At 62.0% G+C, this 57462-nt stretch carries 51 protein-coding genes (1 of these 51 only partly in view); 26 read left to right on the top strand and 25 right to left on the bottom strand.

What is annotated here, in order from left to right:
* Positions 1–90, top strand: partial view of a pyridoxal phosphate-dependent aminotransferase gene (locus AC2FMY_RS17230; RefSeq protein WP_496748552.1) — the final stretch only. It extends 1017 nt beyond the left edge of the window; only the last 90 of its 1107 coding nucleotides appear in the window; the start codon falls outside the window, past its left edge; it ends in the stop codon at positions 88–90.
* A 72-nt stretch (positions 91–162) separates the two neighbouring features.
* On the top strand, positions 163–342 hold the full coding sequence (locus AC2FMY_RS17225; protein ID WP_480749207.1) for a hypothetical protein: 180 nt from the start codon (positions 163–165) through the stop codon (positions 340–342).
* Here the strand turns inward: AC2FMY_RS17225 and AC2FMY_RS17220 are convergent.
* Positions 339–1550, bottom strand: coding sequence for a pyridoxal-phosphate-dependent aminotransferase family protein (locus tag AC2FMY_RS17220; protein WP_496807776.1), 1212 nt, complete (start codon positions 1548–1550; stop codon positions 339–341). The genes AC2FMY_RS17225 and AC2FMY_RS17220 overlap by 4 nt on opposite strands.
* Before the next feature lie 209 nt (positions 1551–1759).
* Between AC2FMY_RS17220 and AC2FMY_RS17215 the strand changes: the two genes are divergently transcribed.
* On the top strand, positions 1760–3649 hold the full coding sequence (locus AC2FMY_RS17215; protein ID WP_480749205.1) for an ABC transporter ATP-binding protein: 1890 nt from the start codon (positions 1760–1762) through the stop codon (positions 3647–3649).
* 11 nt (positions 3650–3660) lie between these two features.
* On the opposite strand, the gene eda is transcribed toward AC2FMY_RS17215, so the two are convergent.
* Genes eda through zwf form a run of 3 tightly spaced genes read right to left on the bottom strand, consistent with a single transcriptional unit; the run spans position 3661 to position 7552 of the window.
* Positions 3661–4290 (bottom strand): bifunctional 4-hydroxy-2-oxoglutarate aldolase/2-dehydro-3-deoxy-phosphogluconate aldolase, encoded by a 630-nt coding sequence (gene eda / locus AC2FMY_RS17210; RefSeq protein WP_496745461.1) that lies wholly within the window; start codon positions 4288–4290, stop codon positions 3661–3663.
* Positions 4291–4299: 9 nt separating this feature from the next.
* Entirely contained in the window at positions 4300–6105 is a 1806-nt protein-coding gene (gene edd / locus AC2FMY_RS17205) for a phosphogluconate dehydratase (RefSeq protein WP_496745459.1), read from the bottom strand.
* A gap of 1 nt (position 6106) precedes the next feature.
* Positions 6107–7552, bottom strand: a complete 1446-nt coding sequence (gene zwf, locus AC2FMY_RS17200) for a glucose-6-phosphate dehydrogenase (RefSeq protein WP_496807775.1) — start codon at positions 7550–7552, stop codon at positions 6107–6109.
* Positions 7553–8224: 672 nt separating this feature from the next.
* Between zwf and AC2FMY_RS17195 the strand changes: the two genes are divergently transcribed.
* The 10 genes from AC2FMY_RS17195 to AC2FMY_RS17150 all read left to right on the top strand — a co-directional run bounded on the left by AC2FMY_RS17195 (position 8225) and on the right by AC2FMY_RS17150 (position 18917).
* Positions 8225–9985, top strand: coding sequence for a helix-turn-helix domain-containing protein (locus AC2FMY_RS17195; RefSeq protein ID WP_496807774.1), 1761 nt, complete (start codon positions 8225–8227; stop codon positions 9983–9985).
* A 93-nt stretch (positions 9986–10078) separates the two neighbouring features.
* Entirely contained in the window at positions 10079–11077 is a 999-nt protein-coding gene (locus AC2FMY_RS17190; RefSeq protein ID WP_480749201.1) for a flavin reductase, read from the top strand.
* Positions 11074–12582: an aldehyde dehydrogenase gene (locus tag AC2FMY_RS17185; protein ID WP_480749200.1), complete on the top strand. Its 1509-nt coding sequence runs from the start codon at positions 11074–11076 to the stop codon at positions 12580–12582. The genes AC2FMY_RS17190 and AC2FMY_RS17185 overlap by 4 nt, the downstream gene beginning before the upstream one ends.
* 9 nt (positions 12583–12591) lie before the next feature.
* On the top strand, positions 12592–13644 hold the full coding sequence (locus AC2FMY_RS17180) for an LLM class flavin-dependent oxidoreductase (protein ID WP_480749199.1): 1053 nt from the start codon (positions 12592–12594) through the stop codon (positions 13642–13644).
* A 46-nt stretch (positions 13645–13690) separates the two neighbouring features.
* Positions 13691–14767 carry an ABC transporter substrate-binding protein gene (locus AC2FMY_RS17175; protein WP_480749198.1) on the top strand — a complete coding sequence of 359 codons (1077 nt, stop codon included), beginning with the start codon at positions 13691–13693 and terminating at the stop codon, positions 14765–14767.
* Positions 14768–14793: 26 nt separating this feature from the next.
* Entirely contained in the window at positions 14794–15618 is an 825-nt protein-coding gene (locus AC2FMY_RS17170) for an ABC transporter permease (protein WP_480749197.1), read from the top strand.
* Positions 15618–16421, top strand: coding sequence for an ABC transporter permease (locus AC2FMY_RS17165; protein ID WP_480749196.1), 804 nt, complete (start codon positions 15618–15620; stop codon positions 16419–16421). Before AC2FMY_RS17170 ends, AC2FMY_RS17165 begins: the two co-directional genes overlap by 1 nt.
* Positions 16422–16432: 11 nt before the next feature.
* Positions 16433–17509 carry an ABC transporter ATP-binding protein gene (locus tag AC2FMY_RS17160; protein WP_496807773.1) on the top strand — a complete coding sequence of 359 codons (1077 nt, stop codon included), beginning with the start codon at positions 16433–16435 and terminating at the stop codon, positions 17507–17509.
* On the top strand, positions 17502–18293 hold the full coding sequence (locus AC2FMY_RS17155; protein WP_480749194.1) for an alpha/beta fold hydrolase: 792 nt from the start codon (positions 17502–17504) through the stop codon (positions 18291–18293). Before AC2FMY_RS17160 ends, AC2FMY_RS17155 begins: the two co-directional genes overlap by 8 nt.
* A gap of 21 nt (positions 18294–18314) precedes the next feature.
* A complete protein-coding gene (locus tag AC2FMY_RS17150) occupies positions 18315–18917 on the top strand; it encodes an amino acid synthesis family protein (protein WP_496745450.1) in 603 nt (200 codons plus the stop codon).
* Between the two features lie 443 nt (positions 18918–19360).
* On the opposite strand, the gene AC2FMY_RS17145 is transcribed toward AC2FMY_RS17150, so the two are convergent.
* The 3 genes from AC2FMY_RS17145 to AC2FMY_RS17135 all read right to left on the bottom strand — a co-directional run bounded on the left by AC2FMY_RS17145 (position 19361) and on the right by AC2FMY_RS17135 (position 23014).
* A complete protein-coding gene (locus tag AC2FMY_RS17145; RefSeq protein ID WP_496807772.1) occupies positions 19361–20209 on the bottom strand; it encodes an alkaline phosphatase family protein in 849 nt (282 codons plus the stop codon).
* A 322-nt stretch (positions 20210–20531) separates the two neighbouring features.
* Positions 20532–21650: an asparaginase gene (locus tag AC2FMY_RS17140; RefSeq protein ID WP_496807771.1), complete on the bottom strand. Its 1119-nt coding sequence runs from the start codon at positions 21648–21650 to the stop codon at positions 20532–20534.
* Positions 21647–23014: an MFS transporter gene (locus tag AC2FMY_RS17135; RefSeq protein WP_480749191.1), complete on the bottom strand. Its 1368-nt coding sequence runs from the start codon at positions 23012–23014 to the stop codon at positions 21647–21649. Before AC2FMY_RS17135 ends, AC2FMY_RS17140 begins: the two co-directional genes overlap by 4 nt.
* Positions 23015–23213: 199 nt before the next feature.
* Between AC2FMY_RS17135 and AC2FMY_RS17130 the strand changes: the two genes are divergently transcribed.
* Together AC2FMY_RS17130 and AC2FMY_RS17125 are read left to right on the top strand one after the other, a co-directional pair.
* On the top strand, positions 23214–23708 hold the full coding sequence (locus tag AC2FMY_RS17130; protein ID WP_496807770.1) for a DUF4177 domain-containing protein: 495 nt from the start codon (positions 23214–23216) through the stop codon (positions 23706–23708).
* Positions 23709–23786: 78 nt separating this feature from the next.
* Positions 23787–24557 (top strand): sulfite exporter TauE/SafE family protein, encoded by a 771-nt coding sequence (locus tag AC2FMY_RS17125; RefSeq protein ID WP_496745445.1) that lies wholly within the window; start codon positions 23787–23789, stop codon positions 24555–24557.
* 123 nt (positions 24558–24680) lie between these two features.
* Here the strand turns inward: AC2FMY_RS17125 and AC2FMY_RS17120 are convergent, their stop codons facing one another.
* From AC2FMY_RS17120 to AC2FMY_RS17110, 3 genes are all read right to left on the bottom strand, one after another.
* Positions 24681–25982: an adenylate/guanylate cyclase domain-containing protein gene (locus tag AC2FMY_RS17120; RefSeq protein WP_496745443.1), complete on the bottom strand. Its 1302-nt coding sequence runs from the start codon at positions 25980–25982 to the stop codon at positions 24681–24683.
* 106 nt (positions 25983–26088) lie between these two features.
* On the bottom strand, positions 26089–27804 hold the full coding sequence (locus AC2FMY_RS17115) for a tetratricopeptide repeat protein (protein ID WP_480749187.1): 1716 nt from the start codon (positions 27802–27804) through the stop codon (positions 26089–26091).
* An 89-nt stretch (positions 27805–27893) separates the two neighbouring features.
* Entirely contained in the window at positions 27894–28148 is a 255-nt protein-coding gene (locus tag AC2FMY_RS17110) for a BolA family protein (protein WP_480749186.1), read from the bottom strand.
* 107 nt (positions 28149–28255) lie between these two features.
* Here AC2FMY_RS17110 and AC2FMY_RS17105 point away from each other — a divergent pair, with 107 nt between their 5' ends.
* Positions 28256–28879: a J domain-containing protein gene (locus AC2FMY_RS17105; RefSeq protein WP_480749185.1), complete on the top strand. Its 624-nt coding sequence runs from the start codon at positions 28256–28258 to the stop codon at positions 28877–28879.
* Between the two features lie 86 nt (positions 28880–28965).
* Here AC2FMY_RS17105 and betC read toward each other — a convergent pair whose 3' ends face one another.
* From betC to AC2FMY_RS17090, 3 genes are all read right to left on the bottom strand, one after another.
* The gene (betC, locus tag AC2FMY_RS17100; RefSeq protein WP_496807769.1) at positions 28966–30420 is read right to left on the bottom strand and encodes a choline-sulfatase; all 1455 of its coding nucleotides are present in this window, start codon (positions 30418–30420) and stop codon (positions 28966–28968) included.
* 96 nt (positions 30421–30516) lie between these two features.
* Positions 30517–31569 (bottom strand): GFA family protein, encoded by a 1053-nt coding sequence (locus tag AC2FMY_RS17095; RefSeq protein ID WP_496807768.1) that lies wholly within the window; start codon positions 31567–31569, stop codon positions 30517–30519.
* A 143-nt stretch (positions 31570–31712) separates the two neighbouring features.
* Positions 31713–33308 (bottom strand): arylsulfatase, encoded by a 1596-nt coding sequence (locus tag AC2FMY_RS17090; protein WP_496807767.1) that lies wholly within the window; start codon positions 33306–33308, stop codon positions 31713–31715.
* A 115-nt stretch (positions 33309–33423) separates the two neighbouring features.
* Here AC2FMY_RS17090 and AC2FMY_RS17085 point away from each other — a divergent pair, with 115 nt between their 5' ends.
* On the top strand, positions 33424–34416 hold the full coding sequence (locus tag AC2FMY_RS17085) for an AraC family transcriptional regulator (protein ID WP_496807766.1): 993 nt from the start codon (positions 33424–33426) through the stop codon (positions 34414–34416).
* 71 nt (positions 34417–34487) lie between these two features.
* Here AC2FMY_RS17085 and AC2FMY_RS17080 read toward each other — a convergent pair whose 3' ends face one another.
* The gene (locus tag AC2FMY_RS17080; protein ID WP_496807765.1) at positions 34488–35390 is read right to left on the bottom strand and encodes a Hint domain-containing protein; all 903 of its coding nucleotides are present in this window, start codon (positions 35388–35390) and stop codon (positions 34488–34490) included.
* Between the two features lie 263 nt (positions 35391–35653).
* Between AC2FMY_RS17080 and cobS the strand changes: the two genes are divergently transcribed.
* From cobS to cobT, 3 genes are read left to right on the top strand one after another with little or no spacing between them, the layout of a single operon-like run.
* Positions 35654–36640 carry a cobaltochelatase subunit CobS gene (cobS, locus tag AC2FMY_RS17075; protein ID WP_480749179.1) on the top strand — a complete coding sequence of 329 codons (987 nt, stop codon included), beginning with the start codon at positions 35654–35656 and terminating at the stop codon, positions 36638–36640.
* Between the two features lie 13 nt (positions 36641–36653).
* Positions 36654–37352: an aspartate/glutamate racemase family protein gene (locus AC2FMY_RS17070; RefSeq protein WP_496745465.1), complete on the top strand. Its 699-nt coding sequence runs from the start codon at positions 36654–36656 to the stop codon at positions 37350–37352.
* Positions 37352–39229 (top strand): cobaltochelatase subunit CobT, encoded by a 1878-nt coding sequence (cobT, locus tag AC2FMY_RS17065; RefSeq protein ID WP_496807764.1) that lies wholly within the window; start codon positions 37352–37354, stop codon positions 39227–39229. Before AC2FMY_RS17070 ends, cobT begins: the two co-directional genes overlap by 1 nt.
* Here the strand turns inward: cobT and AC2FMY_RS17060 are convergent.
* A complete protein-coding gene (locus AC2FMY_RS17060) occupies positions 39213–39395 on the bottom strand; it encodes a hypothetical protein (RefSeq protein WP_496807763.1) in 183 nt (60 codons plus the stop codon). The two genes, cobT and AC2FMY_RS17060, sit on opposite strands and share 17 nt — an antisense overlap.
* Before the next feature lie 148 nt (positions 39396–39543).
* Here AC2FMY_RS17060 and AC2FMY_RS17055 point away from each other — a divergent pair, with 148 nt between their 5' ends.
* The 4 genes from AC2FMY_RS17055 (at position 39544) to AC2FMY_RS17040 (ending at position 42980) form a co-directional block, all read left to right on the top strand.
* Positions 39544–39798, top strand: coding sequence for a winged helix-turn-helix domain-containing protein (locus AC2FMY_RS17055; RefSeq protein ID WP_496807762.1), 255 nt, complete (start codon positions 39544–39546; stop codon positions 39796–39798).
* Positions 39768–40703, top strand: coding sequence for an alpha/beta fold hydrolase (locus tag AC2FMY_RS17050; RefSeq protein WP_496807761.1), 936 nt, complete (start codon positions 39768–39770; stop codon positions 40701–40703). Before AC2FMY_RS17055 ends, AC2FMY_RS17050 begins: the two co-directional genes overlap by 31 nt.
* A gap of 78 nt (positions 40704–40781) precedes the next feature.
* Positions 40782–42572 (top strand): aminopeptidase P family protein, encoded by a 1791-nt coding sequence (locus tag AC2FMY_RS17045; RefSeq protein ID WP_496807760.1) that lies wholly within the window; start codon positions 40782–40784, stop codon positions 42570–42572.
* A 63-nt stretch (positions 42573–42635) separates the two neighbouring features.
* Positions 42636–42980, top strand: a complete 345-nt coding sequence (locus AC2FMY_RS17040) for a DUF427 domain-containing protein (RefSeq protein WP_496745429.1) — start codon at positions 42636–42638, stop codon at positions 42978–42980.
* A 4-nt stretch (positions 42981–42984) separates the two neighbouring features.
* On the opposite strand, the gene AC2FMY_RS17035 is transcribed toward AC2FMY_RS17040, so the two are convergent.
* The 6 genes from AC2FMY_RS17035 to AC2FMY_RS17010 form a co-directional block, all read right to left on the bottom strand.
* Complete coding sequence (locus tag AC2FMY_RS17035) at positions 42985–44670, bottom strand: chloride channel protein (protein WP_480749172.1); 1686 nt, start codon at positions 44668–44670, stop codon at positions 42985–42987.
* Positions 44671–44772: 102 nt separating this feature from the next.
* Complete coding sequence (gene recN / locus AC2FMY_RS17030) at positions 44773–46422, bottom strand: DNA repair protein RecN (RefSeq protein WP_480749171.1); 1650 nt, start codon at positions 46420–46422, stop codon at positions 44773–44775.
* A gap of 34 nt (positions 46423–46456) precedes the next feature.
* The gene (locus AC2FMY_RS17025; RefSeq protein WP_480749170.1) at positions 46457–47308 is read right to left on the bottom strand and encodes an outer membrane protein assembly factor BamD; all 852 of its coding nucleotides are present in this window, start codon (positions 47306–47308) and stop codon (positions 46457–46459) included.
* Between the two features lie 127 nt (positions 47309–47435).
* Positions 47436–48356 carry a UDP-3-O-acyl-N-acetylglucosamine deacetylase gene (gene lpxC, locus AC2FMY_RS17020; RefSeq protein ID WP_480749169.1) on the bottom strand — a complete coding sequence of 307 codons (921 nt, stop codon included), beginning with the start codon at positions 48354–48356 and terminating at the stop codon, positions 47436–47438.
* Between the two features lie 213 nt (positions 48357–48569).
* The gene (gene ftsZ, locus AC2FMY_RS17015; RefSeq protein WP_480749168.1) at positions 48570–50189 is read right to left on the bottom strand and encodes a cell division protein FtsZ; all 1620 of its coding nucleotides are present in this window, start codon (positions 50187–50189) and stop codon (positions 48570–48572) included.
* A 383-nt stretch (positions 50190–50572) separates the two neighbouring features.
* Positions 50573–50836: a DUF4242 domain-containing protein gene (locus tag AC2FMY_RS17010; protein WP_480749167.1), complete on the bottom strand. Its 264-nt coding sequence runs from the start codon at positions 50834–50836 to the stop codon at positions 50573–50575.
* A gap of 155 nt (positions 50837–50991) precedes the next feature.
* Between AC2FMY_RS17010 and AC2FMY_RS17005 the strand changes: the two genes are divergently transcribed.
* A complete protein-coding gene (locus AC2FMY_RS17005; protein WP_480749166.1) occupies positions 50992–51870 on the top strand; it encodes a LysR family transcriptional regulator in 879 nt (292 codons plus the stop codon).
* A gap of 13 nt (positions 51871–51883) precedes the next feature.
* On the opposite strand, the gene ftsA is transcribed toward AC2FMY_RS17005, so the two are convergent.
* The 4 genes from ftsA to murB all read right to left on the bottom strand — a co-directional run bounded on the left by ftsA (position 51884) and on the right by murB (position 56166).
* Positions 51884–53218: a cell division protein FtsA gene (gene ftsA, locus AC2FMY_RS17000; protein WP_480749334.1), complete on the bottom strand. Its 1335-nt coding sequence runs from the start codon at positions 53216–53218 to the stop codon at positions 51884–51886.
* Between the two features lie 7 nt (positions 53219–53225).
* Entirely contained in the window at positions 53226–54224 is a 999-nt protein-coding gene (locus tag AC2FMY_RS16995; RefSeq protein ID WP_496807759.1) for a cell division protein FtsQ/DivIB, read from the bottom strand.
* A complete protein-coding gene (locus AC2FMY_RS16990; RefSeq protein ID WP_496807758.1) occupies positions 54212–55132 on the bottom strand; it encodes a D-alanine--D-alanine ligase in 921 nt (306 codons plus the stop codon). Before AC2FMY_RS16990 ends, AC2FMY_RS16995 begins: the two co-directional genes overlap by 13 nt.
* Before the next feature lie 107 nt (positions 55133–55239).
* Positions 55240–56166 (bottom strand): UDP-N-acetylmuramate dehydrogenase, encoded by a 927-nt coding sequence (murB, locus tag AC2FMY_RS16985; protein ID WP_496807757.1) that lies wholly within the window; start codon positions 56164–56166, stop codon positions 55240–55242.
* Positions 56167–56298: 132 nt separating this feature from the next.
* Here murB and AC2FMY_RS16980 point away from each other — a divergent pair.
* A partial coding sequence (locus AC2FMY_RS16980) for an adenylate/guanylate cyclase domain-containing protein (protein WP_496807756.1) occupies positions 56299–57462 on the top strand: 1164 nt, incomplete at its 3' end.

The following is a 57462-nucleotide window of genomic DNA, read 5'->3' as shown; positions in this document are numbered from 1 at the left end:
CGCTGCATCCGGGTCAGTTGCGGACCGACAAGTGATCTTGACGCATTCGCGGCAGCGCTGCCCAAAGCACTGGCCGCCGCGTCGGCATAGTCGCGCCGGATTTACCTGACTTTCCTCCGAATTCCTCTAAAATAGTAGGTGGAGGATATTCAGGAGGCGCAGATGCGCGACCACAAGATCGGACGAGCGCCGGACTATACGGTTGCAGCCCTGGTCATGTTGGGCGTGAATTTGGTGTGGATACTCGTCGCAATCTGGGCAATTTGGGGGTTCGTGACTGCCGTCGTGATCGGCCTGATATTCAACCACGGCATTACTGTGCTGTCACGCCGGTCGCATTAAAGCTTGCCCGCCAGAACATGGGCAGCGGCAGCTAACGCGCCTGAGCCGTGCGGGATACTCAGGGCCGTCAGCCCGGATTCGACCCCGCCCAGCAATCCCATAACCATCTGCCCGTTGACGTGCCCCATGTGCCCAAACCGGAAATAGTCATCCCGCCCGGTTCCATCAGGGGCCGCCATACCCAATCCGATTCCCAGCGTCAGCCCCAGATTATTCTCGACCCAGTGCCTGAGCGCGCCGCCCTGACCGTCGGAAAGCCGCAGCGCGGTAACAGCATGGCTGCGATGCCGCGGGTCTGCGACATTCATCCCGAATCTACCACCCTCCGCCCAAATCTCGCAGGCCGCCCAGATCGCCTGCGCCAAACGTTGGTGCCGTGCCCAGACATTTTCGAGACCCTCGGCCTCGATCATGTCAAGCGCCGCTCGTAACCCGTAGAGGTGATGCGTTGGAGCTGTTCCTCCGAAATACTGATAAAATTCGTCCGGATTGGCCCGAGGTTGCCAGTCCCAGTATTTCGTCACGCGCGGCATTGCCGACCGCTTGGCCTGTGCCTTGTCATTGAAAAAGACAAAACTCAGCCCTGGCGGCACCATAAGCCCCTTTTGGCAAGCGGCAACCATGACGTCGACACCCCACGCGTCCATCTCGAACCGCTCACAGGCCAGCGACGCGATGCAGTCGGCCATCAGCAGAGCGGGATGCTGCAGTTCGTCAAGAAGGTTTCGCAGCGCGGGTATGTCGTTTCGGATCGAACTCGATGTATCGACATGGACAGCGAGTACGGCCTTGATCTTGTGTTCCTGATCCTTGCGCAACACTTCGGCAATCCTGCCCAGATCCCATGCCGACGACCTGCCGAAATCGATCGTTCTGACCCTGGCGCCCAAGCCCCGCGCGATTTCTGCCCAGCCATGGGTGAATATGCCTGAAGCGGGTGCAAGCACCGTCTCACCGGGCGCTATGACGTTGGCAAGGGACGCCTCCCACGCGCCATGTCCGTTGGAGATATAAACGGACGCCTGATGCCGGGTGCGTGCGACGGCGCGCAGACCTTCGATAATGCCCGGCACCATCTCGACCAGTTCTCCGGAATAGATGTTGGGTGCAGGACGATGCATGGCCTGAAGGACCACGTCAGGAATGATCGATGGGCCCGGGATGGCGAGGTATTCGCGTCCTTGCGAGACTTTGCTGGAGTGTGACATGCGATCTGCCAGATGATTTTTGCGCCTACACTATGTTTACCGCAGACGGCGTCAAGCTGCGCATTTGCATGTACTCAGGTCGTCGCGTCAGCAAAGCCCCGCAGTTACATGAAAAAACTCTGCTCAGCTTGCGCAGTTCGGCCGGGGTGCTTAAATGGGCGCGTCATGACAAAAAAATACCCCCCTTTCCTGCATACGAAAGCCGGACGATGAGCGTCAAACCCAAATCCTCGGTCGAGCTGTTCGGCTGGTTGTGGGAGAAGTACCTGCGTCCACGCATGGGACTGCTTGCGATTGCAGCGGTCTTCATGATCATCGAAGGGTCAATGGTCGGCGCGATCAGTTACATGATGCAGCCGATGTTCGACAACATCTTCGTTCAGGGCAATTCCAACGCTCTGGTTTGGGTCAGCATTGCGTTTTTCGTGATCTTTTCGGTTCGGGGTCTTGCGGGTGTTACGCAAAAGGTGATCCTGTCCAGAATTTCGCAGGAAACAGCGGCGCATCTCAGAACAGATCTGCTGGACCATCTGATCCGGCAGGACACATCGTTCCATCAGGTTCATCCGCCAGGCTTTCTTATTCAGCGGGTGCAGGCAGACGTTGGCGCCGTGAACAACGTTTGGCAGATCATCATCCGGGGGGCGGGCAAGGATCTTGTGTCGCTCGTTGTGCTGATGGGTGTGGCGATCAATGTGGACTGGATCTGGACCGCGATCATGCTGATTGGCGTACCGCTGATGTTCCTGCCCATCGGTGCTGCGCAGCGCTATGTCCGCAAGAAAGCCGCGTCAGCCCGCGATCTCGGTGCAACGCTTTCGACACGATTGGACGAGATTTTCCACGGCATCGTACCGATAAAGCTGAACAATCTGGAACACTATCAGGCAGACCGTTTCGGCAAACACATGAACGGGTTCGTCCGTTCGGAAATCCGGGCCTCTTTCGGAACCGCCTCGATCACAGGCCTGATCGACGTGATGGCCGGTGTCGGCTTCATGGGCGTGCTTCTTTATGGCGGGGCCGAAATCATTTCGGGTGAAAAGACCGTCGGCCAGTTCATGAGCTTTTTCACAGCAATTGGACTGGCCTTCGACCCCATGCGGCGTTTGGCATCGATTTCCGGCACCTGGCAGGTCGCCGCCGCGGCGATGGAGCGGATCAAGGAATTGATGGATTCACCGATCCGGCTGAAATCGCCCGCCAAACCCGTTGCCGCGCCAAAGGGGTTGCCCGAGATCCTGTTGAAGGATGTTACTCTGTCCTATGGTGACGCCAAGGTCTTGCGCGGCCTGACCGTAACGGCAGAGGCGGGTAAGACCACCGCGCTTGTTGGTGCATCGGGCGCAGGAAAATCCACCGTGTTCAACCTGTTGACGCGCCTTGTCGATCCCAAGGACGGGTCGGTCGAAATTGCCGGGGTCGCGGTCAAGGACATGGCGCTGCCGGACCTGCGCAATCTGTTCTCCGTGGTGACGCAAGAGGCCTTGCTGTTCGACGAAACTCTGCGCGAAAATATCCTTCTGGGCCGCACCGACGTGACGGACGCGCAGTTGAAAGAGGTTCTGGACGCCGCCCACGTCACCGACTTTTTGCCCAAGCTTGAAAATGGGTTGGAGACGCTTGTCGGGCCGCGCGGATCGGCCCTGTCCGGCGGCCAGCGGCAGCGTGTGGTTATCGCGCGCGCCCTGCTGCGCAATACTCCGATCCTATTGCTGGACGAAGCGACATCGGCGCTGGACGCGCAATCGGAAAAGGTGGTTCAGGCCGCGTTGGACAAACTGTCTGGTGGACGAACCACCATCGTCATCGCGCACCGGCTGTCGACGATCCGGAATGCCGACAAGATTGTCGTGATGGATCGCGGGCGGGCAGTTGACGAGGGCACTCATGAAGAGCTGCTGGCGCGCGGCGGCATATATGCCGATCTATACCGTCTGCAATTCCAGGATGGATTGACTGTTGTCGATCCCGAAGGCGTCGCGGCACAGACCCGGCAACCTGTTGACGCGGATACGCAAGACCAGGGTTGGCTGCGCAAGGTCGTGGCACGGATGTTGGGCGGAAAGTCCGGGCAAAACTCGGTCGGCGCAAAATAGGTGGCGTCGGATCAGGGCTTTAGCGTCGCTGCTTCACGCGCCAGTTTCTCGATTCCAGCCCAGTCGCCCGCTGCGACCATGCGTTTCGGTGCAACCCAACTGCCGCCTGCGCAGATCACGTTCGGCAAGCTCAGATAGCTGATGGCATTTGCAGGGGAAACGCCACCGGTTGGGCAAAAAGATATCTGCGGCAACGGAGCGCCAATCGCCTTTAGCGCCGCAGAGCCGCCCGATGCTTCGGCGGGAAAGAACTTGAGCATGTCATAGCCCTGCTCCAAAAGACGCATTGCTTCGGTTGCAGTGGCGGCACCTGGCAACAGCGGCAACCCTTCGGACTCGCAGGCGGCAATCAATCTGTCGGTGGCGCCGGGCGACACCCCGAACTGCGCCCCGGCCTGTTTTGCGGCGCGCACGTCGTCGGGCGTGACCAGTGTTCCGGCCCCAACCACTCCGCCCGGCACCTCGGCCATCGCCCGGATCGCATCCAGCGCGGCAGATGTTCTCAGCGTGACCTCCAGCGCGGGCAAACCTCCTGCGATCAAAGCCTCTGCCAGGGGCCGGGCATGAGCTGCATCGTCGATAACAAGCACGGGGACAATTGGGGCGAGTTCGCAGATTTCGCGGGTGCGAGCTGTTTTCATTGTCACGATCTATCCTCCAAACACACTTGCCCCAGCATCGGCAGAACTGACGGCGGAACGGAAAGCTGCGAACAGTTCTCGCCCGACGCCAAACTGGTGTGCCGACAAATCGGCCTTGGCTGGCGCGCGGTCCAGAACGCCTTCGGTCAGTATTTCCAGAACGCCATGCTTGGCATCCACACGCACGATATCCCCGTCGCGCAGTTGAGAAATCGGACCACCATCCAGCGCTTCGGGACAGACATGGATTGCGGCAGGCACCTTGCCCGAAGCCCCGGACATACGCCCATCAGTAACCAGCGCCACCTTTTGTCCCCGCCCCTGAAGGATCGACAGGATCGGCGTTAGCGAATGCAGCTCGGGCATGCCATTGGCCTTGGGTCCCTGAAACCGCACAACCAACACCAGATCACTGGTCAGTTCGCCCGTCTTGAATGCCGCCTTCACTTCGTCCTGGTCGTGGAAGACCCGCACCGGGGCCTCGACACGCCAATGCTCCGGCGCGACTGCCGAGGTCTTCATCACCGCCGTTCCCAATGAACCACTGAGCCGGGACAGCCCGCCAGTCGGCTGAAACGGCTCCGAGGCTGGGCGCAGGATCTTGTCATTGAGGCTGGTCCCAGCCCCCTTCTGCCAGACCAGATTACCATCAATCAGCTTCGGCTCCTGCGTGTAATGATGCAGGCCCTTCCCTGCGACTGTTGTCGTGTCGGGATGCAGCAATCCTTCGTCCAACAGGGTCCCGATGGCATATCCGAGTCCGCCCGCCGCGTGGAAATGGTTCACATCGGCCAGGCCGTTGGGATAGACCCTTGCGATCAGGGGCACCGCTTGGGAAATATCGGAAAAGTCGTGCCAATCCAGAACGATCCCGCCTGCGCGCGCCATTGCGACAAGGTGGATCAGCAGGTTGGTGGACCCTCCGGTCGCCATCAAACCGACAATGCCGTTTACAAAGGCGCGCTCATCAAGAATCTTGCAGACCGGCGTATAGCTGTTTCCCAGGGCGCTTAGCGACAAGGCACGACGCGCGCCTTCTTCGGTCAGGGCGTCCCGCAGGGCGGTATTCGGGGTCACGAAACTGGACCCCGGCAGGTGCAGTCCCATGAACTCCATCAGCATCTGGTTTGTATTAGCCGTCCCGTAAAAGGTGCAAGTGCCCGGCCCATGATAGGCTGCCATCTCGGCTGCCATCAACTCGGCCCGCCCACATTCACCCGCCGCAAACTGCTGACGGACCTTTGCTTTTTCGTCATTGGCCAGGCCGCTGGTCATGGGACCGGCCGGCAGGAAGACCGCTGGCAGATGCCCAAAGGCCTGCGCAGCGATAACCAGCCCCGGAACGATCTTGTCGCAAACTCCAAGAAACACCGCTGCGTCAAAGGTGTTGTGACTGAGCGCCACCCCCGCCGCCATCGCAATCACGTCGCGTGAGAACAGCGACAATTCCATCCCCGCCGCCCCTTGTGTGACGCCGTCGCACATAGCCGGAACACCACCAGCCACCTGCGCGGTGCCACCCGCCGCGCGAGCTGCGTTGCGGATGAGCTCGGGATACCGCTCAAAGGGCTGATGCGCCGAGAGCATGTCATTATAGCTGGTGACGACCCCCAGATGCCCGGCGCTGCCGATAGCAAGCGCCTCTTGGTCTTCGCCCGCACCGGCATAGGCGTGCGCCTGACCACTGCAGGAGAGATGCGCGCGCGCCGGACCGGACGCCAAGGCATGCTCCATCCGCTGCAGATGAGCAGCGCGCAAGTCTTTGCTGCGGTCGACGATGCGCCGCGTGACCTGTTCGATGACCTTATTTACCATCTCACTCTCCGATCTGCCGCCAGCGTCGGCCATCGCGGTGCATAAGCATCAGCGCATCTTCGGGGCCGGAACTGCCTTGATCGTAAAGCGATGGGCGGTCGCGGTTGTCCTCCCAACTCTGGATGACAGGATCGACCCATGCCCATGCAGCTTCGACCTCGTCGCCGCGCATGAACAGGGTCTGGTCGCCGCGAATGACATCCATTACCAGCCGTTCATAGGCGTCCTGCGCGCGGGAATCCGCGCCCAGCGCCTCGGCAAAACTCATGTCCAGCGACACATCCGCCAGCCGGAACCCGCCCGGACCCGGATCCTTGATGGTGGTGCTCAGAGTGATGCCTTCGTCCGGCTGCAGGCGGATCACCAGTACGTTGCCGCGCAGGTGGCCGACATTGGGAAATATCGTATGTGGCGGGTCGCGGAAATACACGGCGATTTCGGATTCCCGTGCACGCAGGCGCTTGCCCGTTCGCAGATAGAACGGCACCCCGGCCCAGCGCCAGTTGCCGACACGCAACTTGAGCGCAATGAAGCTTTCGGTGCGGCTTTCCTTGTTGCCCACGTGATCGATAAAGCCGTCTGCACCCTTGTCGGCGCGATACTGCCCGCGCGCGATGTCACCGGGCTCCACCGGCTCAAGTGCCTCTATTACCTTGACTTTCTCGTCACGAACCGCGTTGGGGTTGAACTTTGACGGGGGTTCCATCGCGATGAGACAGAGAAGCTGGATCAGGTGATTCTGGATCATGTCCCGCATGGCACCGGACCTGTCATAATAGGCTTCGCGTCCCTCGATTCCGACGGTTTCGGCCACGGTGATCTGAACATGGTCGATATGGGTCGAATTCCACAAAGGTTCGAACAGCGAATTGGCGAAGCGCAGCGCCATCAGGTTCTGAACGGTTTCCTTGCCCAGATAATGATCAATGCGATAGATCTGATGTTCTTTGAAACACCCACGCAATTCCGCGTTCAGGGCCTGCGCCGAGGACAGGTCATGACCGAAAGGCTTTTCGATGACGATACGGCTTTCCAGAGTGGCCAGACCGTAGTCGTGCAACCGCCGCGCGATGCCGGAAAAGAGCGACGGGCCGACCGACAGATAGAAAGCGCGCACCGCGTCAGGGCGCAGGGAATTGACCAGATCGGACCAACCCGAGTCGCCCAGCGCATCGACCGGAATATATTCAACGCGCTCCAGGAAACGAGCCAAGATGTCCGATTTGTACTGGGGTGCGAACTGCCTTATGCCATTTTGTACAAGTTCCCGGAACGCCACGGCGTCCATATCAGAACGCGCCGAACCGATAATCCGGGCCGCGTCCGGCATCTGCCCGACCTCGAACCGGTGATAAAGACCGGGCAATATCTTGCGTTGCGCCAGATCGCCAGTCGCGCCGAACAGTACCAGATCGAACGGGTCAACCGGTATCACGCGTGAAACCATGTTCTGGGCTCCTCCTGAAATTTACCCGCCCTTGATGATATAGCGGTCGAGCGTCCGCTTCAAAGCCGCTATGTTAGCGTTAACATATTCATGTTGCTTCATACCAATTATGGCACGGATTGCAAGGCAGGATTCCCTTGTGCTTCAGAGACCCGCACCGATGATGACAGAAGTCCTGAGAAACCCTTGTTTTCTGAACGACCCAAGGTCGGCTCTTCCCAAACCAGTCTTCTGTGGTTTGTGCAGCGAAAGCCGGGCGTGAGTCCAACCTGTGAATTCGATTTTCGTGCTGCACGCGCTCGCAGCACCAGAAATGCCGCAGAGGCGTAAATTTCAGCGCCGCCGAGCAGCGGAAAGACCGGCCATTTGCGACCAAGCAGAAACTCTCAGAGGGCCACGTACAGGGTGCGGGGCAAAGGGTGAATTCGCCTAAGTGCACACCAATGACGGCCATGGAAAAATCTTCGGTCGGTTCCGGGGCAGAAGTAGTTGTTCGAAGAATAAATCGGTCAACCCGAGCCCATGGAATGCCAAACCTTTGTGAATTTTCATGTGTTTCCAATTATTTGCCCGCGCCGTTCACCAAACGGGTTCGTATTCTTGTTGCCTTGCTGACTGTCGGCTTTGCTGCGTATTCTGAAATATCCATGCAACCACGCGTCGGGGGGTCAATTGCACAAGCAACCTGTTATCGGTTCGGAAAATCTGCTGTTGAATATTTCCAGGCTCGCACGAGTCATCGACGACAGCCAAAACGCAGAGGAGACATATCAGTTACTAACCAAGGGAGTATGCGAGCATTCCAAATGGGATATCAGCAGTATTCAAGTGTTGGATCCCGAAGCGGGTCTGGCCATTCCGATTGTCCGATATGACCCGTATTACGGCGGCGACCTGAGCAAGGTCCCTGGCTGGGATGCGCGATTTTCTCCTGTGGGCCAGGTTCTGGAACAGCGCGAGCCGCTGATCATGCGCGATGTTGCGGCGCAGGATGACTTTCCGAGTTTCCGGGATGATGCGCGGCAGCGCGGTTATCACACTGCAGTCATGATACCGCTTGACGTGCGCGATTCCGGGCAACGCCAGATGGTCTATTCGGTCGCATCGAGGAAGGTCGTCGATGTCAGCGCCGCCGACCTGGGCTTTCTGCAATGCGTGGCGGAACTGACAAATATCGCGATGCGCAAGATGCGCAAACTGGAGGAGGAGCGTCAACAGGCGCAGAGACTGAAGAGCATTCTCGAGAACATGACGGCTTCGCTCAACAAGACGCTGGAATCCGAAGCGACGGATTCATTGGCCGAAGGCCTTAGTAGCCTGTTCCCTGCGGGGTGGCTGGCAGTCGATCTGACATCGGGCCGGGGATTGTTCAACCCCGCCGCCCCACCGCCACTTCAGTTGTCGACGGCAAGGCGCCTGCCCGACGATCTGATCCGTGCGGCGCTGGCTGCCAGAAACCTGGCGAGCGAAGAGCTTGTGGATTTGCGTATCGATGGCTCGCGGATTCGTGCCGAAGTTAGCGCCCTGCAAATTGATGGCAGGCACGTGGGCGCGTTGTTCTTTTTCCGCAACGCGGTTCTGAGCGATCATGAGAGGATCGCCGCACAGGCGGGCCGGCTTGCCTTGTCATCATTCATATTGCGCAGCTTCATCGAGTTCCGGTCCCGCCGGGTCACAGCGCGACGGCTTTTGTCGCGCCTGCTCAACGGCGACTGGAAAGACCTGGATGAAATACTTGACGAGGCGCATGTGTTGGATTTCGATCTGCAAACAGACATGCGTCTGGTTATGCTACGACTACCCACAAACCATGCCATAGATGTGGGCGCGCACAGTTTCATCCAACGAAACGCTCAGGCAAGTTTCGGCTCCGTCATCTCCTGTATACTGGAAGGCGACCTTGTCCTGTTGGTCAGCGACGCAGAAGACCGCGCGGCGAAACAAAAGACGACGTTTCTGTCACGCATCCTTTCCGTGCTCCCGCAGGGCATCGCACTGGTGATGTCGGAAAGGATCGGCAGTATCGACGGGCTTACCGCCGCGCGGCAGACCTGCGCGAACACGTTGGCGGTGGCGCATTCTCTGAAACAGACAGGTTGGGTCAGCCAGGTCAATATCGGCGATTTTCCGGTTCTGATGGCCTCGGCTGATGCGACGATGATTCAGAATTTTCTCGATAATGTCCTACCCGCGCCGCTAACCTGTGCATCGCGCAAGGCCCGGATCGCCCGGGAAACTATCGAGGTGTTCCTGCGGGCCGGCCGACGCTATCAGGAGGCCGCGGATTGCCTGGGCATTCACGTCACGACTTTGCGCTACCGGATAGAACAGATCAGCGACCAATATGGCGTCGATTTCAACGATTCGGATAAATGCTTTGAGTTTGATCTGGCATTGCGCCTTACGAAACTGATGAATTCATATGAAACGTAGGAAAAATACTTTTTGATCTAGATCAAACTGGTGGAAGCCGCGGGCCTGATTCCCTCTCTAATCTGACCGGGAACGGACAGGGAATCAGCGCGTATGGCGGCTCGGGCACAAGATGGCGAAAACGATCAGCGCTTGCGTTTGCGACAGGCATTCGGCAGCTTCACGACCGGTGTAACCGTCGTTACTGCGCGTGCCGAGGATGGAACGCCCATCGGGTTTACCGCCAACTCCTTTACATCGGTTTCTCTCGAGCCGCCCCTGCTGCTCGTGTGCCTCGCCAAGACCTCTTCCAACGTCGGCCACTTCTCCCGGGCTGGCTGCTTTGCGGTAAATATTCTTGGCGAGGCACAAAAAGATGTGTCCACCCGATTTGCCAGCCGGGTGCCTGACCGTTTCGAGGGAACCGACTGGACCGAAAGCATGTCAGGTAGTCCGCTCATCGGCGGGGCGGTTGCCTGGTTCGACTGTGAAACCGACAATCTGGTGGACGCGGGCGACCACATCATCCTGATCGGACGCATCACCGGGTTTCATCAGACTGACGGTCGCCCGCTGGCCTATTTGCGCGGGCATTACCTCGAACTGGGATTGGCAGAGACCGCCGCGGATTCTGTTTCGCATCACGGCGGTGTCCGGGTGGGTTGTCTGCTGGATCGTCAGGGCGAGGTTCTGCTGCGGCACACCGCCGAAGGCTGGAGCCTGCCCATGGGCGATGTGCGCCCCGTCTTTCGCGAGAGCCGCGCCTCGCTGGAAAGGGGGCTGGCTGACGCCGGGATCAATGCGGAACTTGGGTTTCTCTACTCGGTCTTCGATGCGCCCTCGGGCAACGCGACCTGGCTGATCTTTCACGGAGAAATGGAAGACGGTTCAGTGCCCGATGATCTGCGGCTCTTTCCGGTAACCGACCTGCCGCTGCAAGAGATCGCCTCGCGGCCCGTGCAGTCGGTCCTGCGGCGTTACCAGACAGAATATCGCGATGCGCGTTTCGGACTGTACGTGGATGGCACCGACAGTCCCGGCCGGATCAACCCGATCGACCGCCAATCGACCCCGTGGAGCAAATTGCTAGCAGAACAGGAGAACGTCACGTGACCGCATTTACCGTGGCAAGCATTCAGGATACGTGCCTGCCGATCCATTTCGGGGGTGCCTTTCGTCAATCGAACGGCGCAGAGATCGAATGTTTCGATCCCACCACCGGTCGGATCTGGTGCAGGATATCCGACTGCACCGATGCCGAGGTGGATGCCGCGGTCGAAGCTGCCCGCGATGCGATGCGTGATCCTGCGTGGTGTGACATCACCCAAAGCCAGCGCGGATTGCTGATGCTGAAGCTGGCGGAAATCCTTGAACGCAATATCGATCGCATCGCCGAAATCGAGGTGAAGGACAACGGCAAGCTATTGCGTGAAATGCGGGCGCTGGCACAGGCGTTGCCGGTGGGTCTGCGCTATTTCGCGGGTATGGCCGACAAGATCGAGGGCACAACGATACCGGTCAACAAACCCGACATGCTTAATTTCACGGTACGCGAGCCGTTGGGCGTGATTGGGGTCATCATTCCCTGGAATTCCCCGCTTTACATGATGATCCGCGCTATTGCGCCCGCGCTGGCCTGTGGCAACGCGGTGGTCGTCAAACCGTCCGAACATGCCTCGGCGGGGGCCGTCGCATTCGCCGAAATGGTGGCAGAGGCGGGATTCCCCGACGGAGTGTTCAACGTTGTCACAGGCTACGGCCATAGCGCCGGCAACGCGCTGATCACCCACCCCGGCATTGCCAAGATCGACTTTACCGGCGGTCCTGCGACCGGTCGGGTCATTGCGCGAAACGCCGCTGATCAACTGACGCCAGCCACGCTTGAGCTGGGTGGAAAGTCGCCCAACGTGGTGTGTGATGACGCCGATCTGGATGCCGCGGCCAACGGTGTGGTCGCGGGAATTTTTGCTGCCGCCGGTCAAACCTGCGTGGCAGGATCGCGTTGTTTCATACAGGAAAGCGTTTATGACGATGTGGTTGCCCGCATCATCGACAGAACCCGCGCCATCACGATCGGTGATCCACGACGGGATGACGTGCAGCTCGGCCCTCTGGCGCTGTGGTCACAGGTTGAAAAAGTCGCTGAATTTGTCGAAAGCGCCAAGTCACAGGGCGCCACGCTGGCCTTTGGCGGTGGTCGTCCTTCGGGCTTGGGTGAGGGGTGGTATGTCGAACCTACCATTTTCACCGATGTGACCAACGACATGCGGATTGCCCGGGAAGAAGTGTTCGGCCCGGTGCTGTCCATCCTGAAATTCCGCGACGAAGATGACCTTTTAAAACAGGCCAATGACAGCGACTTCGCGCTGGCCTCGGGCATCTGGACGCAGAACATCAATCGCGCGCTGCGCTTCATGCGCAGGATCGAGGCCGGGATGGTCTGGATCAACACCTACCGCAGCCCTTCCGTGATGTCGCCCGTGGGTGGCTTCAAGGACTCAGGCTACGGCAAACACAACGGCTTTGCCGCCATCGAAGAGTACAGCCGCATCAAGACAGTCGTGATCGACTATTCCGGCGCCCAGCAGGACGCCTTTGTGATGCGGATCAACAAATAGGACCAACACATGAAATTTTCCATTATCGTGAACATGGCCCGTTTCGACACATCCAAGACAATGGATGTGGTGGCCGATGAGGCACTCGATCTGGTCAGAATAGCCGATCAGGGCGGGTTCGACATCATTTGGACCGCCGAACACCATACGATCGAGCTGACGATTTCCCCGAACCCGTTCCAGTTGCTGGCACATTGGGGCAATCACACCAAGAACGCCCGGCTTGGTACGGCGGTGGTCGCGGCGCCCTATTGGCATCCGATCCGGCTGGCCGGTGAGGCGGCAATGTGTGACATCCTGACCGGTGGCCGGCTGGAGTTGGGTCTGGGTCGCGGTGCTTATCAGTACGAATTCGACCGCATGGCCGGTGGCATGCCCCAGGGCGAGGGCGGCAGATACCTGCGCGAAATCATCCCGGCGGTTCAGCGGCTGTGGGAAGGTGACTATGCCCATGACGGAGAGTTATGGAATTTCCCTTCAGTGGCCTGTGTGCCTAAACCGCTTGGCAAACCGCCCAGCATGTGGGTGGCGGCGCGTGATCAGAATACGTTCGAATTCGCGCTGAAGAACAATTGCAACGTCATGTCCACAGCCCTGCGCAAAGATTTTTCCGAGGTCGAAGACCTTGTCGAAAAATTCGGCAATGCCAGCAATGCAGCCGGAAACCCGGCCCGTCTGGAACATGCCACCTTGCGGGTCTGCTGTGTCTATGACGATCCCGGCGTACTTGATACGGCGGTAAAGTCGGTGGTTAACTTCGGGCGCAACTTCGAAAACCTGTTCAAGAATTCCGGCGCGGTGACCGACGGGTTCCCCGAGCCGGTGGATTTCGACACGGTCGCCGGACGCGGGGAATATCAGGCCGAAAACCTGAAACAGAACCTGCTGTTCGGTACGCCGGATGAAATCATCGAAAAGCTGGAACGCTATCAGGCCGCAGGAATCAACCACATCATGATCGGCCCCACCTTCGGGTTGCCGCATGACGTGGCGGTGCGAACCGTCGAGCTGTTCGGCGAACGCGTCATCCCCTATTTCCGTGCCAAGGAAATGGCGGCCTGACGGCTCGCGGGATGGGAAATGCAAACAACAACAGGGAGCCAAACCAATGACTGATCAAAACAAAATGGCGGGTCTGAGCCGCCGCAAATTCCTAAGCACGTCGCTTTATGCCTCTGCTTCTGTGGCCGCGCTCGGCGTTGCAAGCCGCCCTGCCATGGCCGCCGTCGACCTGTCAGGCCGCGAGATGGTGTTCGCCAGCTGGGGCGGAAGCTATCAGGCTGCACAGGAGGCTGCCTATTGCAACCCGTTCATGGAAGAAACCGGCGCTCTGATTATCCAGGACGGCCCGATGGACGGTTCCAAGCTGCGCACCATGGTGGAAGCGGGCGAACCAATCTGGGATACGGTTGACGTAACCGACACCTTCCTCTTTGCCAATGAAGACCTGTTCGAGGACCTGGATTTTGACATTGTCGATGCCAGCGAGCTGGACCAGGCGTACGTTCACCGCAAGGGGATCGGCTGTATCGTGTGGTCTTACAACATTGGCTACAACTCCGATGTCGTGGGCGACAATGCGCCGCAAAGTTGGGCAGATGTCTTTGATGTCGAGAAATATCCGGGCAAGCGCGCTTTACGCGACCGGGTCTATCCGATGATGGAGATTGCACTGATGGCCGACGGTGTCGCACCCGAGGACCTTTATCCGCTGGACGTGGATCGTGCCTTTGCCAAGCTCGACACCATCAAGGATCATGTGATCTGGTACAGTTCCAACTCTGTCAGCCAGCAACTATTCGTCGACAAGGAAGTTGGAGTCGGTGTGATCCTCAACGGACGCGCGTTCGACGTAAACCAAAAAGGGGCACCGGTGAACATCAGCTGGAACCAGAACATCCGGTCGATCGACTATCTGGTGATTCCCAAAGGGGCACCAAACGCCGAGGTCGCGCAGCACTTCATGAACGCAACAGCGGACGCCGACAATCAGGCACTGATGGCTAACACGCTGGCCTATGCGCCGGTGAACCCTGCTGCCTTTGCCAATGTCAACGAGGACGTTTTACCTTGGCTTGCCACGAGCGAGGACAATCAGGCCAAGGGGTTCCTGATCCGAGCCGATTACTGGCGCGACAACCTTGCAGAGCTGACCGAACGCTGGACAGAGTGGAAGCTAACCTGACGTAAACCAACCGGAGACGCTGCGCGATGTTCCTGAAGGATCGTAACATCTGGCTACTGGCACCGGCAGTGCTGTTGGTCGGGTTATGTTTTCTCTATCCCGTTAGCTGGCTGTTACAGCGCAGCGTCTCTGAACCCGTCTGGGGTTTACAGAATTACATCACGATTTTTTCCCGAACGATCTATCTGGGTGTTCTGTGGAACACCGTGGCGATTGCCGGGGCAACGACGATTTTATGCGCGTTGATCGGGTTTCCGGTCGCCTACTCCATGGTTCATTCAAGCCCCTGGGTGCGCAAGGTTCTGATCTTTTCGGTCCTGATCCCGTTCTGGACCTCGATCCTGGTACGCAGTTTCGCCTGGCTGGTGATCCTGCAACGCGGCGGGATCATCAACGACATCCTGATCGGCATCGGCCTCCTCACAGAACCGCTGGACCTGGTTTACAACCGTTTTGGAGTGTTGCTGGGAATGGTGCAGGTGCTGTTGCCCTTCATGGTCTTTCCCCTGTTCTCCGTCATGGCGCGCATCGACGGGTCGTATTTCAAGGCCGCCACCAACCTTGGCGCCACCCCCATCCGGGCGTTTTTCCGGATCTACCTGCCGCTTTGCCTGCCGGGGTTGGCAACCGGGGCGATGCTCGTCTTCATCATCGCGCTTGGGTATTTCATTACCCCGGCTTTGCTGGGTGGCCGCGGCGATATCATGATCGCACAGCTGATCTTCGAGAGGATCGACGAATTCGGCGACTGGCCGCTGGCGTCCGCCCTGGCCATCGTTCTGCTGGTCGGGACCGGCCTGCTGTTCCTGCTGATCAACGCCCTCCTCAAGATCAAGGGAAGGCGCATCTGATGTTCCATTCCGATCGGTTCTGGGGCGGGGTGCGCGGCGTGATCAACGTTCTGTTGGTCATCTACATGTTGTCGCCGCTGGTGATTACCTTGGTAATCTCGTTCAGTTCGGCGCTGTACCTCACCTTCCCACCGCCTGGCTTTTCGCTGCAATGGTACGAGAAGATGTTCAACAATCCGACTTGGACGAGAACGCTCTGGACGTCGGTGAAGATCCTTTTGCCCACTGCAATCATCGCCACAATATTTGGCACCGCTGCTGCACTTGCGCTCAGCCGGATGCAAAGCAAATGGGCAATAGCGATCCGTGGTATCCTGATGGCACCGCTGATTATCCCGGTGATCATCACTGCCGCTGCGATCTTCGGCGTGTTCCGGATTTGGGGCCTTTACGGTACACTCTCCGGGCTGGTCATCGCGCATGTGATCCTGACCCTGCCCTTTGTTCTGTCGACTGTAAGCGCCAATCTGGCCGTGTTCGACAAGCGTCTAGAGGACGCCGCCGCAAATTGTGGCGCACCCCCATGGACTGCATTCCGCCGGGTTACCCTGCCGCTGATCGCGCCCTCGGTGATGTCAGGCATGTTGTTTGCAATGGTCATCTCTTTTGACGAACTCGTTGTATCGCTGTTTCTATCGACACCAAGGGTGCGCCCGGTAACGGTGCAGATGTGGTCGAACGTCAAGGGTGACACTGACCCGACCATTGCCGCCATCGCGACAGTGCTGTTCTTGTTTTCTCTCTTCGCCCTTCTGATGGATGGGCTTGCGCGACGCCGTTCCGGCCGTGCGCCCGGGCTGTAAGGACCTCCCAGATGACCGACCCAATTCTCAAACTTTCTGAAATCGGCAAGGCCTATGGAAGTGTTGTTGCTGCCAAGGATATCAATCTTGATGTTGCACCGGGCGAATTTGTCACTTTCCTTGGGCCCTCTGGGTCGGGCAAAACCACTACCTTGATGATGGTTGCAGGTTTCACCGAACCAACCAAAGGGCATATCCAGCTGGAAGGCAAACCACTTGATCCGATCCCGGTATGGAAACGCGACATCGGCATGGTGTTTCAACATTATGCACTGTTCCCGCATATGTCTGTGGCCCAAAACGTAGCCTTTCCATTAGAGATGCGAGGCGTACCCAAGGCGGACCGCCGCGCGCGGGTCGAGGAAGCGATGGAAATGGTGGGTCTGGCCGGGTTTGGCCTGCGTTTGCCCAAGGAACTGTCGGGGGGTCAACAACAGCGCGTGGCTCTGGCCCGCGCCATGGTGTTCAAGCCTCGGCTTCTTTTGATGGATGAACCTCTTGGTGCGCTCGACAAGAAACTTCGCGAGCATATGCAGATCGAAATCATGCATTTGCACAAGAACCTTGGTGCAACTGTTTTGTACGTTACCCACGATCAGGAAGAGGCATTGGTGATGTCCGACCGAATTGCCGTATTCAACGAGGGTCGTATTGAGCAGATCGGCACACCGCACGATCTCTACGAGGCACCCCAGACCAAATTTGTCGCTGACTTCATCGGCGAGACCAATTTCGTTTCCGGCCGGATCGAAGCGGCGACAGGGAAAAATGCCAAGGTGCGTGGTCTCAGCGGGCAGATGGATGCTCCTCTGCCTGAGGGCGCGGCTGCTGTTCTGGCAATCAGGCCCGAGCGGCTTCACGTCGTGGGCGGGACAAATGCATCAGGCGATGACAACACGCTCAGCGGCACCGTAAAGGAGCTGATCTACCTCGGACAGTCGCGCAAGGCGATCATCGCACTTGAGGACGGCACAGAAGTGATCGCATTGGAACAAGCCGCGCAGGCCGAGGCGACCGCGCTCGAAATCGGATCGCAGGCAACGCTCAGTTTTAGGTCGCGGGATGCCCGGATTCTTGCGGATGTTTAAGCGCGGAGCGGCGGTAGCGCTCAACTACCGTGATGAAGGAACCGGCCCCCCGGTTTTGCTGATCCATGGCGTGGGTGCCGATTTGGAAAGTTGGGATGGTGTGCTGTCACACATGTCGCCGGATCGGCGTTATGTTCGTTATGATCAGCGCGGGCACGGGCAATCACAGCGAACGCCGGGGCCTTATACGCTGGATGATCTAAGTGGCGATGCCGTCGCTTTGCTGGATCATCTGGGGTTGAACCGTGTTTCGGTCATCGGCTTTTCTCTGGGCGGTCTGGTGGCGCAATCCCTGGCGCTGTCTCATCCTGACCGTGTGCAATCCCTTACTCTGGTTTCTACCGTCGCGGGTCGCACACCTGATGAGCAGGCCCGCGTCAACGAACGTGCCGAAACCCTTGCGCGCGAAGGAGCGACAACCCATCTGTCCAACGCCGTTGATCGTTGGTTCACCCCCGAATTCGCCGCGGCCCACCCCGAGGTACTGGAGGCGCGCCGTCAGAAATCCCTGCAAAATGACCCAGATTGCTACGTCGCCGCTTATCGCGTGCTTGCAGGCAGCGATCTGGGGGATCAACTCGAACGTATCGCCGTGCCGACGCTGATCATGACTGGCGAAAAGGACATTGGTTCTAATCCACGCATGTCGGAATTCATCCATGCACGGATCGCCGGATCAGAACTGCACATCCTGCCTCGCCTCAAACACTCGGTGCTGCTGGAAGCCCCCGATCAAATTGGTGGCCTGATTGACCCATTCCTCGCCGCCAATTGTGGCACCTAACCCCAAATAGGCAGAGAACATATGACACCCGAAGTTCGCAAATACGTCGCCTTTATCGAAGACACTCTGATCGAAGGCCACAAACCGGCAACCCCGCCATTGCGTATGGCCGCCGTCGCCGCCGTTCTGAAAAACCCGTGGTCTGGTCGGTTTGTCGAGGATCTGCGCCCCGAAATTCACGCTTTCGCTCCGGTGCTCGGAGAGGAGATGGTCGGCCGGCTCATGCCGCTGGTGGGTGGCGGCGAAAACGTCGAGGCGTTTGGAAAATCCGCCATTGTTGGCGTGAACGGTGAGGTCGAACACGGATCAGCCCTAATCCATACCCTGCGGTTTGGCAATTTTTTGCGCGACGCGGTGCAAAGCAGTGAGTTCATTCCGTTTTCAAACAAACGTGGCGGGCCGGGCAATTCGATCACCATGCCGCTTAAGCATATAACCCGGGGCGGTGCGCGCTCTCACTTTATGACCGTAGAGTTTAACATTCCCGATGCGCCCGCCGCCGATGAAATCCTGATCGCGATCGGCGTGGCAACAGGTGGCCGCCCGCATCATCGCATCGGTGATCGTTTCAAGGATATGGAAGATCTCGATCACGATCAAACCGTGCGACCCCGCCAAGATTAGAAACCCGCCTGCCAACGACCACAAATTAGATGGTATTGCAGCCCTTTCGGCTGCGCGCAGCACTGGTGGATCTGGGCTCTTCACAGCCATGCTGTGTCGCCGCGATCCGCGATGATGACACGCTCTGAGACAGTCCTTTGGCCAAGTCCTCGCACCTTCCGGCCAAACATCCGCAACTGCACGGAGTTCCCGAATTTTCGAGATATTCGTGTGCCGTTTGCTATCTGGCAGCGGGCATTCTGGCAAGGAGCGGCGGATTCAACGGCTGAGCCCATTTTGCAAATGCTGCGAGATACACAAATAGCGACCTTACACTCAAAGCTGTCTTTCAAAGTTGGAATGTTTTGGTTGGGTTGATCCGCAAAAAGGGGTGGCGCCGATATTGACGCCACCCAGGTTGCGCGAACTCATCGCGACAGGGAGGTCATATTTGCGAGTGTGACTCAGTTTAGGAAACTGTCCTCCGACATGGGTCCAGGGATTGGCAGACCCAGGCGGGAAATGACTGTTGGGGCGAGCTGGGTAAGTTTCAGGGCCGTTTCGGGATCGGGGCGGTTTGCTCCGCCGAAGTAATAAAGGGCGACGTCTTGCTGGTCTTCACCGCGCCCGCCATGGCGACCGCGCATCGACTGGCGGTGATCGGCGGCAACGATCACCTCGTAGCCGTTGTCACGCCAGCGCCGGATATAGGGCGTCAGCTGAGCGTCGAGGGCGCAGCACGCGCCGTCCATCTCTTCACAGTCATGTTTGAACCTGTGGCCCATGCTATCAAGCGTGCAGGTGTGCAGAATGCCGAAATTGAGGTTGTAGCGCTCTGTCAGCATCGTCAGCGTCGCGAAGAGGTCGGCATCACTGGGCGTCATCTGGTTGGCTGGCCAGTACCCCGCCATCGTGTGGAAGCGGCCATGGTTGATGGTGCCGCTCTCGGGCTCGTCATATTCGATGTCGCGGACCGGATCGAAGGGCGCGCGGTTGAAAAACTCTGACCAGTAGGAATGGGCCACGGCCCCGGTCACGCCACCCCGCTTGCGCACCTCCGAAAAGATATCGGGCATCGAGAAGCGAAACACATCGTGGTTGCCGGTCGATCCATGTACGGCAGGCACCACGCCGGTATGGATCGAGGCATCGCAAGAGGCCGAGGTCGAGGGCAGCGGGGGCTCTGATGATGTGACCCAGAAGGCAATATTTTGGAACTGGATCAATCTATCACTCAATAAGACCAGCCCTTGGCGCAACTGCAGCGAAATGGCGCTTTGTCCTGCATGGATGGCTCCTGCAAAGCAAGACATTTTTGAGGTGATTTGCATTTTGTCAGAAGCGGTCTTGTGTTCGGCCTTTAGACGCGGTGCACGTGACCGCTGGCCCTGATGGTTTACGCGACCCGCGCGGCGAGGTCAGTTAGCAGATATTTCCGTCCAGTGGCGTTTGGCCGCTTCGGGCTGCGATATGCCGACTGCATCCGCAAAAACCAGTTCACATGGCAACGGCAGCCGTGGCCTCGAACCCGACGACCTCGACGCGTTCATCGCCCATGTTGCAGACCATCTTTGACAAACTGCAACCTATGCTGTGAGGGCTGGCCAATCGGGTGCTATTTTGTCTGGAGCCGGGTCATCCCCCCTCAAACAGCTTCCCCAACGCCGCCCTGTCCGGCCCGTGCTGCAGCAGGCCCAGCATCAGCAGCAGGCGGGCCTTGGTCGATGGCAGGTCTCCGGCGAGGATGCAGCCCGCTTTCTGCAGCGTCGCGCCGCCGCCCTGATCGCCATAGATCGGTTCGACCCGGCCATGGGGAACGCGGGTGGCGATGACCACGGGCAGCCCCCTGGACAGAGCGTATTCGATGGCCTTGAAGGTGGCGGCGTTCACGTTGCCCGCGCCGACGCCTTCGACCACCAGCCCCCTGGCGCCACTGTCGACGGCATGACGCAGCAATCGGCCGTCAGAGCCGGCATAATCCATGATGATCGGGATGTCGGGAAAGTCTTGCGGCATCGGCTCGGGCAGCGGCAGGCGGATACGGTTCACCCGGTCGTTGAGGCGCTGCACATCGGTGCCCAGGACATAGCCCAGATACCCTTTTTCGCCCGAGTTGAAGGTCTGGACGTTGGTTGTCTGGGTCTTGCGCACGTGGCGGGCGGAATTGACATAGCGGTTGAGGGTCACGGTCACGCCCCAGTTTCCGGCATCGGGCGACAGCACCTGTGCGACGGCGGCATGGATGTTGCCGGGGCCGTCGGGGTTGGGGCTGGAGGCGTCGTTCATCGCGCCTGTGAACACCACCGGCTTGCCGCTTTTGAGCGTTACATCCACGAAAAACGCGCCCTCGGCCATGGTGTCGGTGCCGTGGGTGACGACCGCTCCGGCAATGTCGGGGCGTGCGAGCACCGCGTCCAGATCGGCGCTGAGCCTGGCCCAGATCAACGGGGTCATTTGCGAGGAATCGATGTTGCTGACCTGCAGCACGCCGATATTGGCCAGTTTGGACAGGCCCGGCACGGCGGCAACCAGATCCTTGGCCGAGACCGCCGGAACCGCGCCGCCGGTCTTGGGGTCGGTGCGTTCGGCGATGGTGCCGCCGGTGGCCAGCACCGCGACATTGGGCAAGTCGGGATTGCGCGAGGCGAAGTCGAGCTTTGGCGCGCCGTCCTGCGCCGATGCAAGCCCGGCTGTCAGGCCAGGTAGAAAGGCGATGGCGAGTGCGCGCAGGAGGCGGGTCAGATTGGGTTTCACGGGGTCCCTTTCGGCTTGCTGTGCTTCGGATGTTCGATGGCAAAATGCGCATAGAGCAGCACCGCCAGAGCAAAGGCGGCGGTGGTCCAGAACACCGCCGGAAAGCTGCCGGTCATGGCATAGACCGTGCTGCAGAGCGCCATGCCGAGGGTGCCGCCCAGAAGCTGGCTGCTGAGCACGATGCCGCCCGCCTGCCCCTGCATCGCGGGCGGCACCGACATCATCACCGCGCGCTGCGGCGGCACGAACAGAAAGGATACGGCGACGCCCGACAAAAGCAGCCCGGCAAGGATCAGCGCGTGGCTGTGCATCCCCATACCCAGCGCCACCGCCGAAATACCAAGCATCGACCCCAGCACCCCCATGAGCGACGGGCCACGGGTTCCGAACCTGTCCGCGGCCTTGCCCGCAAAGGGGGCCGAGAACATCGGCGGCGCCACGGCGGGCAACAGCGCTACGCCCGCCATCAGCGGCGACAGGCCCATCGCGGTTTGAAAATACATCGCGCCAAAGACATAGCTGGCGATCTTTACATATTGGGCCAGGAACACGATCAGGTTCGAGGCGGCGAAGGTCGGGTTGGAAAACAGGCGCACCGCGATCAGGGGCGGTGTGAATTTCAGCTCGGCCGGGATCAGCAGCGCCAGCAGCACCAGCCCCAGACCCAGCGGCAGAACCACGTCCGCGCGGGTCCAGCCGCGGTCCGGCCCCTCCATGATGGCAAAGACGGTCAGGGTCAGGCCGGTGACCAGCAGCACAAGGCCACGCCAGTCGAACCGGTCCTCGGGCACGCGGTCGGGGTCGCGCCAGAACCGCCAGGTGACCGCCGCCACGACCAGAACGATCGGCGGGTTGATCCAGAAGATCCAGCGCCAGGAGAGGTATTCGGTCAGCAGCCCTCCGACCACCGGCCCCAGCGCCAGAAAGGTGGTGCCGATGGAGCCGTAGATGCCCAGCGCCATGCCGCGCTCATCCTCGCCGAAGGACATCGAGACCAGCACCAGAGACAGCGGAAAGATCACCGCGGCCCCGATCCCCTGCATCATGCGCGCAAGCATCAGGGTTGTGCCGCTGCCCGCCATCCCGGCGACAGCCGAGGACAGGCCGAACAGCACCAGCCCCGCCACGACCAGCGCCCGCGTGCCCAGAATGTCGCCCAGTCTGCCCGCCGCTCCGGCCAGCGCCGCCAGCGTCAGCAGATAGACGTTCACCACCCAATGCGCGCCCAGCGCGGTCAGGCCGATCTCGGCCTGGATGGTCGGCAGGGCGACGCCGACGACGGTTTCGTCCAGCAGGATGACCCCGAGGATCACCCCCATCGCGCCCAAAATCCACCAGCGTGTGTTGTCTTGGCCTTTCGTCAATGGACAGGTCCTGAAAGCATGTATCAAATCGCAAAATCGCCCCTGCATTAAGCCTACGCGCAGGGGCGTGCGTCAAGTTGGCGGGTTTTGGCCACGGGTCTGGCGGAAATGCCGCCACCTGGCGGTTGCGGGTTTCAGAGCTCTGGCCTTTTGGACGGAGGTTGCAGTAACCTGCGCGCAATCAACCAAAGGCGCGAGCATGATCCGATACGAATACAAGGTGGTCCCGGCCCCGCAAAAGGGCACCAAGGCCAGGGGTGTCAAAACGGCAGAGGGGCGGTTTGCCCTTTCGGTGCAACAGTCGCTCAACGCCCTGGCGGCCGAGGGGTGGGAATATCTGCGGGCCGAACTGCTGCCCAGCGAAGAGCGCAGCGGGATCACGGGAAGCACGGTCAACTGGCGCAACGTGCTGGTCTTTCGCAGGCCGCTGGCGGAGGGCAGCGAGCCGACAACTGCGGAAGTCGAGATGCCCAGTCACACGCCCGAGGGCATCCCGCTGGCCCGCCCGGTTCCGGGGCCCGGCACGATTTCCGGCCCGGCGCGGATCTCGCAGGAGTCGAATGATCCGCCGTTGTCTTTCAAGAGGGCCGAGACACAGCCCGAGCCGGACGAAGAAGAAAAACCTGACGGCGCAGGTGGAAAACACGCCGGCTGTCTGTTCCTTGACGGACCTGAGCGGCCCGGACCAGACTGAAAACGCCGGCATACTTGATTTGGGTGACCCGTTTTCACGGCGCTCGGACGGTCGTGTCATTCAGTTGGGGAACCTGTCTTGGAAGCCGCAGGGGTCGAGACCTATCTGATTCTTGTCGCCGCCGGCGTTCTGGCGGGCGCCACCAATGCCATTGCCGGTGGCGGGACGTTTTTCACCTTTCCAGTCCTGATATGGGCGGGCCTGCCCCCCCTGGTCGCCAACACGACGAACATGGTGGCCCTGACGCCCGCCAATCTTGCGGCGCTTCCGGCATTCCGCCCTCAGTTGAAGCGTCTTGGCCGGAATTGCCTGATGCCCGTAGGCATTGGCGTTCTGGGCGGAACGCTTGGTGCCTTGTTGCTGTTGTACCTCGGCGAGGCAGCCTTTGCCTCGGCCGTGCCATATCTCATCGGATTTGCGACGGTCTTGTTTTCGACCGCGCCCGGAATTCGGCGGGCAATTCTGGTATTGAGGATCGGTTCGGCCCGCATATGGGCGTTTTTGCCGGTTGCGGTGCTTTTTCTCTTTTCTGTTTACGGCGGATACTTTGGCGCGGGCCTGGGGCAGATCCTGTTGGCCGCGCTGATACTGAACGGACACGCAGATCTGCATGAGGCCAACGCGTTGAAAAATGCGGTGGTTTTCGCCGTGAGCATCGTGGCGGTCATAATTTTCGGCCTCAGCGGTTCGGTGTCGTGGCCATTCGCTGTGGTCATGATGGTCAGCTCTTCCATAGGTGGTTATCTTGGCGGATTTCTGTCTCTGATGGTTCCTCAGTCGACGCTGCGCGCAGGCATCATAGCTTTTGGACTGTTCCTGACCGGATACTATTTTTGGCAAGGCGCGTAGTCGGGCATTCGTGCTGGTGGTCTTCGCTGGCGCATGAAAGCGGTGTCGCGCGCAAGAACGGCAGTTGCGGTATTCAGGGCCCTCGGCGGCAAGGCGCAGGTCGTTGTCCCGTCGCGCGACGGATCAGCGGAACGTAAACAGCTCCAGCGGCTGTTCCAGCCCAGCCAGTTCGAAAAAGCCGAGGCTGGCGAGATCGCGGCTGGCGAGGGAAGCAACCGGCGCGGTGACCAGCACGGGCCGTTCGGTGGTTTTGCAAAGCGCCTCGACCCGGCTTGCGGTGTTCACCGCCTTGCCGATCACGGTGAAATCCAGCCTGTCCGGCGCGCCGACATTTCCGAAAAACACCGTGCCGCGGTGGAGCGCAATTCCCGTCTGCAGGGGCCGCCAGGCCATGACCCCGGCAAGAGCGGCGGGATCGGCGTTCAGGGCATCGAGTGCGCCCAGCGCCCGTTGTGTGGCGGAGAGTGCGGCCTGTGCTGTGGCGGTCTCATCGCTGAAGGCCGCAAAGGGAAACACCGCCAGCATCCCGTCCCCGATGAATTTCAGGACATCGCCGCCCTGCGCGATGACCGCACTGGCGAGGCATTCGAAATAGGCATTCAGGACGGCTGTCAGCTGACCATCGGTCATCTGGTCGGAAAGCCGCGTGAACCCGCGCAGGTCCGATGCCCAGATGATCGCCTCGACCGCGGCACCGGAACCGCGCCGGATCGAGCCGTCGAGAACCTGACGGCCGGCATCCGAGCCGAGATAGGTGCTGGCGATGTTTTGGGAAATCCGCTCGGCGATGTGGCGTTCGACATGCAGAGCGAAAATGCGCAACAGGCGCTCGATCTGGCCGAACTCTTCGTCCGAATACCCACCCTGCTGCCGTGTCGCAACGGTTGCCGCATTGTGGTTGGCGCCGCCGGAGCGGAGGGGAAAGGCCGCGTATTCGGTATATCCCTGCTCGGCGAGGTCGCCCAACAACGGGCCATGCTTGGCCCGTCTGGACGGATCGAGGCGAGCACGGAAGCGTTCGCCATGATCGATCACCCGGGACAGCGGATTGCGGCGGTAGGCATCCGTCATGCGCACCGACTGGTCGATGACACCCTCGTCGCAGAAACCGTCGTCGCTGTTCCACATCCAGACATAGCCCAGGACCTGCGGGTGCAGAGTGCCGACATGCAGGCTGCTTCGTTCCACCGGCATCCCGGCCCTGAGCATGCGCCACAGGAATTCCTGATAGAATTCCAGAAGATCCCCGGCGGCAAGCGCGTCTTCGAGCAGCCATGCCTCGATCTGCGCGGGGGTTTGGCTGGGCAGGCGGTCGGGGGCGAAGGTTGCGCGGCGCAACAGGGTGACGGTGTCGGAATATGTGCGGGGCGACGGATCAAGCCCCGCTTTGAACACCGGTTTGCCCTGCGTCTCAGGAGGTTGCATGCGGCCACTCCGATCCATGAATGTGATCTTGCAGGTTCGACCTTAGCGCCTTGTCGGGACGCGCGGCAAACCGGTGGCAGCGGTCGGGCTGCGCCCGATACGCTGTTCAATCCGGCAGACCGGCCTGCCGCAGATGATCGCAATCCCTGTCCAGGTTACGGGGATCGCGGTAAAGCTGCGTTTTCTTCCACGAAGATATCGTGAAGTTCGGGCGGTGTTTCAGCAGCGTTTGCGCTTCTTGCCGGGCCGTGTCGATATCGCCGGTTTCGGCATGGACAATCGCAAGATCCAGATGGCCGAAGCCCTCGACGATGTCGCTGTATTCCCTGAAGGCCTCGATGGCCCTGGCGTGTCGCCCATCGAGCCGCAACGCAAAGCCAAGCACGCCCGCATACCATCCGGGATAGTACGGGTTGAGCGTGATGGCCTGCTGCGCGAAACGGATCGCCTCGGTAACCTGCCCGTTGAAGGCCAGCGTCAGCGAAAGCCGGGCGGCGACATCGGCGTGGTTCGGATTGAGCGCCAGCGCCGTGTTGAATTTGCGGATCGCGGCGTCGAGATTTCCGTCGATGGCCTCGGCAAAGCCGTCGATCGCGTGGGCCTCGGGATTGTAGCTGTCGATCTGCAGGGCGCGCTGCGCGCATTCGCGCGCCTCGGCCAGTGCTGCGGCGCGATCCGGCGTGAAATCGTGCCGCGCCTCGACGGTGCAGACATGCCCGAGGGTGCACAGAGGGGCCGAGTAGGATGCATCCAGCGCAATTGCGCGTTCGGCGAGACGGCGGGCCTCGGCATAGCTTTCCTTCGTGACTTTCCGGCAGCATTCGACCGCCTTGAGTTGCGAGGTCCACGCCTCCATGTTGGTGGTTCCCGATCCGCGGAAGCGAGCCATTTCGCCTTCGAGCAGTTCGACCCGAAGCTCTGTCGCGATCTTGAGGGCAATCTCGTCCTGCACCTCGAAGACATCCTCGAGGTGCCTGTCGAAACGGTCGGCCCAAAGATGCATCCCCGATCTGGCGTCGATGAGCTGGGCGGTGATCCTGACCCGGTCGCGGCTTTGACGCACGCTGCCTTCCAGAACCAGATCGAGACCCTGTTCCAGCCCGACCTGTTTGATGTCGACGGAACGCCCCTTGTACACAAACGTGGAATTGCGCGCGACCACCAGCAGTTTCGGAAGCTTGGAGAGCGTGGTGATGATCTCTTCGGTGATGCCGTCGGCAAAAAAAGCCTGATCGGGATCCGAGGACAGGTTGTCGAACGGCAGCACGCCGATCATGAGGGACTGGGCATGGGTTTTCGGCGTCACGCGCGGCGGCGGCGCCTCGGGCGGGGACCATTGAAACACCGGGACGGGCGCGGGCAGGTTCTTGAAGTTGCGATCTCCGGCCCGGCGAAAGATCTTGGCCAGTTCTTCGTCGACACTGCGCTGGACCACGTCGGAAATCAGCACCGTACCCGGTTCCGCCTCGGCCTGAAGGCGGGCGGCCAGATTGACGCCGTCGCCAAAGATGTCGTCATCGTCAAAGGCGACGTCGCCCAGATGTACCCCGACCCGCAGTTGCAGCGCGGAATGCTGCGCCGTGCCGCTTTGAAGATCGAGGGCGCAGCGCACGGCGTCGGAAACCGCCGCAAACTCGACCAGCCAGCCGTCGCCCATGCGCTTGATCACGTTGCCCAGATGATCGGCGACCATCGGCTCGAACACGTCCTTTCGCAGTTTGCGAAGCTCGGTGAGCGTTCGGTTTTCGTCAGCCTTCATCTGCCCCGAATAGTTCACGACATCGGCAGAGAGGACTGCTGCCAGTTTTCTGGTCGGCGGCATGGCGGTACTCGATCCAACTTGATCCGGCCAGCTTAGCGCGGGCGCCTGCCGTGTCAAAGCGGTGCCGCCCTGCGCGGACCAGCGCGGCGCTAGCTGCCGATATCCAGCGACAGCGCGTGGATGCGGGGGACGATGTCACCCAGGGCGGCATGCACCGCGCGATGACAGGCGACGCGGGATTTGCCGGCAAAGGCCTCGGCGCGGATGCGGACATTGAAATGGCTTTCGCCACCTTCGCGATATCCCGCGTGGCCGCGATGGCTTTCGCTGTCGTCGATCACGTCAAGCTCGCGCGGCTCAAACGCCTGGGTCAGGCGGGTACGGATGTCTTCGGTCATGCTCATTTCTGCTCATGCGGCAAAATAATTGCCGCTCCCCTCTTCTATCTTCGGCCACTTAGACTAAACTGCTGCCTCCGAGTCGAGAAGACGAGTTCGTAAGGAGCAGCGCCATGGTGAAATCAGACCCGTTCGGGTTCGACATGTCGGTCTCATCCGCAAAGAAGAAAAACCCGCGCGGGCGGCGGGGCATGTCGGGTGCGTCCGAGACCTCGACCCGCCTCTGCGACCACGAGGGATGCGAAGAGGCGGGCAAGTACCGCGCGCCAAAGGCGCCGGACGTTCTGGACGATTTCTTTTGGTTCTGCCAGCAGCATGTGCGCGAATATAATCAGAAATGGAACTTTTTCGACGGCACCACCGAGGCCGAGCTGAACGCGCAGCGCTCGAAGGACAAGGTGTGGGAGCGTGAGACCAAGCCCTTCATCGATCCCGAAACCCGCGCCTGGGCGCGGCTGGGCATCGAGGACCCGCATCAGGTTCTGGGCGAGAATGCCACCAAGAACCCGGGCCGTGCCGCCGCCGGAGGCCGCCGCCTGCCGCCGACCGAACGGCGCGCCATCGAGATCCTTGAGGCCAAGGACAGCTGGACCAAGGCCGAGGTGCGATCGGCCTACAAGAAGCTGATCAAGGTGCTGCACCCCGACATGAACGGCGGCGACCGCAGCCAGGAAGACCAGTTGCAGGAAGTGGTCTGGGCCTGGGATCAGATCAAGGACAGCCGCAATTTCAGATAAACGTCGCGCCCGGCGGTTGCGGCGGAATTCGGGTATTCGAGACCAGAAAGAAGCAGGCCTGTTCGAGTCATCGGACGGGCCGTTTCTCAGGTTCTGATATAGGCCGTCGATGCGTTCGGGTCGGGCTGATAATCCCACGCGGTCTCGTTCGCCGCCATGGCCGCGTTGACCACCTGTTTTTGCGCCAGCCGCGCCCAGACATCGCGTTCGATGGCATCCAGATCGAAGCGATCGGTGATGATCGCCGCCATCTCTCGTTCGATATCGGCGGCTTGCGGTGTACCGGCCAGGTTGGTCCACTCGCCGGGATCGGCGTCGATGTTGAAGAGTTGTGGCCGGGAGCCGTGGCAGTAGAGGTATTTCCACGCACCTTTGCGGATCATGAAGCTGGGGCGCATGATGCCTTCGCCGTGGTATTCCGAGATCACCGGCACCTCGTCCAGCGGCTCGCCGCGCAGCGCGGGCATCAGCGAGCGCCCCTCCATCGGGCGGGCGGGCGTGGCGCCGACCAGATCAAGGAAGGTGGCGGGCAGGTCGATCAGCGACACGGGCGTGTCGACGCGGCGGTGCCCGGCACCGGGGTAGTCGATGATCAGCGGGATGCGGGCGGACCATTCATAGTGGCTGCGTTTCTGGATCAGGCCCTTTTCGCCCAGCATCTCGCCATGGTCCGAGGTGACGATGACCATCGTGTTGTCCCGCAGGCCCTGTTCATCGAGCACGTCGAGCAGCTCTCCCAGCTTGTCGTCGATGTAGTGGGCGAGCGCGGCAAAGCCGCGGCGCATCGCGAGCAGGTCCGTTTCATTGCGGATGCTTTTGCGGTCGAGCCCGTACCAGCGCAAGAACGCGCGGTCGAAATCCGAATAGTGCGCATCCATGTCCGCCGGGTAATGCGGCAGCGGCAGGTCGGCATCCTTGTACATGTCCCAGTATTTGCGGGGCACGATATAGGGCGGGTGCGGGTTGGTATAGGACACCGTCAGCATGAAGGGCCGGTCGGGGGCGTGGCGCAGGTATTCGAGCGCGCGGAAATGGGTTTCCTCGTCATATTGCAGCTCGGCGCTCCAGCCTGCGCCGATATTGCGGGCCTGGTACTGGGGCGCGAAATCGAAGGCCATCGCGTTGGGGTCGTTTTCATCGAGCAGCGGGTAGGACCAGATGAACCCCGAGGGGTAGATGTCGGTGTTGAGCCGCCGCCGGAAGCCGTGCAGCTGGTCGGCGCCGATGAAATGCATCTTGCCCGACAGCACGGTGTCATAGCCCGCGTTGGTCAGGTAATGGGCGAAGGTCGGGATGAAGCTGTGATAGGGATCGCCGTTGTCGTAGCAACCGGTGGTCGAGGTGTGCAGCCCGGTCATGAAACACGACCGCGCAGGTACACAGATCGGGCTGGGCGTATAGGCGGTGGCAAAGTTGACCGCCCGGTCGGCCAGCGCCTTCATGTGTCTGGTGCGCGCGACCCGGTGGCCGCAGGCCTCGAGCATGAAGGGGGTCATCTGGTCGGCCATGACCAGCAGGATATTGGGGGTGTCGTGCGGCATTGGTCTCCACCGGCAGGAATCGGGGCGTCCGGAACGGTAGAAGCTGAGGGCAGCGCTGTAAATCCCGCGCGCGGCGGGTGGGGCACCGGTTGCGGTTCAGAACACCTTGGGCGGTTTGGCGTGCGGCACCCATGTCTCGGGGTCCGGCAGGCCCACCGATGACCAGGCTTCCTGAAGCACGCGGGAATTGGCGCAGGTGGTGCGGGGCAGATCGTCGAGGATGTCGAGCCACGGCATGCGGCTTTCGATGCCGCTATGGGCGGCGGGCGCGTATTTGCCCGGCTCGTCAAGGCTGGTCGTCATCACCACGAGATAGGCTGCGCGCCTTGGCTGCACCAGCCGGTAGGTGAGGCTTGATCCGCAATCGGGACAGAAGCCGCGCTCGCCGATGGGAGACGAGGAAAAATACCGGGGCTCGGCCCCGGGAAACCGTACGCCCGAGGCGGGAAACGCCGTCCACGCGCTCATCGCCGCGCCGGTGAACCGCTGGCAAAAGCGGCAATGGCAATAGCCGGTACTGATCGGCGGCAGGCTGATTTCGTACCGGATCGCACCACACAGACAGCCACCTGTGGCCGACATCGCCGCCAATGCGTCTTCGTCGAAATCGAACAGCCCGCGCGCGCGGTTCTCGCCATGCTCGCGCGTCATGTAGACGTGGATCGGATCATCGGAGTCCTTGACCCGCTGGTGGCCGCAATCCTGCAGCGGAAGGTCGATCTTGCCCCGGATCTGGCTCATGATCTCGCCCGACACGGCGATGCCGCCCGGTTCCGCCAGCGCCTGAAGGCGGGCAGCCTGATTGACTCCCTCGCCCAGCAGATCGCCGTCCTGCACGACGACGTCACCTACGGAAACCCCAAGCCGCAGGCGCATCGGTGTGGTGTCCCGGTCGCGCGCGCCGTTGATGGCCATGGTTCGCTGGATCGCGACCGCGCAGTGAACCGCCTCGATCGTGCTGGAAAACTCGGCCAGAAACCCGTCGCCCATGGCCTTGAACACGGGGCCGCGATGGGCCTCGACCTGCATCCCGATCACCTCGTGACGCAGCTGTTCCACGCGCCTGAGCGTTCCCTCTTCGTCGCGGACGATCATGCCGGTGAACCCGACGACATCGGCGGCAAGAATGGCCGCGAGCTTGCGGTGCATGGACCCCTCCTGTCGATATGCGCATATGCAGCGTAGACGCAGAGCGGTGGGCTGTCACGCGCCCTGCAACGGAACCTCGCGGGGTCGAAAAAAGGACGCCCGGTCGGGGCGCCCTTCTGTGAGTGGTGGGGTTTTTGGCCGTTTCAGCCGCCCTGATTGGTCTGCAGGGTTTCCAGAACCTGGTCGATCGAGAAGCTCGCGGGTTTCTGGCGCGGTGGGTATTTCTCGAACGTGCCAAGGAACTGCGCCACAAAGGCCTGGGCGGGAACCAGAAGATAGGCCCGTTCCAGCCGCCATTGCGGATAGTTGATCGCCTCGTGGTCGGCCTTTTCGAACGGATCCGAGAACATGTTGAACACCTTGGGCAACCGCAAGGGGGTCAGCGGATCCTGCCAGACATCGAAGCTTTCGGCGCGCTGTTCGGCAAAGACCACTTTCCACTGGTCATAGCGCAGGTTCATCAGGTCGCCGCCGTCGGAGAAATAGAAGAACTCGCGCCGCGGCCCCTTGTCGGCTTCGCCGCGGAAATACGGCATGAAGTCGTACCCGTCCAGATGCACCGGCTCGTTGCCCTCGCCAAAGGGGGCTTCGGTCAGCATCTTTTCCTTCATGTCCGCATCGCCCAGCGCCGACATGAAAGTCGGGAACCAGTCGAGGTGGCTGATGATCGTGTTCGACTTGCGCCCCGGCTCGATCACGCCCGGCCACTTGATGATCATCGGCACGCGGAAGCCGCCATCCCAGTTCGAGTTCTTCTCGTTGCGGAACGGCGTGGTGCCGCCATCGGGCCAGCTGAACACTTCGGCCCCGTTGTCGGTGGAATACATCACCACGGTATTGTCGGCGATGCCCAGTTCGTCGAGCTTGTCGAGCATCTCGCCGACCATGCCGTCATGTTCGACCATGCCGTCGGGATAGATGCCCAGCCCGGTGACGCCTCGGCTTTCTTCCTTGAGGTGGGTGAAGATATGCATCCGGGTGGTGTTGTACCACAGGAAGAACGGCTTATCCTCGCTGACCGCGCGGTCAATGAAATCGAGCGCCCCGGCGGTGACTTCCTCGTCGATGGTTTCCATCCGCTTGCGGGTCAGTGGCCCGGTATCCTCGACCGTGCCGTCGACATTCGAACGGATCACCCCGCGCGGGCCGAATCTTTCCTTGAACTCGGGGTTCTTGGGATAGTCGGCATTCTCCGGCTCTTCCTCGGCGTTCAGGTGATAGAGATTGCCGAAAAACTCGTCAAAGCCGTGGTTGGTCGGCAGATGCTCGTCCAGATCGCCAAGGTGGTTCTTGCCGTACTGGCCGGTCATGTAGCCCTTGGACCGCATGTATTCGGCGATGGTCGGGTCCTTCTCGCTCATCCCTTCTTTGGCGCCGGGCAGGCCGACCTTGAGCAGACCGGTGCGGAAACCCGACTGGCCGGTGACGAAACTGGCGCGCCCGGCGGTGCAGGACTGTTCGCCGTATGCGTGGGTGAACAGCATGCCTTCGCTGGCGATGCGGTCGATGTTGGGGGTCTCATAGCCCATCATGCCCTGATTGTAGGCGCTGATGTTCCAGTACCCGACGTCATCCCCCCAGATGATCAGAAAGTTCATCGGCTTGTCCTGCGCCGCCGACACGGTCGCGGTGAACATGCCCGCGCAAATCATCGCGGCAGATGCCGTCGCCTTCAGCCGCCTTAATGTCTTGAAAGCAGTCATATTATACTCCCCCAGATCGTCGTTGAAATAATTCATTGTAATATTAAGATGTTTGCAGGAAGATGCTTAGCATTTCCGGCCAAAAAGAGTTCAGCGGCAATCTATCGATCAGTGAATTGACGTTTTCAGAAAACGGGACAGGAGAAGCGGTATGATCCGTCTCGATCTCGTATTTGCCCCTGCCCTGCGCCCGGTATTCGGTGCGGCGGACATGCCAAGCAGCAAACTGGAACGGCTGGCCGAGCGGGCCGGGCTTCCGGGAAACATCGTGGACGAACCTCATGGGTATGTCCCCCTGCACGCGACCGAGCTTTTTCTGGAATTGGTACAACGGGAGAACGGGCAGAACAATTTCCTGTTCGACAGTCTTTCCATGGACCCGACAGAGCGCGCGCAGACCCATTCCGTGGCGGGTGTTCCTTTGCCCACCGGCATCACCAACCGGGAAGCGCTTGAGGCCATGACGCGGGTCTTCAACGGCTTCATAACTGGCGCCCGTTTTTCCTGCGAAATCCGCGGCCAGCAGGTCTGGGTGCTGCGCACCACATCCGCGACCGAATGGTCCGACCGGTGGTCGGTGCTGCAATATAACCTGAGCATCATGCTGTCAGGGGCGCGACGCATCCTTGCGCCGGGCCTGCAGCCGGTTGCGCTTCGGCTGCCAATCGCCCTGCGCTCGGGTGACCTGCCGGAGAACCTGAAAGACCTGCCCGTGGAACCGGATACCGACCATTTCGGTCTGGCCTTCGATCTTGGCACGATCATCCGCGCCGACGTGACCTTGTCAGCCCCGGTCGCAGGGCACGGAACACCCGAGGCGCGACAGCCGGAGCAGGCGCTGAAAGCCTGCATCACCAAGTTCCTGGCCTCATCGCCTGTCGACATCTCGGCGCGCCGCGTTGCCGCTGCCTTTGGAATGAGCGAACGCAGCTATCGACGGAAACTGGCCGCGTTCGGGACGAGCCATTCGGACCTGCTGTCACATGCCCGTCTGGACATCGCACGCAGGATGCTTGCCGTGCCGGAATACAACGTCACCGATGTCGCTTATGAAACGGGTTACGGCAATCCCGGCGATTTCACCCGGTTCTTCAAACGCCGGATGGGATGCACGCCGCAGGATTACAAGCGGTTGCACAGCTAGGGTCGGCGCCGCTCAATCCAACCTGCCGTCCGCTACCGGAAAAGCCATATGGTTCTCGGTGTGCCGGTCAGTCAGCCCATAGCCCTGAAAACACTTGCCTCGTACCGCTTCAGGCAGGGCAGGCGCGTCACCGGCAGGCGCGCCGGATCGTGGCCCGACACTTCGGGAAACAGGTCTTTCAACTCGGCCACGTCGGCCCGGTCCAGCGCCATCAGGGCCGCATCGCCGGGAAACAGGGTTTCGGTCTTGAGGCCGTGGGACAGAACCACCTCGTGCCGGGCGCAGGCCACGTGGACATAGGTGACGGGGCCATCGGGCATGATCTGTCGGATGCGGCTGTCATCGACCAGATGAATGGCGGCGGCAAAAACCTGATCCGCGCCGAAATGAAGCTGTGCGCGCCATCCTTCCAGCACGATGCGGTGTTGGGGCGAGACCAACAGATCATGGGTCGGCAAGCCAGGGCCAAGCGCGTCGCGGCTGATCCGCACCGGGCACAGACGCGGCAGGGCGCAAAGCTGGTCGGGATGCAATGTGCGTTGCCCCACCCAGGTGACAGCGGCCAGCCCGCCATCCGCAAGCCGGAGTTGGTCGCCGGCGGTAATGTCTTCGACCGGGACCGGCCCTGCGGCGGTTTCCAGCAAAGTTCCAGCCACAAAGCAGGGCACGATACCATCCGGCAGCGCGACCGTGACGATCAGAGAGCCGTTGTTGCCCACTCCCGGCCCGGTCGTCGCGTTCACTAGCAGCGTAAAGGTGGCGTCGGGATCGACAAAAATGCCGGGTTCCAGCGTGACGGTCAGCAACCCGGTGCTGGAGATCGTGACCGTGTAATCCGAGGGCGACAGCCCCCCGGCATCCAGAACGTCGACGCTCCACGCCGCCCCGAATTTTGACGCGGTATATTGCGCGCTGGTGGTATTCGTGGTCGATCCGATCGAGATCGAAGTTGGGCCGAAAATATCCAGCGCCATGTTGATTTCTCCTGCGTTCAGGACGTATCTGAATTTCAGAATAGCTTGGAACAAGTTGACTTCAAACAAGACTTGGCCGGACCATGCTGCCCCCGCGGAAAACCGCCGCCGGGCATTGGCGCGATCATCGGTAAGGCCAGTTTGGAAAGAAACGCCGTATCAGTCGCCGGACCGCGCGCCTTTCCCTTGCCCTTGTCCGCAATATGTTGCACCACACACGGGCTCAAACCCGCCAGGCGGGGCACAGGATAAGGACGAGGCGCATGGCTGACGGATCGATCGACATCAACGCAAAACCCACCGAAGAGATCTCGGTCCGTGACGTGTTCGGCATCGACACCGACATGATGGTCAAGGGATTTTCCGAAGCCTCGGACCGGGTGCCGGCGATGGACCACACCTACAAGTTCGACCCGGAAACCACGCTGGCGATCCTGGCCGGCTTTGCCCATAATCGCCGGGTTATGATCCAGGGCTATCACGGCACCGGCAAATCGACCCATATCGAACAGGTCGCGGCGCGGCTGAACTGGCCTGCGGTGCGCGTCAACCTTGACAGCCATATCAGCCGGATCGACCTGATCGGCAAGGACGCGATCAAGCTGCGCGACGGCAAGCAGGTGACCGAATTCCACGAGGGCATCCTGCCCTGGGCGCTGCGCAACCCGGTCGCCATCGTGTTCGATGAATACGACGCGGGCCGTGCCGACGTGATGTTCGTGATCCAGCGCGTGCTGGAACATGACGGCAAGCTGACCCTGCTGGACCAGAACGAGATCATCACCCCGCACAAGTATTTCCGCCTGTTTGCCACCGCCAACACCGTGGGTCTGGGCGATACCACCGGTCTTTATCACGGGGTGCAGCAGATCAACCAGGCGCAGATGGACCGCTGGTCGCTGGTCTCGACGCTGAACTACCTCAGCCACGACGCCGAGACGATGATCGTGCTGTCGAAGGCGCCGCATTACAACACCGCTACAGGGCGCAAGACCGTCAGCCAGATGGTGACCGTCGCCGACCTGACCCGGACGGCGTTCATGAATGGCGATCTGTCCACGGTGATGAGCCCGCGGACGGTGATCAACTGGGCGCAGAACGCCGAGATCTTCCGCGACGTGGGCTATGCCTTCCGCCTGAGCTTCCTGAACAAATGCGACGAACTGGAACGCCAGACCGTGGCCGAATTCTATCAGCGCTGCTTTGACGAGGAACTGCCGGAAAGCGCCGCGAGCGCGAGCCTGGGGTGACATGACGTCGGCCGTGCATATCGGCTTGATAGGCGGGATCGGAGTTGCGGCGACGGTGGTCTATTATCAGCGGCTGACTGCCGCTGTGGCCGCGCAGGGCAAGCGGCTGGCGCTGACCATCGTTCATGCGGATGTGCAGGATCTGGTGCGAACCAATCTGGCCGATGACCGGAACACGCAGGCGCGGATCTATGCGGGCCTGATCGACCGGCTGAAAGCGGCGGGCGCCGACTGCGCAGCGATCACATCTCTGGGCGGGCATTTCTGCTATGACGAGACGGTGGCACTGTCCTCATTGCCCTTGATATCGGCGGTCAAACCTTTGGACGCCTATTTCGCCTCGCAAGGGTTTGGAACCGTCGGATTGCTGGGTACGCGGGTTGTGATGCGAACGAAACTCTATGGACAGCTTGCGCAGACCGGCGCGGTCGCATTGGAAGACGAGATCGACACGCTGGGGCAGACCTATCAGGACATGGCGATTGCAGGGGTATGTTCAGCGTCCGACCGCGCCCTGTTTCTGGATGCAGGCCGCCGCATGGTCAACGATCTTGACGCCGACGCAATTGTGCTGGCGGGCACCGATCTGAATCTGGCCTTTGACGGGCAGGAACCGGGGTATACTGTGGTGGATGCGCTGGATGTGCATGTGGATGTGCTGGCGCGGCTGGCGACCGGTGAAATGACGCTTGAACAGGCAGGGGCCGATTGATGAAAAAACCAAACGACAACCCCGCCGATCCGTTCAAGAAGGCGCTGGCCGAAGCCACCAAGGTGATGGCCCACGATCCGGAATTGAACGTGTCATACACGGTCGATCCCTCGGGGCTGTCGGGCGAGTCGATGCGGCTGCCGCAGGTTTCGCGCAGGATGAGCCGCGAAGAGGTGCTGCTGGCACGCGGCACGGCGGATGCGCTGGCCTTGCAGCGCCGCTATCACGACGATGCCACGCACAACCGCTATGCCCCTCCGGGCGACATGGCGCGGGATCTCTATGAGGCGATGGAGGTTGCCCGCTGCGAGGCGATGGGCGCGCGCGACATGCCGGGCACCGCGTCGAACATCGACGTCAAGATCAGCCACGAGGCGATCCGGCGTGGCTATGACCAGTGCAAGCAACCCGCCGAGGCGCCGCTGCCGGTGGCCGCGGGCTATCTGATCCGGCATCTGGCCACGGGGCGCGACCTGCCGCCCGCCGCCGAGAACGTGATGAACCTGTGGCGCGGCTTCATCGAGGAACAGGCCGGCGGAACGCTGGAAAACCTTGACGATATCCTCTCGGATCAGGCCGAGTTCGCCAGGTTCGCGCGGCAGGTGATCAAGGATCTGGGCTATGGCGACCAGCTGGGCGACGACCCGGACGAACTGGACGAGGATCAGGATGATCAGGCCGAGGACGACGCCGACGAACAGCCCGATCCCGACAGCACCGGTCAGGACGACCAGGAGGATCAGGACGCCGACGCCGACCCCGAACAGGCCCAGGAAGAACAGCAGGATCAGTCTCAGGCCCAGGTCTCGATGGACGAGATGGCCGAAGACGACATGGGCGACGAGATCGAGATGCCCGAGGGCGAAGCGCCGCAGGAACCTCCTGCCCCGCCGCCCGCCTCCGAGGCCGATCCGGATTACAAGATCTACCTCGACACCCATGACGAAGAGATCGCGGCCGAAGATCTGGCCGAGCCCGCAGAACTGGAACGGCTGCGCGCCTATCTGGACCAGCAGCTTGAGCCTTTGAAAGGGGCGGTTTCGCGCCTTGCCAACAAGTTGCAGCGCCGGTTGCAGGCGCAGCAGAACCGCAGTTGGGAATTCGACCGCGAGGAAGGCATTCTGGATGCGGGCCGTCTGGCGCGTGTTGTGGCAAACCCCACCACACCGCTGAGTTTCAAGGTCGAGAAGGATACCGAGTTCCGGGACACGGTGGTGACGCTGCTGCTGGACAATTCCGGGTCGATGCGGGGGCGTCCGATCTCGATCGCCGCGATCTGTGCCGATGTTCTGGCGCGGACGCTGGAGCGTTGCAATGTGAAGGTCGAGATTCTGGGCTTTACCACGCGGGCGTGGAAAGGCGGACAGGCGCGCGAGGCGTGGCTGAACGATGGCCGCCCGCAGCAACCCGGCCGTCTGAACGACCTGCGCCACATCATCTATAAGGGCGCCGATGCCCCGTGGCGGCGGGCGCGACCCAATCTGGGCCTGATGATGAAAGAGGGCCTGCTGAAGGAAAACATCGACGGCGAGGCGCTGGAATGGGCGCATCGCCGGATGATCGCGCGGCGGGAGCAGCGCAAGATTCTGATGGTGATTTCGGATGGCGCCCCGGTCGATGATTCAACGCTCAGCGTGAACCCCGCCAACTATCTGGAAAAGCACCTGCGCGACGTGATCGCCATGGTGGAAAAGCGCAAGATGGTCGAGCTGCTGGCCATCGGGATCGGCCATGACGTGACCCGCTATTACGACCGCGCGGTGACGATCACCGATGTCGAACAGCTGGCCGGCGCGATGACGGAACAACTGGCGGCCCTGTTCGACAGCGACCCGCGCGCGCGGGCGCGGGTGATGGGGATCAGGAAGGCGAGCTGATCCGCCCCGCCCACCAGTCGAGATGACGCCGCACACTGTTCCACAAGGTGCGGCGTTTTTCATTGACCGCCTCTTCGGCTTGTCTGGCTGCGACGCGTTCGGTGCGCGAAGGGGGCTGGTGCCTGTCGGCGGTGTGGCGAAGCAATGCGGTGTCAAACGGCGCCATCATGGTCGGGGTCCTCCAATAGTGATGCTGTCAGGATGGCGCACCTCGCCCCCCTGCCGCTTGAAGACGGTCCTTGGATTTCCCTTAGAAACCCCTGTTTTTGCGGTAACACCTTGCCGGATCGGCAAAAGACGGGTGTTATCTCGACATGCGGTACGGTTTCGACACCTATGTTCTGGACGCCAGGGAGCACCTGTTGCTGTGCGACGGCGCGCCGGTTGCGGTGGAACCACAGGTGTTCGACCTGTTGCATCTGCTGCTGCGCAACGCCGGGCGGCTGGTCAGCCGGGACGAGATCGTCGAAGAGGTCTGGCATGGCCGGATCGTGTCCGACTCGCCATCAGCGCCCGCATTGCCGCCGCCCGCAAGGCCGTGGGCGATGACGGCAAGTCGCAACGGGTGATCGCCACGGTTGCCCGGCGGGGGCTCAAATGGGTAGCCCCTGTTGCCGAGGTCGGGCAGGACATGCCCGCACCGGCATCGGTGCAACGCATCCGGTACACGCAGACGCCCGAGGGGAAATCGCTTGCCTATGCCGTGACCGGATCGGGGCCGCTTTTGGTGCGCGGCGGATACAACACGACGGACATCGAGGCCGAGTGGAACACACCATCCGAGCGCGCGCTGTTCGAGGCAATTGGCGCGCATCACACGCTGTTGCGTTTCGATCCCATCGGGTTTGGCCGGTCGGATCGCGCGCTTGAGGAATTCTCGTTCGACGCTCTGGCCGAGAACATGATAACCGCGGCAGACGCCGCCGGGTTCGAGCGTTTTGGACTGTTTTCGGAATCCGGCGGTGCCTTGTCGGCGGTGCGTGTTGCCGTGAAACACCCCGACCGCGTGCGCCGCCTTGTCATCGTCGGCGGCTATGCCGAAGGGCGCGGGCGGCGGTCGCCGGAACTGAGTTCGGACGCGCTGCGCGCGCTGGCTGCCGAAGGGTGGAGCGCGCCTGAGATCAGCTTCGTTTCCGCCATGATGCTCAGCTATTTCCCCGAAGGGCCGCTGGACGCCGTACACGACATGGCGCGCAACATGATCGGTGCAAGTTCACAACAGACGATCCTTAAGGTGCGCGACGCCATTCACCGCGAGTCGCTGCTGCCGCTTCTGCCCCAGGTCCGCTGCCCGACGCTGATCATCCACGCGCGGCACGACAATGTTCACCCCCTGTCCGAGGCTCAGAAACTTGCGGCAGGCATCCCCGATGCCGAGCTGATGGTTCTGGAAACCGCAAACCACATACCGATGCCGGGCAACGCGGTGTGGGATGAATACCTTGGGGCGCTGCTCGGCTTTTTTGCCGAATGAGCGCACGGCTTTGCGACTGGACTTTCCCCGCGTCGCGCCGCACCTTTCGGCCGAAGACAAGTGACGAACGAGGCCTCCATGTTCCAGACATTCGAAGTGACCGCCCGCCCGGAACAGGGGCCGCCGCGGCTGGCCGCGCTGCGCGGGCAGATCGAACAGCACGGGCTGGACGGCTTCCTGATCCCGCGTGCGGACGCCCATCAGGGGGAATATGTGGCGGCCCATGACGACCGGCTGGCCTGGTTGACCGGGTTCACCGGCTCGGCCGGGTTCTGTGCCGCCCTGAGGGGCGTGGCGGGCGTATTCGTGGACGGGCGCTATCGCACACAGGTCAAGGCGCAGGTCGCAGCGGCGTTTACCCCGGTGCCGTGGCCGGACGTCAGCCTGACCCAATGGCTGAAGGAAAAGCTGCCGGATGGCGGGCGCGTGGGGTTCGATCCGTGGCTGCATGCGGCGAGTCAGATCAAGGGCGCGCTGGCGGACCTGGACGGCACAGGTATCGAACTGGTGCGCTGCGAAAACCTGGTGGACCGGGTCTGGCCCGATCAGCCCGCCCCGCCAATGAACCCGGTCAAGGCGCATCCGATCGAATTCGCCGGCGAAAGCTCTGAGAGCAAGATCGCCCGTCTGGCCGGGGATATGACCACGGCGGGGCGCAAGGCTGCGGTGATCACCCTGCCCGATTCGATCATGTGGCTGCTGAACATTCGCGGCTCGGACATTCCGCGCAACCCGGTGGCGCATGGCTTTGCCATTCTGCACGGCGATGGCCGGGTTGACCTGTTCATGGCGGCAGAAAAGCTCGGCGAGGTGCGCGGGCATCTGGGGCCGCAGGTTTCGGTACACGATCCCGACGGGTTCCTGCCCGCGGTCAAGGCCCTGGCTGGGCCGGTGCAGGTGGACATGGGCACGGTGCCGCAGATCGTGGCGGATACACTGGGCGACCGGCTGGTCGATGGCGGCGACCCCTGCGCCCTGCCCAAGGCACGCAAGAACGCCGCCGAGATCGCCGGAACTGCCGAGGCACATCTGCGCGATGCGGCGGCAGTGGTGGAACTGCTGTGCTGGCTGGATGGCCAGGCGCCCGGAACCCTGCGCGAGACGCAGGTGGTCACCCGGCTGGAAAGTTGCCGCCGCAAGGACAATGCGTTGCAGGAAATCTCGTTCGACACCATCGCTGGCACCGGCCCCAATGGCGCGATCATGCATTATCGGGTGACCGAGGACACCGACAGCGTGCTGGAAAACGGCCACCTTCTGGTGCTGGACAGCGGCGGACAGTATCTGGACGGCACCACCGACATCACCCGCACCATTGCCATCGGCGAGGTTGGGGACGACGAAAAAGCCTGTTTCACGCGCGTGCTGAAAGGCATGATCGCCATGTCGATGCTGCGCTGGCCCGTCGGGCTGGCCGGGCGGGATATCGAATGCGTGGCGCGCGCACCGCTGTGGCTGGCGGGACAGGATTTCAACCACGGGGTCGGGCATGGCGTCGGCACCTATCTGAGCGTGCATGAAGGGCCGCAGCGCCTGTCGCGCCTCAGCCACGTGCCGCTGGAGCCGGGAATGATCCTGTCGAACGAGCCGGGATATTACCGCGAGGGAGCATTCGGCATCCGGATCGAGAACCTCGTCGTGGTGGAAGAGGCCCCCACCCTGCCCGGCGGCGATGCCGAACGCGCCATGCTGCACTGGCGCACACTGACCTATGTCCCGATTGACCGGCGGCTGATTGTGGTGGATATGTTGAGCGCGGATGAACGGGCCTGGCTCAACGCCTATCATCGCGACGTTGCGGAAAGGGTCGGCCCGAGGCTTGGCGCACAGGCGCGGCTGTGGTTGGATGCCGCGACCTCAACGATCTGACATCTGCATGTCACAGGAAAAGGGCACGAACGAGGCTCTGATACGTATACGGAAGGAACAGGAATGACTGATCACATCAAGATTCGGAAGGCTCCCGGTAAATGGAGCGTACGTTCGGGCGGAGCAATCCTGGGCGAGACGACCAATGCGCTGGAGCTGAGCGAAGGTGATCTGCCGCCTGTCATCTATTTTCCCCGCGCCGACATCGCGATGGCATTTCTGGACCGGTCCGAAAAGGTCGCCAGTTGCGAGCACAAGGGCGAGGCGACCTATTTTCATATCGTCAACATGTCGTCCGTCACCAATGACGCGGCATGGAGCTATGAAAACCCGGACGCGCCCGTGGCCGAGATCAAGGATCACGTGGCCTTCGTTCTCAGCGACTCGGTGAAGGTGGAGCAGCTCTGACCGATCACGAATGCTCCTCGGCCGCGGTGGCGGCCAGGGCGCGGTTATAGGCCTTGAGCGCGTCAATGTGATAAAGCACGCCAACCGGTGTTTCGGTGCCGTCCTCCTCGCGGATCACCACCGGAATGCAATCCACGTCGTCACGGTCGAAGAAGGGCATCGCGGCCTCAAGCGTCGAGCTGGCGCTGATGCAAAGGCCCTGAGCGGCCAGTTCACGGCACTCCCCGGCGCTCAGCGCGCGCGGATCGCCCAGCGGGCGCATCACCGCGCCCGCGCGCAGCATCGCCAGCAGATAGGCTTGCGGACCTGCGGCCAGATGAACGTCGCGCCGTTCCAGCTGGGTCAGGAAAAAGGACCGGTCCACCAGCCGCGAGGCCAGCGCGGTGGACATCGAGATCGACACCATCACCGCAAGACCGATCTGCCAGTCACCGGTCAGTTCGAACACGATCAGGGTTGTCGAGATCGGCGCGCCCAGCACCGCCGCCGCAACCGCACCCATGCCCGCAAAGGCGTAAAGCGCATCGGTGCCCGACACGGCGGGCAGAAACCCGGTGGCGATATGTCCGAATGCCAGCCCGGTCAGCGCCCCGATCATCAGCGACGGGGAAAATACGCCGCCGCCCATGCGCCCGCCCATGGTGATGGCCAGCGCCACGGTCTTGACCACCGCGAACACGATGGCCGTGGTCAGGGCCAGCTTGCCACTCAGCGCAAGGATCGTCGTTTCATAGCCCACGCCGATGATATGCGGAAACCAGATGGCGATCAGGCCCAGCATTGCGCCCGACACCGCCGGACGCAGCCAGCGCGGCAGCGACAGGCGGTTCTGGATGTGGGTACCGATATCCTCGGCAAAGAAGATCGAGCGCATCAGCAGCAGCGACACCAACCCGCAGATCAGCCCCAGCAGCAAAAAGGCGGGCAGTTCGACGTAGAATTGCAGCGAACCGGGCGTGTCCAGAACGAACTCGGTCACGTCGCCATATTCCAGCCGGTTGATCACTGTCCCCGCGACAGCGGCGATGACGATCGGGGCAAAGGCGTGAACGGCAAAATGGCGCAGCACCACCTCAAGCGCGAACAGCGCGCCCGCGATGGGGGCGTTGAAGCTGGCCGAAACCGCCGCCGCCACGGCGCAGCCCAACAGGTCGCGCCCGGTAATGCCGTCGGCATGTATCCGGTCGCTGACCCAGGTCGAGATCACACCCGCCATGTGCACCACAGGGCCTTCGCGGCCCGACGAGCCGCCGGAACTGAGCGTGATCAGCGAGGCCACCATCGACGCGATCCCGGCGCGGGTTTCCACCCGCCCATCGGTCAGCGCCGAGCCTTCGATCACGTCGGCGACCGAGCGCACCCGCCCGTCATCGGTGAAATGATTCAGGATCAGGCCAACCACGAGACCGCCGATGATCGGGATGATCAGAATCCAGTACCACGGTAGCTTTTCCGCGAAACTGTGCAGATATTGCACGTTGTCGGTTCCGTACAGATTGGCCTGCAGCGCGGCGATGCCCTTGCGAAAGAACAGCGCGGCAAAGCCAGCGGCGATGCCGATCATAAGGGCGATGAACCAGAACTGGATCTGGCTGGGCCCGCGCCGGCGCAACACGCGCCAAGCATCCTTGATCGCGGCGAGGGCCTGTTGAATCTGATTGCGCAACACGGTGCGGGTGGACTGTGTCATCGCGTCCCTCGGTTCGTCGGATATCCCTTAGTAAGCCACGAGAGCCCAACAGAAAAGACGGTTCACGACACTATGGCCCGCGCGTTGCGGCAGGGTCGCGGATCAGGCATGCAGCAAGGCGCGGGCAGCCGCGCGCGCCTCGTCGGTGATAGTGTCGCCCGCGACCATGCGGGCGATCTCGTCCACCCGCTCGTCCGGGTCCAGCCGCAGCACGGTCGACAGGGTCTGGCCATCCTCGACCTGTTTCTGCACCCGCCAGTGATGCGCGGCACGCGCCGCGACCTGCGGTGAATGGGTGACGACCAGCACCTGCCCGTCCTGCGCCAGTGACGCCAGCCTGCGCCCGACGGCATCGGCGGTGGCACCGCCGACGCCCCGGTCGATCTCGTCAAAGATCATGGTGCGGGCGCTGTCATCGCCGGACAGGCAAACCTTGAGCGCCAGCAGGAACCGGCTGAGTTCGCCGCCCGAGGCGATCTTGTTGAGCGGCCCGGCAGGCGCGCCGGGGTTGGTGGCCACGGTAAAGGCCACCATATCGCGGCCCTCGGGGCCCGGCTCGGCCTCGGTCATGTCGGTCCGGAACACCGCGCGTTCCATCTTGAGCGGCGCAAGTTCGGCCATCACCGCCTGGTCAAGACGCCCCGCGGCCTCGGCGCGGGCGGCGGTCAGGGCGCGGGCGGCGGTGTCATAGGCGCGTTGCGCCGCCATCAGCGCCGCGCGGCGATCCGACAGTGCGGCATCGCCGGCCTCAAGCTGGTTCAGCCGCGCCCGCAGCGTTTCGGCAAACCCGCCCAGATCGTCGGGGGCAATATCGTGCTTGCGGGCCAGCGCGCGGATCGCAAACAGACGTTCCTCGACCCGTTCCAGTTCGGTAGGATCGAAATCCAGCGCCTCAAGGCACGCGCCGACACCGTCCTGCGCCTCGCCCAACTCGATCAGGGCGCGGCCAAGGGCGGCGATCGGCTGTTCCAGCTGACCTCCCGCCTTGTCCGACACGCCTTCGAGCCAGCGCAATGCGTCGCCCATCGCGCCTTCGGCGCCATCGCCGCCCAAAAGGTCAAAGGCGCGGGCCACGTCGTCGCGGATACGTTCGGCGCCCTGCATCATCCGGCGCCGGGCGTCCAGCTCGGCATCCTCGCCCGGTTGCGGGTCCAGCTTGTCCAGCTCGCCCACGGCATGACGCAGGAAATCTTCCTCGGCGCGGACGGCATTCACCGCCGCCTCGGTTTCCTCCAGCGCCTTGCGGGCGCGCGACAGGGCCGCCCACGCGCCGCGTACGGCGCCGAGATCGGCGTCCAGACCGGCAAACGTGTCGAGCATCGCGCGATGACCACGCGGGTTCAGCAAACCCCGGTCGTCGTGTTGCCCATGCAGTTCGATCAGCGTTTCCGACAGCGCCCGCAACACGTCGCCCGAGCAGCGGCGGTCGTTGACCCAGGCGGTCTTGCGCCCGTCCGCCGTGTTGACCCGACGCAGGATCAGCGCCTCCCCCGCCGGGATGCCTGCCTCGGCCAGCACAGCAAGGGCCGGGTGGCCCTCGGCCAAATCGAACTCGGCCACGACCTCGCCCTGTTCCGCGCCCTGCCGGACCAGCTCGGCGCGCCCGCGCCAGCCCAGAACGAACCCAAGCGAATCAAGCAGGATGGATTTGCCCGCCCCGGTCTCGCCGGTCAGTACGTTGAGGCCCGGCTGAAAGGACATCTCAAGCCGGTCGATGATAAGCATGTCGCGAATATCAAGCGCCCGCAGCATCGGCCCTAGTCTCCCAGACCCGTCGGCATGACGCTTACAACCATTGTCCCTTGATCGACTGGCGGTAGATCTGGCTGAGCCAGTTGTTGCCACTCGCTTTGAGTTTCAGCCCGCGCGAGGTCAGCAGCTTGTAGCTGCTCTCGTACCATTCGCTGGATTGGTAGTTGTAGCCCAGGATCGCGCCTGCGGATTGCGCCTCGTCCACCAGCCCCAATGACAGGTAGGCCTCGACGAGGCGGTGCAGCGCCTCGGCGGTGTGGGTGGTGGTCTGGAAATCCTCGACCACGACGCGGAAGCGGTTGATCGCGGCGGTGTAATGTTCCTTGCGCAGGTAGAACCGCCCGATCTCCATCTCCTTGCCGGCCAGATGGTCAAAGGCCAGGTCGAACTTCAGGATCGCCGAGGTGGCGTATTCACTGTCGGGATAGACCTCGATCACCGTGCGCAGCGCCTGCAGCGCCTGGAAGGTCAGGCCCTGATCACGGCCCACCTCGTCGATCTGGTCGTAATAGCTGAGCGCCAGCAGATACTGGGCATAGGCCGCGTCCTCGTCCGCCGGGTAGAAATCGATGTAACGCTGCGCGGCGGCGCGGCTTTCCTCATAGTTCTTGTCGGAATGATACGAAAAGGCCTGCATGATCAATGCCCGCCGCGCCCAGTCCGAATAGGGATAAAGCCGCTCGATCTCCGAGAAATACCACGCCGCATCGTCCTCGCGGCTTTGCGCCAGCTCGTATTCGCCACGGGCGAAGATCTGTTCCGGTGTATAGCCTTCAAGATTCTGCGTGCGGTCTGCCGACCGCCGGGCGAACCCGCTGCATGACGCCAGAGCAACCGTCAGAAGAATCGCACCCGCAAGCCTGACTGCCGCTTTGCTGCCAACCATACCGCCCATCCTTGCCTTCTACTGTCGCTGGGTTCACCCCTGATCGGGCTTCGGTCTAGCACATAAAATTCCGGTGCAAAACGCCTTATCAACGCCTTCGCTGATTTGCCGCGATCAAGATTGGGTGTCAGGCGACTTCGGGGATTTCCGCCCAGACAAGTCCCTGTCCCGGCAGGCGTGCGGCCTGTTCGGGCGTGCACAGCACGGGGCGTACCGCGCCCGGCGTCTCGAAAAGCTTGCGCAAAAGCGTGTTGGTCATCGTGTGACCGGACTTGTCACCGATGTAGTGGCCCAGAATCGGCCCCCCCGCGAGGTAAAGGTCACCCAGCGCATCCAGCATCTTGTGGCGCACCGCCTCGTCCGCGTGGCGAAAGCCGCCCGGGGTCAGCACTTCGGCACCCTGAACCACAACCGCGTTGTCCAGCGTGCCGCCCAGCGCCAGGCCGTTGGCACGCATCGCTTCGACATCCGAGCGGCGGCAGAACGTGCGGCAATCGCTGAGTTCGCGCGCGAATGATCCGTTGCGCATATCAAGCGTCTTGGTCTGACGGCCGATGGCCTCGTCCTCGAAATCGATGTGGAACTCGATCGTCAGCCCGTCGGCGGGCAGCAGGGTGGCCTGCGCGCCTTCGCGCTGCGCGGTCACTGGCTTGAGCACCTCGAAGGCCAGAACCGGGCTGGCCTGCTGACGCACGCCGCGCGCCATGATCCCGCGCACGAAGTCGAGGGACGAGCCATCCATGATCGGCACTTCGGGGCCGTCGATTTCGATCAGCGCGTTGTGAACACCACATCCGGCCAACGCCGCCATGATATGCTCGACCGTCGAAACCGAGGCACCGGCCTCGTTCACCAGACGGGTGCAAAGCGGCGTGCGCTCGACCACGTCGTACGAGGCCGGGATCATCGCATTGCCAAGCTCAATATCGGTGCGTTTGAACCAGATGCCGTGACCGGCAGCCGCCGGGCGCAGGACCATCGTGGCAGGCTGGCCGCCATGCAGGCCGACGCCTTTGAACGTGACCGGAGATTTGAGCGTATTTTGCAAGATATGCCTCTGCGAGCCGTGTCCAACCTCAAGGGGCTGTGTTGGCAAATCAGTTAAGGGACCGGGCAGTTACGTACAATTCACTCTTTGTAACCGAATGAAACAAGTGTGTAACAGATCGGCAGAACCCTGCTCACAGCGATATAACCATCTGAATCGCAAAGAAAAGGGGCCGCCCAGCGGCGACCCCGGATACTTAATTTGTTACCGCTTTCAGTTGGCCTGACGCCGCAGGAAGGCGGGGATTTCGATGCGCTCCTGCTCGGGATCCGCCTCGTCATGCGCGGGTGCCGTAGCGTCACGATGGCGCACGGGCGGCTGGTGGCGCACCGGCTGCGACGGCGTGTCGGCAGCGTGTCCGGTCATCCGGTCGATCAGCTTGTTGAAGCCAAAGCGCGACTTTTCGTGGGGCACTTCGGGCTTTGCCTGCACGGGGTCGACCATGGGGCGGCGCTGTTGCGACGACGGCACTTTCTTGACCGCGGCCTGAAGCCGCTGCAACGCTTCCGGAGACGGCGTTCCCGGTGCCGGAGCGCGCGGCGCGACAAAGGACTCGGCCGCTTCTTCGTGTCTGTCGACCTGCGGTTCGAATTCCGGAACCCTGGGCTGATAGGCGGGCGGCGGCAGGCCGTCGTCTTCCATCGTTTCGGGTTCGTCGTCAAAGCCGGAGGCGATGTGGGTCTCTTCTTCGGGCTCGGATGCCTCGAACAGCGAAGGTTCGCGCTCGGCCACAGGCTCGGGCCGGGTTTCGGCGGCAATAGGCGCGGGTTCAGCCGCAACCGGTGCCTTTTCCTCGGCAGAGGTCTTCTGCGTCAGCGGGGCCGACATCGACCGGCGGCGGGCGACGGGAACTTCCGCATGCACGTCGGATGCGTCGATACCGGTGGCAACGACCGACACGCGCATGGTGCCTTCCATGGCCGGGTCCAGCGTCGAGCCGACGATGATGTTGGCATCCGGGTCTACTTCCTCGCGGATGCGGTTCGCGGCCTCGTCCAGCTCGAACAGCGTCAGATCGTGGCTGCCGGTGATGTTGATCAGCACGCCCTTGGCGCCACGCAGGCTGATTTCGTCCAGCAGCGGGTTGGCGATGGCCTTTTCGGCGGCCTGAACAGCGCGGTCTTCGCCATCGGCTTCGCCGGTGCCCATCATCGCCTTGCCCATCTCGTCCATCACCGCGCGGACGTCGGCAAAGTCGAGGTTGATCAGGCCCGGACGCACCATCAGGTCGGTCACGCCCTTGACGCCCTGGTACAGCACGTCATCGGCCATCGAGAAGGCCTCGGTGAACGTGGTCTTTTCGTTGGCGAGGCGGAACAGGTTCTGGTTCGGGATGATGATCAGAGTATCGACCACCTGCTGCAGCGCCTCGACGCCGTCCTCGGCCTGACGCATGCGCTTGGCGCCTTCGAACTGGAAGGGCTTGGTCACCACACCGACGGTCAGCACGCCCAGCTCACGCGCAGCCTGTGCGATGATCGGGGCCGCGCCGGTGCCGGTGCCGCCGCCCATGCCAGCGGTGATGAAACACATATGCGCCCCGGCCAGATGATCGACGATCTGCTCGATGCTTTCCTCGGCCGCCGCCGCGCCGACAGAGGGACGCGCGCCCGCGCCCAGCCCTTCGGTCACCTTGACGCCCAGCTGCACGCGCGCCGACGACTGGCTTTGCTGCAGCGCCTGTGCGTCGGTGTTGGCGACAACGAAATCGACGCCTTCAAGCTGTTTTTCAATCATGTTGTTGACGGCATTGCCGCCAGCGCCGCCGACGCCGAAAACCGTAATCCGTGGCTTCAGTTCTTCTTGCCCGGGCATCGAAAGATTCAATGTCATGCTCTGTCCGCCTGTATTTTTTGCCCGCAAAACGCGGGATTTTTCTGACCTATCCACAGCCAATCCTACATATGCAATTTCCAAACGTCACGCCAAAAACGCAAATCTGCCACAAAATATGGAAGATTCAGCATCTCAACACGCGGCATTTCGCCAATTTGCGCAAATATGGGGGGAAGGTGCACACGCGGCACAACAAAAAGTTTAGCCCGCAATGCGACATTACGGGAATCAGCGATCTCTTTTCATGTTCGCGGGCCTGCCCGACCCTCTGCGGCGCCTCTTTTGCGGGCGCTCATGTGATATGTAACATGGTGATCTTCGGCTGTCACCGGACAAATAGGGGCGCGGCGCAAAGAAATCGCCGCGCGCCCCGGTCGGAATTACGGGGTCAGATCGAGCGCCTGCACGATCTTGTCATAGGGCAGGCCCGCGGTGTCGTTCAGGCGCTTTACCTGGTCGGCGTTCTGGCCCTCGAACAGGCACATGCAGCGGCCATCCTCGGGCGCAAAGGTGGTGCGGATATAGTTGATCTGCTCCCCCTGCCCGCGCATGGATTCCGCCGTGCTGATCGCCGCCTTTTGTGCGCCGGCCAGATCCTCCATGCTGATCCCCTTGAGACTGCGTTCCACCATGAATACCGACATGTCAGTTTCCTCCCGTCCGGTGTTGCGGTTGATGCGACCATTGAAACACCGCCACCCGTCATCGACCACCGGCCCCACGTTATGGATTGATAACTGACGGTTTGGGCATTTTGCGGTATCCTTTGATGAAGGGGTCGCAAGGGGGGTCAGGTCACATGGAAATGTCTCAGGTCCGGTACGTGCTGTCGGCGGCGCGTACATTGAATTTCACCAAGGCCGCCGAAGAATGCGACGTGTCGCAACCCGCCCTGACCAAGGGCATCAAGGCGCTTGAACAGGAACTGGGCGCGGCGGTGTTCCATCGCGAAGGGCGGCGTATCCTGCTGAGCGAGTTCGGGCGGTCGATGCTGCCGCATCTGGAGCATATCCTGGAGGAAACCGAAGCCACCCGGATGCTGGCGCAGAATTTCCGCCTGCTGGACAAGGCGCCGATCCGGCTGGGCGTGATGGCGACGGTCGGCCATGTGCGGCTGGCACGGTTCCTGGCCGAGTTCAAGCGCAACCATCCGGGCATGGAAATGGCGGTGCGCGAGGCCCCGGCCCCCGAACTGTCACGGCTGCTGGCCGATGACGAGCTCGACGCCGTCGTGATGACCGTGACCGACGACGTCCGCGACCGGTTCCGGGTGCACCCGCTCTATTCCGAGCGCTACGTGGTGGTCCTGCCCCCCGACCATTCGCTGAGGGCGCGCAATGCGGTCACCCTCGCCGATCTCTCGGGGCAGGACTATGTCGATCGCCTGGCCTGCGAATTGCGGGAAATGGTAACGGAGGTCTGCGAACAGAACGGTATCGAACTTTATGCCCGCTTCCGGTCGGAACGCGAGGATTGGGTGCAGGCGATGGTTCTGGCAGGGATCGGCTTTGCCTTCATGCCGGAATATTCGGTAACCCTGCCCGGCCTCATCCAGCGCCCGCTGTCCGAGCCCGAGGTAAGCCGCGAGATCGCGATGGTCACGGTGCCGGGGCGCAGGTTCCCGCCCGCCATCGACGCGATGATGCGCTCGGCCCGGTCCTTTGCCTGGCCGGGCTGAGCGCGCGTTCAGACTACCAGTTGTCCTTGAACCAGCGCACCGCCCGCTTGAACGGGCGGGTGTTGAACGTATCCGACGGCACTTCGAAATCCCACCATTCATCCTGCGGGTGCGCCGCAAACAGGCTGAGCCCCACGGCCGAGGAAAACCCCGAACCGGTGGCCGATTGCGGCAGGCCGTGAACCCGCAGCGGGCGACCCAGGCGCACGCGCTGACCAAGGATGCGGCTGGCCAGCCCGTCAAGGCCGGTGACCTGGCTGGCGCCGCCGGTCAGCACGATCTGCTGGCTGGGCAGGTGTTCGAATCCGGCGGCATCAAGGCGCATGCGCACCTCTTCGAGGATTTCCTCGACCCTTGGGCGCATGATGCCGATCAGTTCCGCCCGGCTGACGGTGCGACGGTCGTGTTCCCAGTCGCCGGTATCGCCGCCGATGTCGATCAGGTCACGGTCGTCGGCGCCGGTTGCATGCACGCCACCATTGACTGTCTTGATCCGCTCGGCAACCGAGGCCGGGATGCCCAGCCCCATCGAAATGTCGCCGGTGACGTGATCGCCGCCCATGCGCACGCAATCGGCATAGATCATGTGTTTCCTGAGGAAGATCGACACGCTGGTGGTGCCGCCGCCCATGTCGATACAGGCCGCGCCAAGTTCCTGCTCGTCCTCGACCAGCGCCGAGACGCCCGAGACATAGGCCGAATTGGCGATCCCCGCCAGTTCCAGATCGCAGCGCTTGATGCACTGGACAAGGTTGTAGATCGCCGAGGCGTCGACGGTCAGCATATGCATGTCCACCGCCAGCGTCTGACCCAGCTGGCCGCGCGGGTCGATCAGGCCCGAACGGTTGTCGAGCGCAAAGTTCACCGGCTGGGCGTGCAGCACCTCGCGCCCTGCCCCGTATTCCGGCACGTCACAGGCGCTCAGGACACGCCCGATGTCCGCCTCGCTGACCATCTGCGTTTCCAGATCGATCTGCGCGTCCAGCCCGTAAGACCGGGGATTGGCCCCCGAAAAACAGGCGATGACATGGTCGACGCGGATCTCGGCCATCTTCTGTGCCGCCTGCACGGCGGTACGGATGGCGCGTTCGGTCTCCTGCATAGCGGTGACCTCGCCGAACTGCACCCCACGCGAACGGGTCGTCGCGGCGCCGATCACCCGGAACCCGGTCTGGCCCGCCATCGAACCGATGGAATTGTCCTCGCTCAGCTTTCCAGCCCCGTCGAAACGCAACACCAGGCAGGCTATCTTGGAACTGCCCACGTCCAGAATGGCCACCACGCCCCGTTGCATCGCCTGCCGCCGCATCTGCCGCATGGCCCGTTGTGACTGATACAGATCCGTCATCATCATGCTATTGCCCGCTCTTTACCGTTACTTCCGTATTCCACCATTCTGCGCTGGCGGTTTCGTTCATTCTTATGGTTGGCCGCGATCCCAGACGCATGTCCACCGCCGCCACGTCGCGCTCCAGCAGATCCTGCACCTCGCTGACCGCAAGCACCCGTTCCAGCGCCTGCACCGGGCGCTCGGTCGGCAGCATGATGCGCTGGTTACGGTCGAGGATCAGATCCCAACGCCGCTCGCCCACGCGCACCAGCCCGCGCACCCGGTCGCCCAGCGCCTGCGCCGTACGCATCAGCGCCAGCGCCTCGCCGACATGGGCATCCGCGCCATCGCCGGCAATCACCGGCAGGTCAGAGCGGTCGGTCCGCGCGGCGATGTTGTCCACATGCGCGCCGGTTTCGTCCAGCAGCTCGATCCCTTCGCGGGTGCGCCAGACCACCATCGGTTCGCGCTCGACCACGTCCACCTGCAGGATACCGCCAGGCCGGATCAGAACGCTCACCGACTTGACCGGGTCAAGCCCGGCGATAGTCTCGCGGATCTGGTCCGCATCCAGGTCAAAGGAACTGATCGGGAAATCCAGCGGCACCACCTCGCGGATATCCTCGGCCAGGTTCGTGCCCGCCCCATCAATGGCCATCAGGTTGACCATGAACTCGGGGCGCTCCTCGAACGAGGTGCGCAGATCGGCAACAAAACCATGTACTGCGGCGCGGCGCTGGTCATCGGCGAAAAACGCGGTTCCGGCCACGAACACGACGGTGAAAGGGATGCCCATGCGCAACCCCAACCGTATGCCGGGGGTCAGCATCCAGCGCTGAAAGCGAAAGCTCAGCCGTGACGGGGCCGGATCGGCCTTGCGGCCCGACCGGCCAGGCAACCGCAGCCGGAACCGGGGCTTGGCGCGGCCCTCGGGCGTGCCCGCCGCCTCGAATGCGGCATCCCCGGCGGTCAGTGGCTTTTCCCGATAGGCCACAAGCTCGCGATGAGGAATTACCGGTCGCATGAGGCATCCTCCACCATCCAGGCGCACAGCTCGCCGAAACTCATGCCGCAATGCTGGCCCTGCTCGGGCACCAGCGAGGTCGGCGTCATGCCCGGCTGGGTGTTGGTTTCCAGCAGAAACAGTCCGTCCCGGCCCTTGCTGTCATCCCAGCGAAAGTCGGTGCGGCTGACACCCTTGCAGCCCAGAACCTCATGGGCGCGCAGGGCATGGTCCATGCACAGATCGAAAATCTCGGACGGGATGTCAGCCGGCAGCACATGGCGCGAGCCGCCGGGCTTGTATTTGGCGTCGTAATCGTACCAGCCGTCGGTCAGTATCTCGGTCACGGTCAGCGCGCGGCCATCCATCACCGATACGGTCAGTTCGCGGCCCGCCACATATTTTTCGACCATCAGCTGATCGGGCATGTCCTCCGACAGTTTCGGCGGCGAGTTTGCACCGTCGAACACCAGATATATTCCGACGCTGGAACCCTCGTTGTTCGGCTTGACCACGTAAGGCGCGTCCATGACATGATCGGCCATCACCGCCGATTTCGGCACGATCACGCTGTCGGCAATCGGCAGGCCCGCGACGCGGAACGCCTCCTTGCTGCGCTGCTTGTCCATCGCCAGCGCCGAGGCCAGAACCCCGGAATGGGTATAGGGGATGCGCAGCCATTCCAGCAGCCCCTGCACACAACCATCCTCGCCCCAGCGTCCATGCAGGGCGTTGAACGCCACGTCCAGCCTGATCTCCTGAAGGCGCGCATAAAGGTCGGGACCAGCGTCCAGTTCGACCACCTCAAAGCCTTCTCCCCTGAGGGCGGCAGCGCATTCGCGCCCGCTGCTGAGCGAGACCTCGCGTTCCTTCGAAGGTCCACCCATCAATACCGCCACTTTGGGGCTTGTCCTGCTCGACCTACCCACGTTCGTGCGCCTCAATGTCCCCGGACCTTATTCGATGGCCCGTGCTGCTGTGTTATGCCTTTGATCCGCCGCCTTGTTTTGCCTGTTCTGGTCGGCGGGTTCGGCTCTTATTCTTTAAGCGGATCACCGATCCGCATGATTTCCCACTCTAGCGTGATGCCGCTTGTTTCGTAAACCTTTTTTCGCACCTCTTCGCCCAGACCTTCGAGGTCTGCGGCGGTTGCGTCACCGGTGTTGATCAGGAAATTGGGATGCTTCTCGCTCATCTGCGCCCCGCCCTTTCGGGCGCCGCGCAAACCGGCATCGTCGATCACTTTCCACGCCTTGAGGTCGTGCACGTCATCCTCCCGCCCGGTCGAGGAAAACCCGGCCGGGTTGCGAAACGTGGACCCGGCGCTGCGATCCCTGGTGGGCTGGGTTTCGTCGCGCTTTTGCAGTTGCGCGTCCATGCGGGCGTGCAATTCATCCGGATCGCCCGAGGGGCCTTGCAATGTCGCGGACACCAGCACCGCGCCTTCCGGCAGGTCGGACTGGCGATAGCGAAAGTTCAGCTCGGCTGCGGTCAGTTCAGCAATCTCGCCGCCGCGCGTCACCACGGTCGCGCTCCGAAACACATCGGCCACATAGCTGCCATAGCAGCCCGCGTTCATCCGCACCGCGCCGCCGATCGAGCCGGGAATGGTGCGCAGAAACGTCAGATCGACACCCGCATCCGCCGCCCTGCGTGCCACATGCGCGTCCAGCGCGGCCGCCCCGGCGGCAACTGTATTGCCCTCGACCGATATGCCGTTAAAGCCCCGCCCCAGCCGGATCACCACCGCGCGCAGACCGCCGTCACGAACGATCAGGTTCGATCCCACACCCATCGGGAACACGGCCACATCCGCGGGCAAAAGGCGCAGAAACTCCTGCAGATCCTCAATGTCGGCGGGCTGAAACAGCCAGTCGGCAGGCCCGCCCACACGCAACCAGGTCAGGTCGGACAGCGCCCGGTTGGGTGTCAGTCTGCCGCGGATCGTGTCGGTCGGGATCATGGGTCTCTTTCATATTGGCCGGTTCGGTGCATTTATCCGGGTTTGCCCTCCGGAACAACGCCCAAGACCGCCCCGACGCGGGAAAACCGGCCCTTGATCGGCAAGCCTTTGCCCGGCACGATTGCCGGCACCATGTCACGAAGAACCGGACCCGACCTGCCAGACATCGACAAGCTGACCGCCCGGCTTGCCGACCCGGATCTGGAGCGCCGGTTTCAGGAGGCCCGACGCGAGCGCGATCTGAAACGATACCGGCTGTCGGCGGTTCTGGCCGGGGCCGCCAGCCTGATCTTTGCCCTGCTCGACTGGGCCGTCATCCCGGAAAAGGCCGGCATGGCGGTACTGATCCGCCTGATCGTGGCACTCCCCGGCGCAGGTTCCATCTATGCGATGACCTATGTCAGCGCGTTCCGGCAACGGCCCGCGATACTGGCATGGATCGCCATCGGCACCGCGACGCTGTGCTATGCTTTCCTCAACCTGATCGCCGATACCCCCGACGAATACCTCTCGGGCTTTGTGATCATCCAGATGTTTCTGTTCTTCATCCTGCCGCTGAGCTTCACCACCGCCGTCGCGATCGGATCGGTCTGCACCCTTGTCTTTGCACTCAGCTTCACGCTGGCTCGGGATCTGGCCTTCGGCAGTCTGGTGACGATCTATTTCCAGTATCTGGTGGTGCTTCTGGTCGGCGGCTTTGCCGTGCACCAGCTGAACATGCTGCGGCGGCACGAATTTCTCGGCGAGCGCGAGATCGAGCGCCAGAAGTCGCGCTATTTCGACCTGCTGACCCGCATCCTGCCGGGCAGCATCGTGGCCCGGATGGAGCGCGGCGAGGAACGCATCGCCGATACCGTGCCAAATGCGGTGGTTCTGTTTGCCGATGTCGTGGGCTTTACCGAACTGGCGGCGCGGAAGACGCCCGAAGCGGTGGTTTCGGCGCTGGACGATCTGTTCAACACGTTTGACGGGCTGGTGGACCGGCACGGGCTGGAAAAGATCAAGACCATCGGTGACGCCTATATGGTGGCTGGCGGCGTGCCCCAGACGCACCCGGACGCCGCAGGCGCGGCGGCGGGGCTGGCACTGGACATGCTGGCCCACGCAGCGGAACTCGACGCGGCACAGGATGAGCGGCTGCAAATCAGGGTCGGCCTGCATTGCGGGCCGGTGCTGGCCGGGGTGATCGGCGAGTCGCGGTTCGGCTATGACCTGTGGGGCGACACCGTCAACCTTGCCAGCCGGCTGCAGACACTGGCCGAACCCGGAACCGCCCTGATCAGCGCCGCCATGGAG

It is taken from the genome of Ruegeria sp. YKSE079, from assembly GCF_059612845.1.
This window is presented reverse-complemented; position numbering and strand designations above follow the sequence as displayed.

What these genes read in the sequence shown, in the direction of transcription:
- AC2FMY_RS17155 (WP_480749194.1), top strand. Translation starts at nt 17,502, where the DNA reads ATGTTTAAGCGCGGAGCGGCGGTAGCGCTCAACTACCGTGATGAAGGA.
- AC2FMY_RS17225 (WP_480749207.1), top strand. Translation starts at nt 163, where the DNA reads ATGCGCGACCACAAGATCGGACGAGCGCCGGACTATACGGTTGCAGCC.
- AC2FMY_RS17130 (WP_496807770.1), top strand. Translation starts at nt 23,214, where the DNA reads ATGATCCGATACGAATACAAGGTGGTCCCGGCCCCGCAAAAGGGCACC.
- AC2FMY_RS17110 (WP_480749186.1), bottom strand. Translation starts at nt 28,148, where the DNA reads ATGAGCATGACCGAAGACATCCGTACCCGCCTGACCCAGGCGTTTGAG.
- cobS (WP_480749179.1), top strand. Translation starts at nt 35,654, where the DNA reads ATGGCTGACGGATCGATCGACATCAACGCAAAACCCACCGAAGAGATC.
- betC (WP_496807769.1), bottom strand. Translation starts at nt 30,420, where the DNA reads ATGCCGCACGACACCCCCAATATCCTGCTGGTCATGGCCGACCAGATG.
- AC2FMY_RS17025 (WP_480749170.1), bottom strand. Translation starts at nt 47,308, where the DNA reads ATGGTTGGCAGCAAAGCGGCAGTCAGGCTTGCGGGTGCGATTCTTCTG.
- AC2FMY_RS17005 (WP_480749166.1), top strand. Translation starts at nt 50,992, where the DNA reads ATGGAAATGTCTCAGGTCCGGTACGTGCTGTCGGCGGCGCGTACATTG.
- AC2FMY_RS17220 (WP_496807776.1), bottom strand. Translation starts at nt 1,550, where the DNA reads ATGTCACACTCCAGCAAAGTCTCGCAAGGACGCGAATACCTCGCCATC.
- AC2FMY_RS17060 (WP_496807763.1), bottom strand. Translation starts at nt 39,395, where the DNA reads ATGGCGCCGTTTGACACCGCATTGCTTCGCCACACCGCCGACAGGCAC.
- recN (WP_480749171.1), bottom strand. Translation starts at nt 46,422, where the DNA reads ATGCTGCGGGCGCTTGATATTCGCGACATGCTTATCATCGACCGGCTT.
- ftsZ (WP_480749168.1), bottom strand. Translation starts at nt 50,189, where the DNA reads ATGACATTGAATCTTTCGATGCCCGGGCAAGAAGAACTGAAGCCACGG.
- AC2FMY_RS17150 (WP_496745450.1), top strand. Translation starts at nt 18,315, where the DNA reads ATGACACCCGAAGTTCGCAAATACGTCGCCTTTATCGAAGACACTCTG.
- AC2FMY_RS17010 (WP_480749167.1), bottom strand. Translation starts at nt 50,836, where the DNA reads ATGTCGGTATTCATGGTGGAACGCAGTCTCAAGGGGATCAGCATGGAG.
- AC2FMY_RS17180 (WP_480749199.1), top strand. Translation starts at nt 12,592, where the DNA reads ATGAAATTTTCCATTATCGTGAACATGGCCCGTTTCGACACATCCAAG.
- AC2FMY_RS17175 (WP_480749198.1), top strand. Translation starts at nt 13,691, where the DNA reads ATGACTGATCAAAACAAAATGGCGGGTCTGAGCCGCCGCAAATTCCTA.
- edd (WP_496745459.1), bottom strand. Translation starts at nt 6,105, where the DNA reads ATGGTAAATAAGGTCATCGAACAGGTCACGCGGCGCATCGTCGACCGC.
- AC2FMY_RS17040 (WP_496745429.1), top strand. Translation starts at nt 42,636, where the DNA reads ATGACTGATCACATCAAGATTCGGAAGGCTCCCGGTAAATGGAGCGTA.
- AC2FMY_RS16995 (WP_496807759.1), bottom strand. Translation starts at nt 54,224, where the DNA reads ATGCGACCGGTAATTCCTCATCGCGAGCTTGTGGCCTATCGGGAAAAG.
- AC2FMY_RS17165 (WP_480749196.1), top strand. Translation starts at nt 15,618, where the DNA reads ATGTTCCATTCCGATCGGTTCTGGGGCGGGGTGCGCGGCGTGATCAAC.
- AC2FMY_RS17190 (WP_480749201.1), top strand. Translation starts at nt 10,079, where the DNA reads ATGGCGGCTCGGGCACAAGATGGCGAAAACGATCAGCGCTTGCGTTTG.
- AC2FMY_RS17115 (WP_480749187.1), bottom strand. Translation starts at nt 27,804, where the DNA reads ATGCCGCCGACCAGAAAACTGGCAGCAGTCCTCTCTGCCGATGTCGTG.
- cobT (WP_496807764.1), top strand. Translation starts at nt 37,352, where the DNA reads ATGAAAAAACCAAACGACAACCCCGCCGATCCGTTCAAGAAGGCGCTG.
- zwf (WP_496807775.1), bottom strand. Translation starts at nt 7,552, where the DNA reads ATGGTTTCACGCGTGATACCGGTTGACCCGTTCGATCTGGTACTGTTC.
- AC2FMY_RS17170 (WP_480749197.1), top strand. Translation starts at nt 14,794, where the DNA reads ATGTTCCTGAAGGATCGTAACATCTGGCTACTGGCACCGGCAGTGCTG.
- AC2FMY_RS17160 (WP_496807773.1), top strand. Translation starts at nt 16,433, where the DNA reads ATGACCGACCCAATTCTCAAACTTTCTGAAATCGGCAAGGCCTATGGA.
- AC2FMY_RS17145 (WP_496807772.1), bottom strand. Translation starts at nt 20,209, where the DNA reads ATGTCTTGCTTTGCAGGAGCCATCCATGCAGGACAAAGCGCCATTTCG.
- murB (WP_496807757.1), bottom strand. Translation starts at nt 56,166, where the DNA reads ATGATCCCGACCGACACGATCCGCGGCAGACTGACACCCAACCGGGCG.
- AC2FMY_RS17035 (WP_480749172.1), bottom strand. Translation starts at nt 44,670, where the DNA reads ATGACACAGTCCACCCGCACCGTGTTGCGCAATCAGATTCAACAGGCC.
- AC2FMY_RS17085 (WP_496807766.1), top strand. Translation starts at nt 33,424, where the DNA reads ATGATCCGTCTCGATCTCGTATTTGCCCCTGCCCTGCGCCCGGTATTC.
- AC2FMY_RS17120 (WP_496745443.1), bottom strand. Translation starts at nt 25,982, where the DNA reads ATGCAACCTCCTGAGACGCAGGGCAAACCGGTGTTCAAAGCGGGGCTT.
- AC2FMY_RS17095 (WP_496807768.1), bottom strand. Translation starts at nt 31,569, where the DNA reads ATGCACCGCAAGCTCGCGGCCATTCTTGCCGCCGATGTCGTCGGGTTC.
- AC2FMY_RS17090 (WP_496807767.1), bottom strand. Translation starts at nt 33,308, where the DNA reads ATGAATTATTTCAACGACGATCTGGGGGAGTATAATATGACTGCTTTC.
- ftsA (WP_480749334.1), bottom strand. Translation starts at nt 53,218, where the DNA reads ATGACGGATCTGTATCAGTCACAACGGGCCATGCGGCAGATGCGGCGG.
- AC2FMY_RS17105 (WP_480749185.1), top strand. Translation starts at nt 28,256, where the DNA reads ATGGTGAAATCAGACCCGTTCGGGTTCGACATGTCGGTCTCATCCGCA.
- AC2FMY_RS17080 (WP_496807765.1), bottom strand. Translation starts at nt 35,390, where the DNA reads ATGGCGCTGGATATTTTCGGCCCAACTTCGATCTCGATCGGATCGACC.
- AC2FMY_RS17215 (WP_480749205.1), top strand. Translation starts at nt 1,760, where the DNA reads ATGAGCGTCAAACCCAAATCCTCGGTCGAGCTGTTCGGCTGGTTGTGG.
- AC2FMY_RS17045 (WP_496807760.1), top strand. Translation starts at nt 40,782, where the DNA reads ATGTTCCAGACATTCGAAGTGACCGCCCGCCCGGAACAGGGGCCGCCG.
- eda (WP_496745461.1), bottom strand. Translation starts at nt 4,290, where the DNA reads ATGAAAACAGCTCGCACCCGCGAAATCTGCGAACTCGCCCCAATTGTC.
- AC2FMY_RS17055 (WP_496807762.1), top strand. Translation starts at nt 39,544, where the DNA reads ATGCGGTACGGTTTCGACACCTATGTTCTGGACGCCAGGGAGCACCTG.